Origin of the sequence: Tautonia sp. JC769, from assembly GCF_040717455.1 — a bacterium.
Taxonomy (GTDB): domain Bacteria; phylum Planctomycetota; class Planctomycetia; order Isosphaerales; family Isosphaeraceae; genus Tautonia.
In genome coordinates, this window is sequence record NZ_JBFEFH010000033.1 from 1 (window position 1) to 57,671 (window position 57,671).

Annotated in this window: 46 protein-coding genes (1 of these 46 running past the window's edge); 33 read left to right on the forward strand and 13 right to left on the reverse strand. The window is 69.2% G+C overall.

Annotation, left to right across the window (positions count from 1 at the left end; translation table 11 throughout):
• Nucleotides 1–274 precede the first annotated feature (274 nt).
• Nucleotides 275–943: an HAD family phosphatase gene (locus AB1L88_RS23475; protein ID WP_367099133.1), complete on the reverse strand. Its 669-nt coding sequence runs from the start codon at nucleotides 941–943 to the stop codon at nucleotides 275–277.
• Nucleotides 944–1,303: 360 nt separating this feature from the next.
• Between AB1L88_RS23475 and AB1L88_RS23480 the strand changes: the two genes are divergently transcribed.
• The 9 genes from AB1L88_RS23480 (at nucleotide 1,304) to AB1L88_RS23520 (ending at nucleotide 10,878) form a co-directional block, all read left to right on the forward strand.
• A complete protein-coding gene (locus AB1L88_RS23480; protein ID WP_367099134.1) occupies nucleotides 1,304–4,456 on the forward strand; it encodes a cation-translocating P-type ATPase family protein in 3,153 nt (1,050 codons plus the stop codon).
• Nucleotides 4,457–4,531: 75 nt separating this feature from the next.
• The gene (locus tag AB1L88_RS23485; protein WP_367099135.1) at nucleotides 4,532–5,533 is read left to right on the forward strand and encodes an SPFH domain-containing protein; all 1,002 of its coding nucleotides are present in this window, start codon (nucleotides 4,532–4,534) and stop codon (nucleotides 5,531–5,533) included.
• Nucleotides 5,530–6,441, forward strand: a complete 912-nt coding sequence (locus AB1L88_RS23490) for an SPFH domain-containing protein (RefSeq protein ID WP_367099136.1) — start codon at nucleotides 5,530–5,532, stop codon at nucleotides 6,439–6,441. The genes AB1L88_RS23485 and AB1L88_RS23490 overlap by 4 nt, the downstream gene beginning before the upstream one ends.
• Nucleotides 6,442–6,800: 359 nt before the next feature.
• Nucleotides 6,801–7,727, forward strand: a complete 927-nt coding sequence (locus tag AB1L88_RS23495) for a MotA/TolQ/ExbB proton channel family protein (protein WP_367099137.1) — start codon at nucleotides 6,801–6,803, stop codon at nucleotides 7,725–7,727.
• Between the two features lie 54 nt (nucleotides 7,728–7,781).
• On the forward strand, nucleotides 7,782–8,249 hold the full coding sequence (locus tag AB1L88_RS23500; RefSeq protein WP_367099138.1) for a biopolymer transporter ExbD: 468 nt from the start codon (nucleotides 7,782–7,784) through the stop codon (nucleotides 8,247–8,249).
• 91 nt (nucleotides 8,250–8,340) lie between these two features.
• Entirely contained in the window at nucleotides 8,341–8,805 is a 465-nt protein-coding gene (locus tag AB1L88_RS23505) for a biopolymer transporter ExbD (RefSeq protein WP_367099139.1), read from the forward strand.
• 55 nt (nucleotides 8,806–8,860) lie between these two features.
• On the forward strand, nucleotides 8,861–9,826 hold the full coding sequence (locus AB1L88_RS23510; RefSeq protein WP_367099140.1) for a hypothetical protein: 966 nt from the start codon (nucleotides 8,861–8,863) through the stop codon (nucleotides 9,824–9,826).
• A 131-nt stretch (nucleotides 9,827–9,957) separates the two neighbouring features.
• On the forward strand, nucleotides 9,958–10,464 hold the full coding sequence (locus AB1L88_RS23515; protein WP_367099141.1) for an EVE domain-containing protein: 507 nt from the start codon (nucleotides 9,958–9,960) through the stop codon (nucleotides 10,462–10,464).
• 30 nt (nucleotides 10,465–10,494) lie between these two features.
• Nucleotides 10,495–10,878: a VOC family protein gene (locus AB1L88_RS23520; protein WP_367099142.1), complete on the forward strand. Its 384-nt coding sequence runs from the start codon at nucleotides 10,495–10,497 to the stop codon at nucleotides 10,876–10,878.
• A gap of 15 nt (nucleotides 10,879–10,893) precedes the next feature.
• Here AB1L88_RS23520 and AB1L88_RS23525 read toward each other — a convergent pair whose 3' ends face one another.
• Entirely contained in the window at nucleotides 10,894–13,641 is a 2,748-nt protein-coding gene (locus tag AB1L88_RS23525) for a bifunctional acetate--CoA ligase family protein/GNAT family N-acetyltransferase (protein ID WP_367099143.1), read from the reverse strand.
• Nucleotides 13,642–13,857: 216 nt separating this feature from the next.
• Between AB1L88_RS23525 and AB1L88_RS23530 the strand changes: the two genes are divergently transcribed.
• Genes AB1L88_RS23530 through AB1L88_RS23540 form a run of 3 tightly spaced genes read left to right on the forward strand, consistent with a single transcriptional unit; the run spans nucleotide 13,858 to nucleotide 18,697 of the window.
• Complete coding sequence (locus AB1L88_RS23530) at nucleotides 13,858–15,975, forward strand: PSD1 and planctomycete cytochrome C domain-containing protein (protein ID WP_367099144.1); 2,118 nt, start codon at nucleotides 13,858–13,860, stop codon at nucleotides 15,973–15,975.
• Nucleotides 15,976–16,022: 47 nt separating this feature from the next.
• The gene (locus AB1L88_RS23535; protein ID WP_367099145.1) at nucleotides 16,023–17,453 is read left to right on the forward strand and encodes a DUF1501 domain-containing protein; all 1,431 of its coding nucleotides are present in this window, start codon (nucleotides 16,023–16,025) and stop codon (nucleotides 17,451–17,453) included.
• Nucleotides 17,454–17,491: 38 nt separating this feature from the next.
• Entirely contained in the window at nucleotides 17,492–18,697 is a 1,206-nt protein-coding gene (locus AB1L88_RS23540) for a right-handed parallel beta-helix repeat-containing protein (RefSeq protein WP_367099146.1), read from the forward strand.
• Nucleotides 18,698–18,727: 30 nt separating this feature from the next.
• Here AB1L88_RS23540 and AB1L88_RS23545 read toward each other — a convergent pair whose 3' ends face one another.
• Nucleotides 18,728–19,537, reverse strand: coding sequence for an SDR family oxidoreductase (locus tag AB1L88_RS23545; protein WP_367099147.1), 810 nt, complete (start codon nucleotides 19,535–19,537; stop codon nucleotides 18,728–18,730).
• A 93-nt stretch (nucleotides 19,538–19,630) separates the two neighbouring features.
• Here AB1L88_RS23545 and AB1L88_RS23550 point away from each other — a divergent pair, with 93 nt between their 5' ends.
• Complete coding sequence (locus AB1L88_RS23550) at nucleotides 19,631–20,602, forward strand: D-glycerate dehydrogenase (RefSeq protein ID WP_367099148.1); 972 nt, start codon at nucleotides 19,631–19,633, stop codon at nucleotides 20,600–20,602.
• 32 nt (nucleotides 20,603–20,634) lie between these two features.
• On the opposite strand, the gene AB1L88_RS23555 is transcribed toward AB1L88_RS23550, so the two are convergent.
• The gene (locus AB1L88_RS23555) at nucleotides 20,635–22,071 is read right to left on the reverse strand and encodes an amino acid permease (protein WP_367099149.1); all 1,437 of its coding nucleotides are present in this window, start codon (nucleotides 22,069–22,071) and stop codon (nucleotides 20,635–20,637) included.
• Nucleotides 22,071–22,799, reverse strand: a complete 729-nt coding sequence (locus tag AB1L88_RS23560) for a methyltransferase domain-containing protein (protein ID WP_367099150.1) — start codon at nucleotides 22,797–22,799, stop codon at nucleotides 22,071–22,073. Before AB1L88_RS23560 ends, AB1L88_RS23555 begins: the two co-directional genes overlap by 1 nt.
• Before the next feature lie 236 nt (nucleotides 22,800–23,035).
• Here AB1L88_RS23560 and AB1L88_RS23565 point away from each other — a divergent pair, with 236 nt between their 5' ends.
• The 4 genes from AB1L88_RS23565 to AB1L88_RS23580 all read left to right on the forward strand — a co-directional run bounded on the left by AB1L88_RS23565 (nucleotide 23,036) and on the right by AB1L88_RS23580 (nucleotide 27,620).
• Entirely contained in the window at nucleotides 23,036–24,424 is a 1,389-nt protein-coding gene (locus tag AB1L88_RS23565) for a Gfo/Idh/MocA family oxidoreductase (protein ID WP_367099151.1), read from the forward strand.
• Nucleotides 24,425–24,836: 412 nt separating this feature from the next.
• Complete coding sequence (locus AB1L88_RS23570; protein ID WP_367099152.1) at nucleotides 24,837–25,640, forward strand: CAP domain-containing protein; 804 nt, start codon at nucleotides 24,837–24,839, stop codon at nucleotides 25,638–25,640.
• Between the two features lie 475 nt (nucleotides 25,641–26,115).
• Nucleotides 26,116–26,436, forward strand: a complete 321-nt coding sequence (locus AB1L88_RS23575) for a Rieske (2Fe-2S) protein (RefSeq protein WP_367099153.1) — start codon at nucleotides 26,116–26,118, stop codon at nucleotides 26,434–26,436.
• A 182-nt stretch (nucleotides 26,437–26,618) separates the two neighbouring features.
• Nucleotides 26,619–27,620, forward strand: coding sequence for an NADPH:quinone reductase (locus tag AB1L88_RS23580; RefSeq protein ID WP_367099154.1), 1,002 nt, complete (start codon nucleotides 26,619–26,621; stop codon nucleotides 27,618–27,620).
• A 43-nt stretch (nucleotides 27,621–27,663) separates the two neighbouring features.
• On the opposite strand, the gene AB1L88_RS23585 is transcribed toward AB1L88_RS23580, so the two are convergent.
• The 4 genes from AB1L88_RS23585 to AB1L88_RS23600 all read right to left on the reverse strand — a co-directional run bounded on the left by AB1L88_RS23585 (nucleotide 27,664) and on the right by AB1L88_RS23600 (nucleotide 34,861).
• A complete protein-coding gene (locus tag AB1L88_RS23585) occupies nucleotides 27,664–28,365 on the reverse strand; it encodes a class I SAM-dependent methyltransferase (RefSeq protein ID WP_367099155.1) in 702 nt (233 codons plus the stop codon).
• Between the two features lie 4 nt (nucleotides 28,366–28,369).
• Nucleotides 28,370–31,006 (reverse strand): amino acid adenylation domain-containing protein, encoded by a 2,637-nt coding sequence (locus AB1L88_RS23590; RefSeq protein ID WP_367099156.1) that lies wholly within the window; start codon nucleotides 31,004–31,006, stop codon nucleotides 28,370–28,372.
• Nucleotides 31,007–31,354: 348 nt separating this feature from the next.
• A complete protein-coding gene (ettA, locus tag AB1L88_RS23595; protein ID WP_367099157.1) occupies nucleotides 31,355–33,031 on the reverse strand; it encodes an energy-dependent translational throttle protein EttA in 1,677 nt (558 codons plus the stop codon).
• Nucleotides 33,032–33,709: 678 nt separating this feature from the next.
• Nucleotides 33,710–34,861, reverse strand: a complete 1,152-nt coding sequence (locus AB1L88_RS23600) for a Gfo/Idh/MocA family oxidoreductase (protein ID WP_367099158.1) — start codon at nucleotides 34,859–34,861, stop codon at nucleotides 33,710–33,712.
• Nucleotides 34,862–35,011: 150 nt separating this feature from the next.
• Here AB1L88_RS23600 and AB1L88_RS23605 point away from each other — a divergent pair, with 150 nt between their 5' ends.
• The 10 genes from AB1L88_RS23605 (at nucleotide 35,012) to AB1L88_RS23650 (ending at nucleotide 45,109) form a co-directional block, all read left to right on the forward strand.
• Nucleotides 35,012–36,136, forward strand: coding sequence for a cellulase family glycosylhydrolase (locus AB1L88_RS23605; RefSeq protein WP_367099159.1), 1,125 nt, complete (start codon nucleotides 35,012–35,014; stop codon nucleotides 36,134–36,136).
• A gap of 370 nt (nucleotides 36,137–36,506) precedes the next feature.
• Nucleotides 36,507–37,499 carry a hypothetical protein gene (locus AB1L88_RS23610; protein ID WP_367099160.1) on the forward strand — a complete coding sequence of 331 codons (993 nt, stop codon included), beginning with the start codon at nucleotides 36,507–36,509 and terminating at the stop codon, nucleotides 37,497–37,499.
• A 120-nt stretch (nucleotides 37,500–37,619) separates the two neighbouring features.
• Nucleotides 37,620–38,735, forward strand: coding sequence for a ferrochelatase (locus AB1L88_RS23615; protein ID WP_367099161.1), 1,116 nt, complete (start codon nucleotides 37,620–37,622; stop codon nucleotides 38,733–38,735).
• A 140-nt stretch (nucleotides 38,736–38,875) separates the two neighbouring features.
• Nucleotides 38,876–39,943, forward strand: coding sequence for a dTDP-glucose 4,6-dehydratase (gene rfbB / locus AB1L88_RS23620; RefSeq protein ID WP_367099162.1), 1,068 nt, complete (start codon nucleotides 38,876–38,878; stop codon nucleotides 39,941–39,943).
• Nucleotides 39,940–40,836 (forward strand): glucose-1-phosphate thymidylyltransferase RfbA, encoded by an 897-nt coding sequence (gene rfbA, locus AB1L88_RS23625; protein ID WP_367099163.1) that lies wholly within the window; start codon nucleotides 39,940–39,942, stop codon nucleotides 40,834–40,836. The genes rfbB and rfbA overlap by 4 nt, the downstream gene beginning before the upstream one ends.
• The gene (rfbC, locus tag AB1L88_RS23630) at nucleotides 40,833–41,396 is read left to right on the forward strand and encodes a dTDP-4-dehydrorhamnose 3,5-epimerase (RefSeq protein ID WP_367099164.1); all 564 of its coding nucleotides are present in this window, start codon (nucleotides 40,833–40,835) and stop codon (nucleotides 41,394–41,396) included. The genes rfbA and rfbC overlap by 4 nt, the downstream gene beginning before the upstream one ends.
• Nucleotides 41,397–41,444: 48 nt before the next feature.
• Nucleotides 41,445–42,338 (forward strand): hypothetical protein, encoded by an 894-nt coding sequence (locus AB1L88_RS23635; RefSeq protein ID WP_367099165.1) that lies wholly within the window; start codon nucleotides 41,445–41,447, stop codon nucleotides 42,336–42,338.
• Nucleotides 42,339–42,446: 108 nt separating this feature from the next.
• Entirely contained in the window at nucleotides 42,447–43,526 is a 1,080-nt protein-coding gene (locus AB1L88_RS23640) for a hypothetical protein (RefSeq protein ID WP_367099166.1), read from the forward strand.
• Between the two features lie 90 nt (nucleotides 43,527–43,616).
• The gene (locus AB1L88_RS23645) at nucleotides 43,617–44,792 is read left to right on the forward strand and encodes an alpha/beta fold hydrolase (RefSeq protein ID WP_367099167.1); all 1,176 of its coding nucleotides are present in this window, start codon (nucleotides 43,617–43,619) and stop codon (nucleotides 44,790–44,792) included.
• 17 nt (nucleotides 44,793–44,809) lie between these two features.
• The gene (locus AB1L88_RS23650; protein WP_367099168.1) at nucleotides 44,810–45,109 is read left to right on the forward strand and encodes a hypothetical protein; all 300 of its coding nucleotides are present in this window, start codon (nucleotides 44,810–44,812) and stop codon (nucleotides 45,107–45,109) included.
• A gap of 43 nt (nucleotides 45,110–45,152) precedes the next feature.
• Here AB1L88_RS23650 and AB1L88_RS23655 read toward each other — a convergent pair whose 3' ends face one another.
• On the reverse strand, nucleotides 45,153–46,415 hold the full coding sequence (locus AB1L88_RS23655; protein WP_367099169.1) for an MFS transporter: 1,263 nt from the start codon (nucleotides 46,413–46,415) through the stop codon (nucleotides 45,153–45,155).
• A 232-nt stretch (nucleotides 46,416–46,647) separates the two neighbouring features.
• On the opposite strand from AB1L88_RS23655, the gene AB1L88_RS23660 reads away from it, so the two are divergent.
• From AB1L88_RS23660 to AB1L88_RS23685, 6 genes are all read left to right on the forward strand, one after another.
• Entirely contained in the window at nucleotides 46,648–48,246 is a 1,599-nt protein-coding gene (locus AB1L88_RS23660) for a radical SAM protein (RefSeq protein WP_367099170.1), read from the forward strand.
• Between the two features lie 246 nt (nucleotides 48,247–48,492).
• On the forward strand, nucleotides 48,493–49,263 hold the full coding sequence (locus AB1L88_RS23665; protein ID WP_367099171.1) for a hypothetical protein: 771 nt from the start codon (nucleotides 48,493–48,495) through the stop codon (nucleotides 49,261–49,263).
• Between the two features lie 212 nt (nucleotides 49,264–49,475).
• Nucleotides 49,476–50,477: an ATP-binding cassette domain-containing protein gene (locus AB1L88_RS23670; RefSeq protein WP_367099172.1), complete on the forward strand. Its 1,002-nt coding sequence runs from the start codon at nucleotides 49,476–49,478 to the stop codon at nucleotides 50,475–50,477.
• Entirely contained in the window at nucleotides 50,464–51,414 is a 951-nt protein-coding gene (locus tag AB1L88_RS23675; protein WP_367099173.1) for an ABC-2 family transporter protein, read from the forward strand. The genes AB1L88_RS23670 and AB1L88_RS23675 overlap by 14 nt, the downstream gene beginning before the upstream one ends.
• 9 nt (nucleotides 51,415–51,423) lie before the next feature.
• Nucleotides 51,424–52,230: a hypothetical protein gene (locus AB1L88_RS23680; RefSeq protein WP_367099174.1), complete on the forward strand. Its 807-nt coding sequence runs from the start codon at nucleotides 51,424–51,426 to the stop codon at nucleotides 52,228–52,230.
• 76 nt (nucleotides 52,231–52,306) lie between these two features.
• On the forward strand, nucleotides 52,307–53,974 hold the full coding sequence (locus tag AB1L88_RS23685) for a D-aminoacylase (protein WP_367099175.1): 1,668 nt from the start codon (nucleotides 52,307–52,309) through the stop codon (nucleotides 53,972–53,974).
• On the opposite strand, the gene hisG is transcribed toward AB1L88_RS23685, so the two are convergent.
• The 3 genes from hisG to hisS all read right to left on the reverse strand — a co-directional run.
• Nucleotides 53,959–55,008: an ATP phosphoribosyltransferase gene (hisG, locus tag AB1L88_RS23690; RefSeq protein WP_367099176.1), complete on the reverse strand. Its 1,050-nt coding sequence runs from the start codon at nucleotides 55,006–55,008 to the stop codon at nucleotides 53,959–53,961. The two genes, AB1L88_RS23685 and hisG, sit on opposite strands and share 16 nt — an antisense overlap.
• On the reverse strand, nucleotides 55,005–56,252 hold the full coding sequence (locus AB1L88_RS23695) for a HisS family protein (protein ID WP_367099177.1): 1,248 nt from the start codon (nucleotides 56,250–56,252) through the stop codon (nucleotides 55,005–55,007). Before AB1L88_RS23695 ends, hisG begins: the two co-directional genes overlap by 4 nt.
• Before the next feature lie 69 nt (nucleotides 56,253–56,321).
• Nucleotides 56,322–57,671, reverse strand: partial view of a histidine--tRNA ligase gene (gene hisS, locus AB1L88_RS23700; RefSeq protein WP_367099178.1) — the 3' portion only. The gene runs 48 nt beyond the window's last position; only the last 1,350 of its 1,398 coding nucleotides appear in the window; its start codon lies off the right edge, out of view; its stop codon occupies nucleotides 56,322–56,324.

Consider the following 57,671-nt stretch of genomic DNA (forward strand, 5'->3'; position numbering starts at 1 on the left):
CTTCGTTCCGTTTTTCCGCGCAGTGTTGGGAGAGGGCGTTCCTCGGAACCTTCGGAGACGAGGGAGGGCACCCGCCAAACGCCATGACTGCAACAAGGCGTGAGAGCACGCAAGCAGTTATCCTGAACAACCAGTTTGCCAAAGAGGGCGGCCACGATGCGGGGACGGAGGTGAGTCGGGCCTCATTGAGAGTATCGTGAAACGGGGGAGGTTCAGTCACATTCCCTGGATTGATGGCGGAGAACAAAGGACGATCGACCGCGCGAAGGGGCGATCACCCGGGCGTGAGGAGGTCGAGCAGGCGGGGGTCGTCGAGGCGGTCGGCGATGAGGTGGGCGTGGGAGAGGCCGGACGCGGGGCTGTGGTCGTGGGGGATGGCGACGACGAAGGCCCCCGCCCCCCTGGCCGCCGAGACGCCGGCGGGGCTGTCTTCGAGGACGAGCATCGAGGGGGGATCGACCCCGAGGCGGGAGGCGGCGGTCCGGTAGATCTCGGGGTCGGGCTTGCCTCGGGAGACCTCGTCGCCGCCGAGGACGAAGGAGAAGTGCTCGATCAGGCGGTGATTGCCGAGCAGGCGGAGGGCGTGGACTCGCTTGGTCGAGGTGGCCACGGCGCGGGGGATGCCGAGGCGTTGCAGGCGGTCGAGCAGGGTGAACAGGCCGGGCATGGGGTGGATGGCGGTGTCGACCAGGGCGTCGAAGCGCTCGCGGGCCTCGGCCAGCAGGAGGTCGGGGGGTTCGGTGAGCCCGGCCAGGGCGATCAGGGCGGGGCCGGCCTCCGATTCGGGCCGGCCGATCATGGCGGCCATCATCGCGGGGGTGAAGGTCTTGCCCCGGGCGGCGAGCAGGTCGACGGCGACCCGGAAGAAGAGGGCCTCGGTGTCGAAGATCAGGCCGTCCATGTCGAAGGCGACGGCGCGGGGAGGGGCGGCGGGGGTGGTCATGCGAAGGGGTTCAATCGGCTCGGATTCGTGGGGGAGTGGGGAGGGACGCATCGTATCGAGGACGAAGGGGGCGCGCCGAGCGGTCCCCGGGAGCCGCACGGGGAATCTCGTGAGGCTCGGCGACTCGGCGACTCGGCGCGGGGAAGAGGGACTTCGCGCCGAGACGCGGAGGCGCAGAGAAGAGGGGAGAGGGAGGATGGAAGAGAGGGGAGGGAGGAGAGAGGAGAGAGAAGAGAGGCTGAGGCAGGAGGGAGGGGGGGCGATTGGAAGGGAATCGGTCGCCGGTCGCTTGACCCGGAGGGAGGATCGAGGCACGTTGGAGCGCGAACGGAGCAGCGATCGAGCCAGAATGATCGAGCCTTGCGAGAGGGGACGGGCCTCGTGCACCGCGAATATCACCCGGACGACATGCAGCACCTGCGGGCCCATGCCTTCGAGGCGGCCGGGGCGCACGACGAGCACGAGCGGCATCACCGCGACGAGCACCTGAGGCTCTATCTGTTCACGGCCTTGCTCGGGGTCTTGATCGGACTCGATCTGGCGCTCTGGTACCTGGCGCCGTCGGGATGGCGGGCACCCTGGGGGGTGAGTCTGATCTGGGTGGCGGCGCTGGTCGGCTCGGCCAGGATCGTCTATCAGGCGCTGGAAGCCCTGCTCAAGGGGAGGGTCGGGGCGGATGTGGCGCTGGCCGTCGCGGCGCTGGCGGCGTTGGCGTTGCGCGAGCCGTTCGTGGCGGCCGAGGTGGTCTTCATCGCCATGGTGGGCGAGGTGCTGGAGGCGATCACGGCGAACCGGGCGATGAAGTCGATCCGTCGGCTGTTCGACCAGGCGCCGAGGGTGGCCCGGGTGCGGCGCGATGGGCAGTGGGTCGAGGTTCCGCCGCACGAGGTGAAGGCGGGAGAGATCGTGGTGGTCGCGGCCGGGGAGCGGATCCCGGTCGATGGGGCGATCGTCTCGGGCCGGAGCACGGTCGACCAGTCGGCGTTGACCGGCGAGTCGATCCCGGTCGATCGCGGGCCAGGCGAGGAGGTGTACACCGGGACGATCAACCAGTTCGGGCAGATCGAGGTGCGGGCCGATCGGGTCGGGCACGAATCGACGTTCGGCCAGGTGTTGAAGCTGGTGGCCGACGCCCAGCGGCGCAAGGCGCCGATCCACCGGACGGCAGACCGGCTGGCGTCGTACTTCCTGCCGGCGGTCTTCGCGGCGGCGGCGATCACGGTGGTGACGGGGATGCTGCTCGGCTGGCCCGACACGGGGCGGCGGGCCGTGGCCGTGCTGGTGGTGGCCTGCCCGTGTGCCCTGATCCTGGCGACCCCGGCGGCGGTGATGGCGAGCATGGCCTGGCTGGCCCGGCACGGCGTCGTCATCAAGGGGGGGGCGGCCCTGGAACGATTGGCCCGGTGCGACACCATCGCCTTTGACAAAACCGGGACGCTCACACTCGGCAAACCGGAACTGGTGACGGTCGAGCCGTTCGACGGGCGATCGGCCGACAAGCTGTTGCGGATCGCCGCCTCGGCCGAGCGGGGGGGACGGCATCCCCTGGCCGATTCGGTCGTCCGGGAGGCAGACCGGCGCGGGATCGACGTGCCCGAGGCGAGCGACGTCGTCGCGATGCCCGGCGCGGGGGTCGAGGCCCGCGTGGGGGGCCCGGGGGGCGATGAGGAGCGGTCGGTGATCGTCGGCAACCGGCGCCTGATGATCGAGCGCGGCCTGGAGCTTGCCCCGGCCGTCGAGGAGGCGATCGCCCGGCTCGACGGCATCGGCCAGACCCCGTTGCTGGTGGCCGAGGGGGGGAGGATCGTCGGCCTGCTGGGGGCCCGGGACACGGTGAGGCCCGAGGCGCACGATGTTGTTCACGACTTGAAGCATTTGAAATTCACGCTCATCGCCCTGTTGACCGGCGACCGACGGCCGGCGGCGGAGGTGGTGGCGAAGAAGGTGCACCTGAAGACGGTCGAGTCGGAGCTGCTCCCGGCGGACAAGGCGACCTGGATCCGGGAGCGCCAGGGGGAAGGGCGTCGGGTGGCGATGATCGGCGACGGCATCAACGACGCCCCGGCGCTGGCGGCGGCGGACGTCGGCATCGCCATCGCCGGCCCCGGCGCCGACCTGGCGGCCGAGGCGGGCGACGTCGTCCTGATGAACGACCCGCTGAACGTCCTGCCCGACTTCGTGAAGCTGTCGCGGGCGACGGTGCGGATCATCCGGCAGAACATCATCCTGTTCGCGTTCGCGCTGAACGCGGGGGCGGTCTTCCTGGCGTTTATCGGGGTGCTCGGGCCGGTCGCGGCGGCGATCCTGCACCAGATCGGGTCGCTCCTGGTGTTGCTGAACGCGATGCGGTTGCTCGGGTTCGGCGACTGGCACGAGATGCCCCCCTTCCGGCAGATCAGGGCGTTTGGCCGGGCGATCGACTCCTGGGACGATCGGCTCGACCTGGGCCGGGCGGTCGATCGGGTGCTGGGGCACTGGCGAGGCGTGCTGGTGGGGGCGGCCCTTCTGGGGGCGGTGGTGTATGCGGGGTCGGGCCTGACGGCGATCGGCCCCGGGGAGGTGGGGCTGGTGACCCGGCTCGGGCGGCACACCGCGACGCTCGAACCGGGCCTGCACCTGCGATGGCCGAGGCCGATCGAGCGGGTCGTCCGCCTGGAGCCGGGGCGGGTGCGGGGGGTGGCGATCGGCTTCCGGACGGTCGAGGTCCGGCGCGACCCGGGAGGGTTTCGCTGGGAGAGCGGCCACGACCGGGCCGACGCGAGGGCGATCGAGGAGGCATTGATCCTGACCGGGGACGGCCGGCTGATCGAGCTGACGGCCTCGGTCGAGTATCGGCTCGGGTCGGCGCCGGGGCACTGGAGGATCGCGGCCTTCGGGGTCGATCGGGTGGAGGACGCCTTGCAGTCGCTGGCCGAGGCGAGCGTGCGGTCGGTCCTGGGCCGGAGCCCGCTCGATCGGCTGATGACCGACGGCCGGGGGGAGGCCGAGCGGGCCGTGGCCGGGGAGCTGCGGCGACTGGTCGACCGGGCGGGGCTGGGCCTGGAGGTCGTCGGCGTGACCTTCCGGGACGCCCACCCGCCGCTGGCGGTGGTCGATGCGTATCGGGACGTGTCGCGGGCGAATCGGGATGCCGAGGCTCTCGTCAATGAGGCACTCGCCGCGCGGGCCGAACGCCTGGCCGATGCCCGAGGGCTGGCGGTCGAGGCACTGGCGAAGGCCGAGACCGAGCGGCGATCGGTGGTGGCGCGGGCCGAGTCGTCGGCCGCGTCGTTCCTGGCCTTGCAGTCGGCCCGGATCGCGGCCCCCGAGCTGACCGACCACCGGCTCTATGCGGAGGCGGTCGAGGCGGCCGTGGCCGATCGCGACAAGGTGATCCTCGACCCGGCTCGGGCCGATCGGCGTCGGCATCTGATTTTGGGAGAACCGGCCCTCCCCGGCTGGCTGGCCGACGGCGGGCGGTCGGGGCCGAGTCCGGATTGCCCGCCGACCGCCGAGAGGGGAACTGCGCCGTGACGGGCCAGAGGGCCATCCCGTGAGCGCCTTGATCGCACATTCGGAATCAGCCGATTTTTCCATGAAAGGTTTCTGATGCATCGAACTTCGATCGTGGCCGTCCTCCTGGTGTTCGTGGTGGCCGCGCTGGTGGTCGCGGCGCGGTCGATCGTCGTGGCGGATGAGACGCAGTATGTGCTCGTGACGAGCTTCGGCAGGCCGGTCGTGCTGTACGGGGATGACCCGGGGGAGGCGGGCCTGCACGCGAAGTGGCCGTGGCAAGGGGTCTGGTCGATCGACCGGCGGTTGAAGTCGTTCGACACGGCGGCGCGGGAGGTGATCAGCGGGGACAAGAAGAACCTGGAGGTCGCCGGGTTCGTCGCCTGGAAGGTGGCCGATCCGATCACCTTCCTCCGCGCCGCCGGGTCGGGCGAGGCGGCCGAGGCGAGGCTGGAGGAGCGGATCGCCTCGGCCCTGAGCGACGCGATCGGCCGCAGGGGGCTGGAGACGCTCGCCTCGACCGACCCGACGGTCTGGGCGCTGGACGACGTGACCAGGGAGGTGCAGGAGGCCGTGGGCGACCCGGCGAGGGCGGAGCTGGGGGTCGACGTGGTGGACGTGCGGCTGAGGCGGTTCAACCACCCGCTGGAGGTCAGGCCGGCGGTCTTCGACCTGATCCGGAGCGAGCGGCGGCAGGTCGCCGCGCAGATCCGGGCCGACGGCGAGACGAAGGCGAGGACGATCACCAGCCAGGCGGAGCGGCAGCGCGAGGCGATCCTCGCCGAGGCCGAGGCGGAGGCCGAGCGCATCCGGAGCTCTGCCGAGGCCGAGGCCACCCGGATCCTGAACGAGGCGCACGCGACCGACCCGGGCTTCGCCGAGTTCCTGCGGACGCTGGAGACCTATCGGGCGTTGCTCGACGGCCGGGCGACGGTCGTGCTGTCGGCGGATAGCCCCCTGCTGAGGCTCCTGAACGAGGGGCCGGGATCGGCCGCCTTGCAGGGCCCCCCGGCGGCGGCGGCGACGCCCGACAGGGGAAGCCCGGATGACCCGGTGGCCTCGGCCGACTCGGGACCGCGCGGGGGGGACGAGGAATGAGGGGTCGAACCGTGCTGGGGCTCGTGGGGCTGGTCGCGGCCATTGTGGCCGCGACGGGGCTGGTGGCGGTCGAGCCGGGGGAAGCGGTCGTCGTCCGACGCTTCGGCAGGGTGGTCGATCGGCCGATGGGGGCGGGGCTGCACTGGGTCGCCCCGCTCGGGGTCGACCGGATCGACCGGGTCCGGACGGACGAGGTCAGGCGCCTGAGGATCGGCCTGGCCGGGATCCCGGGGGCGACCGACGCCCCCGGCGCCGGCGAGTTCCTCTCGGGCGATCAGAACGTGCTGCGGGCCGAGGCGGTCGTGCAGTATCGGGTGGCCGATCCGGTGGCGTTCGTGCTGGGGGTCGATCGTCGCGAGGAGGTGCTGGCGGCGCTCGGGCACGCGGCGATGAGCCGGTCCCTCGCCCGCCGGGGGATCGACGACGCGATGGGGGGCGATCGGCTGGCCGTGGCGGCCGAGGTGGCGGAGTCGCTCCGGGGAGACTCGGACGCGCTCGGCCTGGGGCTGGCGATCCTGGGGGTGAACCTGACCGAGATCCGCCCGCCCGAGGAGGTCCGGGCCGACTTCGCCGCCACGCAGGCGGCGCGGAGCGAGGTGGACACGCGGCTGAGGGAGGCCCAGGGGCTCGCCGACCGCCTGCTGGCCGCCTCGGCGTCGGAGGTGGGGACGGTCCTCGACCGCGCCCACGCGGCCGCCGACCGATCGGTCATGATGGCAGGCGCGCGGGCCGATCGGTTCCGGTCGCTGGTGATCGAGCTGGACCGATCGCGCCCGATGACCCTGCGGCGCCTGTATCTCGACGCGATCCGGGAGCAATGGCCCAGGGTCGGCCGGACGGTCGTCCTGGCTCCCGACGAGCCGTTGGACCTGAGCATCCTGGGATCGGCCGGGGAAACCGGCCCTTGAGCGGCCTCCGCCGGGGCGACCCGGCCCCCCTTCGGGCCGGGAGAAAGGCGGGAGGAAACGGGCCGCGTCGTGCCGCTGGTGAGGGCTCCGGGCCGAAGCAGTCCGGAAGGGACGGTTGACAGGCGGCGAGACGCGTCCGAGAATCCCGAAGAGGCTCGTCATGATCGCTCGCGAGCGGGAGTGGCCGAATCGAGATCGGGTCGACAGATCGATGCGATGAGGCCGGCCCCGAGGTCCCTTCACCCGATGCCGCGTCCCGGCTCGACCCTCGACCGGGCCCGCGTCCGCCCCGATTCGCGAACGTCGATTCCGACACGAATCCAAGACTCCGACCCGACCGCCGACGGAGAACGCCACCGATGCCGACCCCGATTGGAAGCCCGAGGGGCCGTCGCCCGTCCCGAGTGTTGCTGGCGTCGCTGCTGGCGCTGCCGCTTTGCTGCGCGGGGACGATCGGACTGATGCCGACCGTCGCCGCGGCTCAGGACGATGCGATGCTTCCTCCTGCTCCGGAACCGGAGGGGAACGCGACCCCCGAGGCCGCCCCCGAGCCCGAGCCCGAACCCGAGCCGGCGACGCCCGCGGCGGACTCGGCCGCGGCCGGGTCGACGACGGGGAGCCCGGTCCGGACCAAGTCGGGGTTGCAGTGGTTCATCGAGTCGTCGGGCATCATCGGCGGCCTGATCATCCTGCTGTCGATCACGCTGGTGGCGATGATCATCCGCCTGTTCCTGGAGTTCCGGCTCAAGGAGGCCGTGCCGCCGCAGCTCGTCGACCTGCTCGACAACGCGATCCGGGAGAAGAAGTTCCAGGAGGCGTACGACGCCTGCCGCGAGGACAATTCGTTCCTCGCCCGGCTGGTGCGGACCGGCGTGGCCAACATGCCCAACGGCCGGACCGAGGCCAAGGAGGCGATGAACGCCACGGCCGAGGAGATCGTGGTCGACATGGAGTCGAAGAACAGCTACCTGGGCACGATCGGCACGATCGCCCCGATGCTCGGCCTCCTGGGGACGGTCCTGGGCATGATCCTCGCCTTCCAGGACCTGGCGACGGTCGAGGGGGTGCAGGTCGACCCGACGAAGCTGGCCGGGAACATCTCGCTCGCCCTGGTCACGACCTTCGAGGGATTGATCGTGTCGGTGCCGGCGATCTTCTTCTTCGCCTTCTTCCGGAACCGGATCGTCTTCATCGCCACCGAGACGACCAAGATCGCCGACCGGACGATCAACGCCTTCTGGCAGGCCGCCAAGCAGCAGCAAGGGGTGACCCGGACCGCCACCTGAGCTGGGCCGAAGCCCGACCCCGGCGCCACGCGAGGAAGGAGGCCCAGAGCGACCATGCCCCGACCCAGACTGCACAACGTGAAGTATCAGCCGGACCTGACGCCGCTGCTCGACGTCGTGTTCCAGCTCATGACCTTCTTCATCATGGTCTCGAACTTCAACCAGGAAGTGTACGACCAGCGGGTCCGGCTCCCCGTGGCCGGGTCGGCCCGGCCGATCCAGAACCCGGCCGAGGACAAGCTCGTCCTGAACATCGACGAGACGGGCCGCCTGCTGGTGGCCAGCCAGGCCCTGAGCGCCGACGAGGCGATCAAGCACATCCGCTTCCAGGCCGACCTGGCCCGGCTCAATGCCGACGCCGCGGGCATCGCGCTGTCGGCCGGGGAGCCGTTGCCGACGACCGTGATCCTGAGGGCCGACCGCCAGGCGCCGTTCACCGAGGTCTTCCGGCTCATCCGGGCCTGCCAGGACGTGAATTTCTCCCGGTTCGACCTGCGAGCCCTCAGCGCCCCGACGTATTGACGGACGAAGCACGATCGGCCGAAGGGGACTTCGCCTCCCTCGACTCGGCCCAATCTGATGCTGCCAGTTCCCGCCCTCGGAGCAGCCCCCGATGTTTCGACCGCGTCAATCGACCGAGATTGAAGTCCCGCTGACTCCCATGCTCGACGTGGCGTTTCAGTTGCTCACGTTCTTTATTCTGACGTTCAAGCCCGCGCCGATGGAGCTGCAGTTCGACCTGAACCTTCTGCCGACGACGCCCCAGACGCAGCCCGAGCCCGAGCCGCCGCCCGAGGACAGCCCCTCGGACGAGCCGCCGGCGATCCGATCGTTCCAGGTGTCGTTGCTCTCGGACAGCACGGGGGGCCTGACCGGGATCGAGCTGGAGGAATTGCGGTTCGACGACATCGCGGGCCTCCGGGAGCAGGTCAAGGGGCTGCTGGAGGACCCGGATTACGCGTTCGATCAGGCCTTGATCCGGGCCGACCCGGATCTCCACTGGGAGCACCTGGTCGCGGTCCTGAACATGTTCTCCGATCTGGGGATGAGCAAGGTCAACTTCACCGAGCTGCGCTGACGGCCGATCCCGCCCGTCTCGCCCACGCCTCGCGGTCCGATCGCCGGGGGAACCGATGAGCCACGCAGAATCGTCCGGGCCAGACGGCCAGTCGTCGCCCCATCGTCCCGCCCGACCGAGTCTCGCCTGGGGGCTGGTGATCCCGCTGGTCACGCTGGCCGTCCTCTCCGGGGTCCTGCTGGCCCAGTTCGTCGGCCCCGAGGCGGTCCCGCCTCCCGGGCCGGCCGGCGGGATCGGCGAATCATCCCCCCTGCCCCCGCCGGACGACTCGATCGCCTTCCAGGCGGTCCGGGACGCGACCCCGTTGCAGTTCAGCGAGACGGCGGCGTATGCGGAGCTGCTCGATCGGGCGCGGGAGACCCCGATCGACGTGCTTCGCGAATCCGCCCGCACCGACGTCGTCTTCTCCGACCTGCTCGCCCGGCCCGAGCGGTACCGGGGGTTGCCAATCCGGTTGCAGGGGACGGCCCGCCGGATCCTCCGGATCGACGACCTCCCCGAGCGGATCGCCCCCGAGGGGGCCCTGTACGAGGCCTGGACGTTCGCCGGAGACAGCCGGGGGTTTCCCTATGTGCTCGTCTTCGAGGACGCCCCGAAGGGCCTGCCGGGGGGCGACGACGTGAGCGCCTTCGTCATCTTCCACGGCTATTTCTTCAAGCTGCTGGCCTACAACGCCGCCGATAAGCCCAGGAAGGCACCCATGCTGATCGGCCGGCTCGAATACGTGCCCGACGACCGCAGGCCGGCGGAGATCCCGGGGGCGGGCAGCCGGTCGTCTCCCGCCTGGCTGCTGGGGATGATCGGCCTGGTGGCCGTCTACCTGGTGGTCCGGAGCGTGACGACCGCCCGTGCCTTGCGGGCGCGGTCGGCCTCGGCCCGCCGCTTCCAGGCCCCCCCGCGCGATCATATCAGCTCGGAAGAACTGGACGAGTGGCTCAGGCAGGCACCCGGCCCGGAGCAGGAGCAGGAGCAGGACCAGGGCCAGGGGGAGGGACCGGAGCCTCCTCGACCCTCCTCCTGATCGCGGATGACCGCCCCGGAGGCGGAGGAGGAAGGAAGGGACTCCCCCGGCACCCCGGCCTCATGGTAGGCTCCCTGCTCCTGGATGCGCTTGCGGGACACTTGGGATCGGGAGATCGGGGATCGATCGCGATGGGATACTGGCTGTTCAAGTCCGAGCCGGACTGCTTCTCCTTCGCCGACCTGATGGCCGCGCCCGACCGGACGACCGGTTGGGACGGGGTCCGGAATTATCAGGCCCGGAACTTCCTCCGCGATCAGGTCAAGAAGGGAGACCTCGTCCTCTACTACCACTCGAACGCGAATCCGCCGGGGATCGCCGGCATCGCCGAGGTGGTCCGCGAGGCCCATCCCGACCCGACCGCCTTCGACCCGGAGGCCGACCACTACGACCCGAAGAGCGACCCGGACAACCCGACCTGGTTCCAGGTGTCGATCCGGGCGGTCCGGGCGATCGAGCCGTTGATCGAGTTGCCCCGCCTCCGCGCCGAGCCGAGGCTGGAGGGCATGGAGCTGCTCCGCAAGGGGAGCCGCCTCTCGATCCAGCCGGTCGAGGAGCCCCACTGGAAGGTCATCGAGGACTTGATCGGGGGCAAAGTCTCCCCGGCCCGCACCACCACCCGCCGACGCCCGGCGTAACCCGACCACCACCACGGAACCGATCTCGCCATGGCCCGCATCGAACACGTCGCCCTGTTCGCCGCCGACCCGCACGCGCTCAAGGACTTTTATGTCGAGGCGTTCGGGCTCCGGGTGATCCTCGACAACAGCAAGGCCACGCCCCCCGGCTACTTCCTGGCCGACGACGCCGGGGTGGCCGTCGAGCTGATCGGCCGCCCCGCCGGGGTCCCCGCCGTCGACACGAGGCACGTCTGCCACATCGCCTTCATCGTCGACGACGTGGCCGCATCCCGCGCCGATCTGGAAGCGCGGGGCGTGACCTTCGAGAACGACACGGCCGTCGACAACGAGACCATGACCACCGCCTTCTTCCGCGACCCGGAAGGGAACCGGCTCCAGATCGTCAAGCGACCCCGCCCCCTGGTCAGTTGACGTGGCGTTGACCGCTCAGAGTTCGATCTCGGCGTGGACGATCTGATCGTCGGGGTCGTAGCGGAGGCGGAAGCCGAGCCGCTCGCAGACCTGCTGCATGGGCCGGTTGTCGCGGAGCATGTCGGCGGTCACCCGGCGGATCCCCTCGTTGCGGGCGATCTGGATCAGGCGGCGGAGCAGCTCCCCCCCGAGCCCCTGGCCCTGGTAGGGATCGGCCACGAGCAGGGCGAACTCGGCCTCGTCGAAGCTGTGCTGCCGGCTCAGGCGGCCGACGGCGAGGATCTCGTGGCGGCCCGGCTCGGTCGGCCGTCGCGAGACGACCAGGGCCATCTCGCGGTCGTAGTCGATGAAGCAGATCCGGGTCAGCCGCTCGTGGGCGACCCGGGTGCTGAGCTTCATCGCCTGGAAATAGCGCGAGTAGACGCTCCGCTCCGAGAGCGACTCGTGGAAGGCGATCATCAGCGGCTCGTCCTCGGGGCGGATCGGCCGGATGGTCGTCCGGGTCCCGTCCCGCAGCGTGAACGGCTCGACATATTGCGTCGGATACGGGCGGATGGCCGTCCGCGGCAGATCCCTCTCGGACACGTCGGGGTCGTGCACGATCACCCGGGCGTCGAGGGCGAGGATCCGCTCGTGCGAGACGAGCAAGGGGTTGATGTCGATTTCCTTGATCCAGCGTTGCTCGACGACGAGCTGGCTGAACCGCACGAGCAGGCGTTCGAGCGCATCGAGGTCGACCGGGGGCCGCCCCCTCACCCCTTTCAACGCGGCGAGGATGCGGGTCTGCTCCATCATCCGACGCGCCAGGGTCGTGTTCAGCGGGGGGAGGGCCAGGGCCCGGTCGCGGAAGACCTCGACCAGCGAGCCGCCGGTGCCGAACAGCAAGACCGGCCCGAACTGCGGGTCGAGGCTGCTGCCGACGATCAGCTCGTAGCCGTCGAGCATGCGGACCATCGGCTGCACCGTCACGCCCTGGAAATCGGCCTGAGAGGCCGTTTTCAGGACGGCGGAGCGGATCGCCTGGAACGCTCCCCGGACCGCCTGGCCATCGGCCAGGTTCAGCACCACCCCGCCGACGTCGGTCTTGTGCGTGATCGTGTCGGAATGCAGCTTGAGCACGACCGGATAGCCGATCTCCTCGGCGGCCGAGGCGGCGGCGTGCTCGTCGGCCGCGACGATCGTCTCGACGGTCGGGATGCCGTAGGCGGCGAGCAGCCGCTTCGATTCCGCCTCGTTCAGGATCGTCCGGCCCGAGCTCCGGGCGGCCCGGACGATCTCCTCGGCGGCGGCGCGGTCGATGGCGCCGTCCCCGTCGTGCTCGGTCTCGGAAGGGGTCTGGTACATCCCCCGCAGCGCGTCGCTGTGCCGCCACATGGCGGCGAAGGCCCGGGCGGCCGTGTCGGGATAGGTGAAGGTCGGCACATCCGCCCGATTCAAAATATCAACGCCCGCGGCGACGTGCGTGCCCCCCATCCAGCTCGCCAGCACCGGCTTCCCCCCCTTGCGGGCGGCGACCTTCAGCTGGTCGGCCGTCCGGGTCGGGTCGGTCATGGCCTGGGGCGTCAGGACGACGAGCAGGCCGTCGCTGTCCGGGTCGCGCGAGACGACCTCGACGGCCCTCGCGTACCGCTCGGGGCCGGCGTCGCCGAGGATGTCGACCGGGTTGCCGTGACTCCAGGCCCCCGGGAGGAACTCGTCGAGCGCGGCGATCGTCTCGGCGGAGAGGGTGGCCAGCTCGCCGCCGTTCTGGATCAGGGCGTCGGTCGCCAGGACCCCCGGGCCGCCGGCGTTGGTGAGGATCGCCAGGCGGGGGCCCCTGGGCCGGGGCTGCTTGGCGAGGACCTCCGAGATATTGAAGATGTCGGCAATCGAGTTGACCCGCAGGACGCCCGAGCGGCGGAAGGCGGCGTCGAGCACCTCGTCGCTGCCGGTCAGGCTGCCGGTGTGCGAGGCCGCCGCGGCGGCCGCGGCCGAGGTGCGCCCGGCCTTGATGACGATGATCGGCTTGGTCAGGGCGACCTCCCGAGCCGCCGAGAGGAACTTGCGGGCGTCGCCGATCGACTCCATGTAGATGACGATCGACCGCGTCTTCGGGTCGTCGCCGAGGTAGTCGATCAGGTCGCCCCAGCCGACGTCGACCATCGAGCCGATCGAGAGGAAGGCGCTGAAGCCGACCTGCTCCTGGAAGCTCCAGTCGAGGACCGCCGTGCAGAGTGCCCCGCTCTGGCTGATGAAGCCGACGTTCCCAGGCCTGGCCATCGCTCCGGCGAAGGTGGCGTTCAGGCCGGTCTTCGGGTTCATCACCCCGAGGCAATTGGGGCCGATGATCCGCATGGTGCCGCGGCGGGCCTGCTCCAGGACCTGGCGCTCCAGCTCGGCCCCGAGCGGCCCGACCTCCTTGAAGCCGGCCGAGATGATGATGGCCCCCTTGACCCCGGCATCGACGCACTCGCCGATGATCCCCGGCACGGTGGCGGCCGGCGTGACGACGACGGCCAGATCGACCGCCTCGGGGATGTCCGAGACGCGGGGGTAGGCCTTCACCCCCAGCACGTTCGGCCGCCTCGGGTTGACCGGATACACGGTGCCGCCGAAGGGGCTGCTCAGCAGGTTCCAGAGGATCGTGCGCCCGACGCTGCCGGCGGCCTCGGTCGCGCCGATCACGGCGACGGTCCTGGGGAAGAAGATCGGGTCGAGGTCGCTCCGGGTCGTGCGAAGGACGTTGTGGGCCTGGCTGGGGCTGGCGGGGTCGGCGGGCGACATACGATCCTCCGGGGGGTTCAGCCATCAGGTCCTCACTGGCCCTTATCGTAGTCGATGGGCCGATGACTGGCGATCCCAGCGAGGTCGGCGCGGCGGGGCGAGGGGTGGTTTCCGGGCCTCCCCCGGTTGCGAGGGCGGCCCCCCTGCGTTAGGTTCGAACGCGAAGGGGTCGGATTCGGACGCCGCCATCTCGACTCGACGGAGACGCCGCGAACCATGCTGCTGGGCACACTGACGGTCCTGGGCCTGACCATGCTGGGGACGACCGACGAGGCCGACCGGCTGTTCGATCGCGTGGCGCCGATCCTCGAGACGCGCTGCCTGCACTGCCACGGCGGCGACCGGCCGAAGGGTTCGCTCTCGCTCGAGACCCGGGAGGGCCTGCACGCGGGGGGCTTCAGCGGGCCGGCGATCGACCCGGAGGAACCGGAGTACAGCCTGCTGCTCGACCTCGTCTCCGGAGGGGAGCCGCGGATGCCCCCCGAGGGAGATCCACTCGACGCCGAGCAGGTGGAGGCGATCCGAGAGTGGGTCGAGGCGGGGGCACCCTGGCCCGAGGGGCTGGCCCTGCGCGATCGGCGCTTCGAGGATGCCTGGTGGTCGCTGACCCCGCTGGTCCGTCCGGACGTGCCCGAGGTCCCTGGCCGCGATCGCGTGCGTAATCCGATCGACGCATTCATCCTCGATCGCCTGAAGTCCGAGGGGCTGACGCCGGCCCCCGAGGCCGATCGGCGGACCTTGATCCGTCGGGCGACCTTTGATTTGACCGGATTGCCGCCGACCCCGGAGGAGGTCGACGCCTTCCTGGCCGACGATCGGCCCGACGCGTTCGACCGGGTGGTCGACCGCCTGATCGCCTCGCCCCGCTACGGCGAACGCCGGGCCAGGCGATGGCTGGACCTGGTGCATTACGGCGACACGCACGGCTACGACAAGGACAAGCGCCGCCCCCACGCCTGGCCGTACCGCGATTATGTGATCCGGTCGTTCAATGAGGATACGCCTTACCCCCGATTCATCCAGGAGCAGGTGGCCGGCGACGTGCTGTTTCCGGGTGAGCCGGACGGCGTGATCGCGACCGGCTTCATCAGCGCCGGCCCCTGGGATTTCGTCGGCCACGTCGAGCTGCGCGAGGGGACCGTCGACAAGGAGAAAACGCGACTGATCGACCGGGACGACATGCTGGCCAACACGATGTCCAGCTTCGTCAGCCTGACGGTGCACTGCGCCCGCTGCCACGACCACAAGTTCGACCCGATCCCCCAGGTGGACTACTACCGGCTGCAGGCGGTCTTCGCGGGGGTCGAACGCGGGGACAGGCCGATCGACGAGGCGGGATCGCTCGTGTATGCCGCCTTGCCGCGCGAACCCCGGCCGATTCGACTCCTGAACCGGGGGGAGGTGGAGTCTCCCGGCGAGGAGGTGGGTCCGGGGGCCCTGTCGTGCGTCGGCACGCTCGACCCGACCATCGAGGCGAGTTCCGACGAGGGGACCCGTCGCGCGGGGCTGGCCCGCTGGATCACCGATCCGGCCAATCCGCTCACCTGGCGGTCGATCGTCAACCGCGCCTGGCACGATTACTTCGGCCGGGGGATCGTGGACACCCCGAACGACTTCGGGAGGAACGGATCGAAGCCGAGCCACCCGGCCTTGCTCGACTGGCTGGCCGTCGAGTTCCGCGACTCGGGCGGCTCGATCAAGGCGCTCGACCGGCTGATCGTGACCAGCAGGACGTATCGGCAAGCCTCGACCCACGACGAGGGGAACGCCCGGATCGACGGCGGGAACCGCTTCGTCTGGCGACAAGAGCGGAGACGGCTGGAGGCGGAGGAAATCCGAGACGCCACCCTGTTCGCCTCCGGGGTGCTCGACGACGCGATGGGAGGGCCGGGCTTCGACCTCTTCCGGTTCAAGAATGATCACTCGCCGATCTACGATCACGACGACCCGGAGTGGATCGACCCCCCGGACGGCCGACGGCGGGCGATCTATCGGTTCGTGGTGCGGAGCGTGCCGAACCCGTTCATCGAGTGCCTGGACGGGGCGGACCCGAACATCAACGTCCCGGTGCGCAACGAGACGATCACCGCGCTCCAGGCCCTCGCCCTGCTGAACGACCCGTTCATGATCGCCCGGTCGGAGGACCTCGCCTCCCGCGTGCAACAGGTGGCCGACGAGCCGGGCGGGCGGGTCGACGCCGCGTATCGGCTGGCCCTGGCCCGGGCTCCGACCCCCGAGGAACGCGAGGTGATGGTGGGTTATGCCGAGCGGCACGGGCTGGCCGCGGCCTGCCGCATCCTGTTCAATTTGAATGAGTTTATGTTCGTCGATTGATCTGATCGGAGCCTGGCGTCACCGCTCCCCTGAAGGGCCTTGCAGACATGAATCGCCGCGATTTTCTCTGGAATGCGGGCGGAGGGCTGGGGGGCGTCGCGCTGGCGCACCTGCTGGGGCACGAGGGGCTGCTGGCCGCCGACGGCCCGTCGGCCTCGCCCGGGCGGGCGGATTGGAACGGCGGCCTGCACCACCCGGCGAAGGCCAAAAGGGTCGTGCAACTGTTCATGTCGGGGGCGGCCAGCCAGTGTGACACGTTCGATCACAAGCCGCTTTTGATCGAACGGAACGGCCAGCCGTTCGACCCGGGAGGCAAGGTCGAACTGTTCCAGAGCGACCCCGGCGCGGTCATGGCGAGCCCCTGGGCCTGGCGGCAGCGTGGCGAGTGCGGCGCCTGGGTGAGCGACCTGGTGCCGCACCTGGCCTCGTGCGTGGACGACATCGCGTTCCTGCCGGCGATGGTGTCGTCGTCGAATGTCCACGGCCCGGCAACCTTCCTTCAGGCGACCGGGTTCGTGATGCCGGGGTTCCCGAGCGTCGGGGCCTGGGTGTCGTACGGGCTCGGGAGCCTGAATGAGAACCTGCCGACCTTCGTGGTCCTCCCCGACTCGCGAGGGTTTGCCCCGAACGGGCCGGCCAACTGGGCCGCCGGGTTCCTGCCCGCCGAGCACCAGGGGACGATGATCCGCCCCTCCGCCCCCCGGCCGATCCGGTCGTTGTTCCCCCCGGAGACCGAATTCATCGATCCCGAGGCCGAGCGAGACGGGCGCGACGTGCTGGCCCGCCTGAATCGCGACCATGCCGACGATCGCCCCGGGGATTCGCGGCTCGATGCCCGGATCGCCTCGTACGAGCTGGCGGCCCGCCTGCAGTTGAGTGCCCCCGAGGTGCTCGACCTCTCCGGCGAAACCGAGGCCACCCGGCGTCTGTACGGGCTGGATGAGGAGATCACGGCCGACTTCGGCCGCAACTGCCTGATCGCCCGGCGCTTGCTGGAGCGCGGGGTGCGGTTCGTGCAGCTCTGGAGCGGGGCCGACAACGGCTTCCCCCGCCGCAACTGGGATTCGCACGAGGATCTCGAACGCGACCACGGCGACATGGCCCGAAGCATGGACCGGCCCGCCGCCGCCCTGATCAAGGATCTGAAGACGCGAGGGTTGCTCGACGACACGATCATCCTCTGGACCACCGAATTCGGGCGGATGCCGTGCAGCCAGGGGGGGAAGGGCCGCGATCATAACCCCTTCACGTTCACCTCGTGGCTGGCGGGGGGCGGCATCAAGGGGGGCACGACCTATGGCGCCAGCGACGAATGGTCGTACAAGGCCCTTGAACATGTGACGACCGGCTATGATCTGCACGCGACCCTCTTGCACCTGCTCGGGATCGACCACACCCGGCTCACGGTGCGGCACGACGGCATCGACCGCCGCCTCACCGATGTGCACGGGCACGTCATCGAGCCGATCCTCGCCTGAACCCAACCAGACCGAACCCGACCGCCGCGGAGCCTTCCATGCGACGTCCGATCCTGCTGCTGCTCACCCCCGTCGTTGCCGCGTTCCTGTGGATGATGCTCGGCCCCGATTCCGGGATCGCCCAGGAGGGGGAATCCCGCCTCCCGGGCGCCCGGGCGACGATCGAGGCCATCCGCTACCCGAGCCTCCAGGCCGCGTTCGACGCCCTGCCGGACGAGGGGGGGATGGTCGTGCTCCCGGCGGGGACGTTCGAAATCAAGGAACCGTTGCTCCTGAATTCCGAGGACGTACTCATTCAAGGCTCGGGAACGGCAACGCACATCAAGAATCTTGCGGATGATGGTTCACCTGCGCTGGTGATCGAACCGGCGGATTACGACGCCAATCCCCGCGCCCGCATCTGGCGGGTCCAGTTCTCCAATTTCCGGATCACCGGCAACGCGCAGAGCGGCCACGGGATCTCGGCCCGGGGGGTCAATGAGCTGTTCATCGACGGCGTAACCGTCAGCGAGCACGGCGGCGACGGGATCCTCATGGAGAACTGCTACGAGGACCCCCGCGTCTCCAATTCGCTGATCACCTACAACAAGGGGACGGGCCTGAACCTGATCGGGTGTCATGACATCGTCGTCGCCGCCAACCAGTTCGAGGAGAACCAGGACGCGCTGCACTGCATCGACGGCTACAACCTCTGCATGACCGGGAATTGCCTGGATGATCACCTGGGCAACGGCGTGGTGATCGAGAACACGTACGGCTCGGTCGTCTCCGGCAACATGATCGAAGAATGCCAGGGGACCGGGATTATTCTCGATCGAGACTGCTACGGCATCGCGCTCAGCGCCAACGTGATCGCCCACGAGTTCTCGGACGGAATCGACCTGAGGGATGCGCACGGCATCACGGTTTCCGCCAATGCCTTCCCGATCGTGCAGCGGCATGCGTTGATCATCGGGCCGGAGAGCGCCCGGATCGCGGTCACGGGCAACACCTTCGCCGACAGCACGATCGGTCCGGGAGAGGTCCGCCGCCTGGAAGGGGACCGTCAGGCCGGCGGGGTCGTGCTCGACGGCACTCAGGACGTCGCCCTGAGCGGCAACGTCTTCTCCGGGGTCCGGCCCAGGGCCGTCGAGGTCCGCGGCGAGGTCCGGCGCGTGACCTTCGACGGCAACGTGCTGGTCGATGTCGAGAGCGATCACGAGCGGTTGATCGACTCGGAGCTCGGCGAGACCGTCGACCCGTGATCGCATCAGCAGGCGGCTGCGTCCCCCGCGCTACCAGTGCATGACGTAGCCGCCGTCGACGTTGATCGTCTGCCCCGTGACGTTCCGGGCCTGCGAGGAGGCCAGGAAGACGGCCATGGCGGCGATGTCTTCCGGCTCCTGCCAGCGGTTGAGCGGCACGAGGCGTCGGATTTTCTCGGAGGTCCACTCCTCCCAGCTCTGGCGGGCGTCCCGCGGCTGGGTGGCCGTCCAGGCCTCGTACACCGAGCGATTGAGCGGCGTGTTCACCATGCCGGGGTTGATCGTGTTGACCCGGACGTTGCTCGGGGCCAGGTCGCGGGCCGCGCACTGGGCGAAGTTGATGAGGGCGGCCTTCGAGGCGCTGTAGGGCGGATCGGTGGCCGAGCCGATCTGGCCGGCGACCGAGGCAATCATCGTCATGGTCCCCCGGCCCGCCTCGGCCATGCGGGGGGCGAATGCGTGCGCAACATGCACCGCACCCAGCAGGTTGACCCGGAAGACGAGGTCCCAATCGCCCGGGTCCAGGTTCCAGAAGGGCATGCCGAACTTGCCCGAGCCGACGGCCGCGGCGTAGACCAGGTGATCGACGCGGCCGAGGTCGCGGAAGGCGTCGTCGGCGACCTGGCGCATCACCTCGGCGTCGGTCACGTCGGCCACATAGGCGGCGGTGGGGCGGCCGGAATGGCGGCGATACTGCCCCGCGACGAAGCCGACCGTCGGGCTGCGATCGACGTAGGCGACCGTGGCCCCCGCCTCGCTGAAGCCCTCGGCGATGGCCCGGCCGATCCCTCGGGCGGCCCCGAAGATCATGGCGACCTCGCCGCCCAGTTCAATCCGCATCTGAAACCCTCCGGTTGCGTCGTCGATGAGGGGCTAGGATGATGGCTCGGGCCGGACCGATCAACCCCCACCCGTGATTCTCAGACGACGCCGATGGAACCGAACCGCACTCTCCCCCGGGTCGCCGCCGACGGCCCGCTCGACGCGACCGTGACGGGCCTGCTCGCCGATCGGGTCGAACTGCTCCCCTGGGAGGCGACCGACGGCGCGATGGGCGCGGTCGACGGCCTGTATACCTACGGGCATCCGACCGTCGACGCCGCGATGCTCGACCGCCTGCCGGGGCTCCGGGTCGTGAGCAACTACGGCGTCGGGGTCGACCACATCGACGTGGCGGCCGCGTCGGCCCGGGGCATCCCGGTGGGGAACACGCCCGGCGTGCTCGACGGCGCGACGGCCGACATGGGGTTCGCCCTGCTGCTGGCCTCGGCCCGTCGCCTGGTGGAAGGGGACCGCTACGCCCGATCGGCCGCGTTCACCCGGTACGACCCGGGCTACATGCTCGGCCGGGAAGTCCACGGCTCGACCCTCGGCATCGTCGGCATGGGCCGGATCGGCGAGAAGATCGCGCGTCGGGCCCTCGGGTTCGACATGACGGTCCTCTATCACAACCGTCGCCGACGCCCGGACATCGAGCAGACGCTCGGCATCGCTTACGCCGGGTTCGATGAGTTGCTGGCGGCGAGCGATTTCGTCGTGCTCTGCGTCCCCTTGACCGAGACGACCCGGGGACTCATCAACGCCGCTCGCTTGAACCGGATGAAACCGAGCGCCGTGCTCGTCAACATCGCGAGGGGCCCCGTGGTGGTGACGGACGACCTGCTCGATGCCCTCCGATCCGGCACCATCGCCGCGGCCGGCCTGGACGTGACCGACCCGGAACCGCTCCCCCGCGATCACCCCTTGCTCGGCCTGGAGAACGTCGTCATCAGCCCCCACCTCGGCAGCGCGACCGACCGGACCCGCCTCCGGATGGCCGAGGGGTCGGTGGCGAACCTGATGGCCGGGCTGGCCGGCCGGCCGCTCCCCTGCCCCGTCGCCGCGCCTCCCCCGGGGCCTGAGTGAGAGGTGCCCCGGGGAAGGCGCTTCGGTTTGGCTCAGACCGACGCCGGGCCGGACGCTCGCCGGCGCGAGAGCCATCGCCAGCCGAAGAAGAAGGGGACGCCGACGGCGATGCTCGCGAGCGCCGCGATCGCCTCCTGCGGCTTCTGGATGCAGACGGCAATGGTCAATGATGACGTCGCCGTCAGGTAGATGGCCGGGACCACAGGATAGCCGGGCGTCCGGAACGGCCGGTGGAGGTCGGGCCGGCGAATGCGGAGGGCGTAGACGGACGTGATCGTCAGCATCGAGAACAACGCAAGCCCCACCCCGGCATAAATGATGATCTGCTCGAAGGTGCCGGTCCAGAGCAGGATCAGGGACCAGGAAATCTGCATCGCCGTCGCGACTGCTGGGGTCTGGGCACTTCCGGAGAGGCGGGCAGCCACTTTGGGAAACTGGCCGGCCCGGGCCATCGCGTAGGCCACGCGAGGCCCGGTGAGGATGAACGCGCTGAGCGAGGCGAGCAGGGTCAGGCCGATGACGATCGACAGGGCCGCGCCGACCCGGGGGCCGAACAGGCGGGTCGAGGCGATCTCGGCGATCGGGGCCAGGCGGCTCATCGGGCTGTCATCGCCCGCGGCCTCGGCCCGGGAGACGACCTCGGCCAGGTCGCCCGGCGTCACGGCCAGCGCGTAGAACAGGTTCATCGCCAGGTAGAGGACGACCACCCCGGCGATCCCCAGGAAAATCGCCTGCGGGAGCCGCTTCTGGGGCGATTCGATCTCCCCCGCGAGGTAGGCCGCCGCGTTCCACCCCGTGTAGGAATAGTACACATAAACAAGCGACGCGAAGGCCGCGAGCACGAGATTCCCGTCGACCTGGCCGACGGCGGGGGCGTCGGCCAGGTTCTCCCAGCGTCCCCAGCCGGCGACGATCCCGGCGATCGCCAGGGCCGAGAGCAGGCCCACCTTCACGATCGTCGCGGCGCCGTGCACGCCGACCGACCCGGTCCGGGTCCGGCCGTGCAGGTGGCCGAACAGCAGGATCAGGCCGGTCGCCACCAGCCGTCGGCCGATCAGCGAGGTCTGCTCATCGAGCCCGAGCGGGCGGAGCAGGTACTCGCCGGCCGCGACCGAGGTCGCGGCGATCGGCGCCCCGAAGCCGATCAGGAAGGAGACCCAGCCCGAGAGGAAGGCGGCCAGCGGCCCGTATGCCTCGTACAGGAAGACGTAATCGCCCCCCGATCGGGGGATGGCCGCGGCCAGCTCGGCCAGCGAGAGGGCGCCGCAGAGGGCGATCACCGCGCCGACCGCCCAGAGGCCGAGCATCCAGGCGTTGCTCCCCACCGCGAACGCCGTATAGCCGGAGGTGGTCAGCACCCCCGTGCCGACCATGCTGGAGACGACCACGAAGGTCGCCGTGGCCAGGCCGTACGAGGTGGGCAGTTCCTTCGGGGCCTCGGTCGGCGGGTGCTCGTCGGGGGGGGCCATCAGCGATCGCTCTCCGAGCTCGAGGCGGCGGGCCGGTCCGCTCGCTCGAAGATCGCCATGAAGTTCTCCTCGAAGGGCGGCAGGTCGACGCCTTCCAGGTCGATCGGCCGGAAGCCGGCCCCGGTGATCTCCCGGATGAAGGTCTGGGCGTCGGCCCGGACGTGCTCCATGATGAACGGGGAGCTGACCCCCTCGCGGCGGTCGAAATCGATGACCGCCAGGCGGGCTCCCGGCTTCATGCCCCGGTGGATCGACGCGAGGACGGCGGCCGGGTCCTCGAAGTGGTGGTAGGTGTCGCAGATGAACACCAGGTCGAGCATCGCGGGCGGCAACTGGGTCGAGTCCTGGGTGCCGAGCACCGTGCAGACGTTGACGAGCCCCTGCTGCCGGGCCCTGTTGGCGATGAAGTTGAGGAAATTGGGGGAGATGTCGACGGCGAAGACGGCCCCCTCGGCCCCCACGGCCTCGGCCATCGGGAGGGTGTAGAGCCCGGTCCCCGCCCCCACGTCGGCCACCCGCATCCCGGGCTCGAGGCCCAGGATCGCGAGCACCTCGTCCCGGAGGGTGGCCACCTCGCGCGACTCGCTCTCGAATCGCTCGACGTACTGATCGACGTTCGGGTCGCGGAACGCCTCGTTCAGCTCCGGCGGGGCGCCGGCCTTCTCCTGGGCCGCCGCGGGGGTGGCGAACGGCCCGAGCAGCACTGCGATCGAGAGCCATCGAATCATGGTGAGCCTCCGGGATTCCCCGCGTCGGGGCGCGCGGTCGGGATGGGGTCGGGGTAGACGTTCCGTTCTAGCGGAGGTCGAGGGAGGCTGTCCAGGAGCTGACGCCTCCGAATCGCGGTCCGGAGGGCCGGCGGTGGGCGGTTGTTGCCGGGGCATCCGCCCACTAATCTTTGAAGAATCGGGATTGTCCCCCGACTGCCTCGTGTTGAGAAGAGAAGCGAAGGAGCCCCCCGCCAATGAGAACGAACATCAATCGTCGCGGCTTCCTGGGAGCCGGGGCCGCGACCCTCGGCTACTTCTACTCGGCCCCGGCCTACTCGGCCGCCCGCATGGGACGCAAGCCGAACGAGACGCTCCGCTTCGCCGGCATCGGCGTGGGCGGCAAGGGCAGCAGCGACATCGACCAGGCCGGCAACCTCGGCGAGATCGTCGCGCTCTGCGACATCGACGAGGGGCACCTGGCCCCGAAGATCTCCAAGTGGCCCTCGGCGAAGGTCTTCTACGACTTCCGGGAGCTGCTCGAGACGATGGAGAAGGAGATCGACGCGGTCACCGTCAGCACCCCCGACCATACCCACGCCCTGCCGTCGGTCATGGCCATCCGCATGGGCAAGCACGTCTACTGCCAGAAGCCCCTGACGCAGACGGTCTTCGAGTCGCGCGTCCTGAAGGAAGAGGCGCGCAAGCACGGCGTCTGCACCCAGATGGGGAACCAGGGGTCGGCCGAGGACGGCCTCCGACGCGCCGTCGAGCTGATCCAGGACGGCCTGATCGGCCCGGTCAAGGAGGTGCACGTCTGGACTAACCGGCCCGTCTGGCCGCAAGCCCCGGCCATCACCTCCCGCCCCGACAAGGCCGACGTCTGGCCCGACGGGATCCACTGGGACCAGTTCATCGGCGGCGCCCCGCTGCGGCCGTTCGTCGAGAAGGTCTACCACCCGTTCAACTGGCGAGGCTGGTGGGACTACGGCACCGGGGCCATCGGCGACATGGCCTGCCACACCGCCAACATGGCCTTCCGCGCCCTGAAGCTGGCCCACCCGGTCGCCATCTCGGCCGAGAACGGCGAGCTGAACCCCGAGACCTTCCCCGCCTGGGCCCGCGTGACCATCGAGTTCCCGGCCCGGGGCGACATGCCCCCCGTCACCCTGACCTGGTACGAGGGCCGGCAGGACGGCGAGCTCGTCCTGCCGCCGAAGGAGCTGCAGGACAAGATCCTCTCCGGCGGCGAGAAGCTGCCCGGCAGCGGCTCGATCCTCGTCGGCGAGAAGGGGATCCTCTACTCGCCGAACGACTACGGCGCCCGCTACCGGCTGCACCCCGAGGCCCTCGCCGAGGGCAAGAACCTCGACTCCCCCGAACGCCTGCCGAGCAACAACCAGGGCGACCAGGGGATGAAGAACGAGTGGGTCGAGGCCATCAAGGCCGGCAAGCCCGAGATCGCCTACTCGAATTTCGACGAGGCCAGCCTGCTGACCGAGGCCTTCCTGCTCGGCAACGTCGCCATCCGCACCGGCAAGCGCCTGGAGTGGGACGGCCCGGCGCTGAAGATCACGAACTACCCCGAGGCCAACGAGCTGATCCAGACCGAATACCGACGCGGCTGGGAAGTCACCCGCTCGTGACCGACGGGCCGTCTCGCATTGCCTCGCATCCCCTTTTTTCCCCCTGCCGATCCGATCCTGGATCGGATCGGCAGGGAAAAAGGGGCCAACCCCACCCGACACTCCAGAATGACATGAGCATTCCTGGACTTCACAGAATGAGCAATCCGGAACACAACAGCACCTCTTTGACGTGCTGTTAATCTTGCTCAATTCTGCCAGATCATCTGGCATTACTAAAATAAGCGAATTCTCTCTGGTGGAAGAATTCCTCTTGCAACAGGGGGGAGCGTACCGTCATCCTTTTCGGATCGCCGCGGCGATGTGGCGGGGTTCGACGGCAAGACCACCCCGCCCCGATGTCCAGACGTGAGCGCCAGGGAGTGTCCCGCCGCCGCGGCGAAGTACGGAGACCCGAGAGAACTACCACACGATGACTGTTATCAACCGCGTCCCTGCCCGAACGTCCGCCGTGCTTGGCCTGGCCCTGGCCATCGCGGGAGTTTCCCCCCAATCCGCCCTCGCCTCGACCGACCCCGTCTGGGGGCTGCTGACCACCCTGGTTCGGGGCGTCGTCCCCGACGAGCCGACCGCCAACACCCCCGCCGACGACGCCCTCCTGAACGACCTGGACCGAGACGACGACGCCCTGCAACGCCTGCTCGACGACGGGGTCGCACTCGCCCAGCAGCCGGTCCAGATGCAGCCGGCTCAGACCTACCAGGTGCAGCCTGCCCAGCCCACCTATACCCCGCAATATTACTATTACCCTGCTCCGGCCCAGGTCGCGGGCTACCAGACCGTCCAGAACACGGTGAACGCCGCCGTGACCTACTGGACTGGGCAGCAGCCCCAGCAGGTTCAGGCGGCTCCCGCCCCGGCCGCGACCGCGCAGCCGGCCGCCGCCGCCGCCCAGCCGGCCGTCGCCCAGGGCGATCCGCACGGCTTCACGTCCTGGCTCAACGGCATCCGCAGCCAGTACGGCCTGGCCCCGGTCGCCTACGACGCGAACCTCTCGGCCTGGGCGAACATGAACAACGCCCAGCAGAACAGCTACGGGCTCGGCCACCACGTGATGGGCCCCGCGCGTCGGCAGAACAGCGCCATGGGATCGGCCGCCAGCATCGGCGCCCAGTGGCTCGCCTCGCCGGCCCACGCCGCCGCCCTGCTCGATCCGTCGATCCGGGTCATCGGCATCGCGGGCATGGGGGCGTACTGGACCTTCAACGCCTACTGAGCCTCGGCGAGCCGATCTTGCATCCGGCATCGCGATTCGTCATTCGAGCGTGAGACAACCACGATCGAGGGCGCTTCGGCGCTCGCGTCGTGGCCGACCGGGACACAGGGACGCGTCCCGGTTGTTGCGGATCGCCGACGATCCGGAGCACGTGCGAAGCCACCCTGCACCGCCCTGCCCTGCCCCGCCTCCCTCGGCCAGCCGTCCCGCACCCGGCCGCATGCCGGTGAGGCTCGCGACGACTGCCCCCGACTCCTCGGTCACGTCCGAGCCGGTTCGCGTCGAGGCGGCGCGCGAGCCATCGAGAAGTCCGGCGAATCCCTGCGCAACCGCCAGGGACCAAGGGTTTCACCCCGACCGGCCGGGCGGCTATGATGGAAATGTCTTGCCCGCCCCCGCGGGGCGGCCCCGTCTCGAACCCGATCGAGGCGATCCTGTTCCCTCCGTTGCATGATTTCGGATCTGGAGGCCGCTGGTGTCGACCGAAGCCGAGCGTTATTACACGGTCGCGAGAGTCGGAGAGATCCCCGAAGGTCAGGGGCGAGCCTTCGACGTGGACGGCGTGATGGTCGCGATCTTCCTCGACGGCGGCCACTACTTCGCGATCGAGGATTATTGCCCCCACCAGGGAGCCCCGCTGAGCGACGGGATCGTCTTCGACAAGTCCGTCACCTGCACCTGGCACGGCTGGCGGTTCGACCTCCAGGACGGTCGACACCTCGAAGGCTCCCGGGCCCGGGTCTCGACCTTCCCGGTCCGGGTCGTCGGCGATGAAATCCAGGTCAATATCGATTAGTTGATCGATTGATCGACCGATTGGCCGATCAATCGCCCCGCCGAACACTCCGGGACCGTTTGCCTGGTGCGGGTGCGATCCGGTCCCGTTCCGAAGGGGGCCACGGGTCCCGAAGCCGGCCATGACCCCACCGCAACGCGACGCCGATACCCGCCCACCCGAATCCCAGGGGAGCCGCTCCCATGCGAGCCGCCTACATCGAATCGCTCGGCGATGCCTCAGCGATCACGGTCGGTGAGGTCCCGACCCCCACGCCAGGCCCCGGCGAGGTGCTCGTCAAGGTCGGCGCCGCCTCCATCAACCCGATCGACCTGTACCTGCGATCGGGCCGGGTCAAGATGCCGATGAGCTTCCCCTACGTGGTCGGGACCGATGTCGCCGGCACGGTCGAGGCCGTCGGCCGCGGGGCGACCCGCTATCGCCCCGGCGACCGCGTCTGGGGGTCGAACCAGGGGATCCTCGGGCGCCAGGGCTCCGTCGCCGACTATGTTTGCACGGACGAACGCTGGCTCTACGCGACCCCGCCCCGGCTCTCCGACGCCGAGGCCGCGTCGATGGCCCTGGTCGGGATCACGGCCCACCTCGGCCTGTTCGAGCGGGCACACTTAAAGCCCCACGAAACCGTCTATGTCGCGGGGGGCGGCGGCGGGGTCGGCTCGATGGTCATCCAGATGGCCAAGGCCACCGGCGCCCGGGTCGCCACGACGGCCGGGCACGAGCGGTCGCTGGAGCTCTGCCGATCGCTCGGCGCCGACCTGGTGCTCAACTACAAGACCGACGACGTCCCCGCCCGCCTGCGCGAATGGGCAGAGGACGGGATCGACGTCTGGTTCGAGACCCAGCGCGAGCCCGACCTGATGACCATCGTCCCCTTGCTCCGCAAGCGCGGCCGCGCCGTCCTGATGGCCGGCCGCGACGCGACGCCGAGCTTCCCCCTGGGCTCGTTCTACCCGCGCAACTGCTCGATCCTCGGCTTCGCCATGTTCAATTACGAGCCCGATGACCAACTCATCTGTGCCGAGGACATGACGCGATGGATCTCCCAGGACCGCCTCAAGCCGATCGTCGGCCGCGCCTTCCCGATCGAGCAGGCGGCCGAGGCCCAGCAATTCCTCGAAGACAACAGCGTCGGGGGCGCGGGCACCCTGGTCGGGAAGGTCGTGATCACCGTCGACCACGAATGAGCGAATCAATCGCTCCTGACGTGAACAGGAGCGTACATGTCGTTCACTCTCCCTGCGCGTCCGTGGGGCCGACCCGCTCGGCCTCGATCGCCTGGAAGCTGACCGGACCGAACGGGAGGACGCGGAAGTCGCGCACCGACCGGCAGCGCAGCCCCGCCTCGTCGAAATAACGGCGGTAGTCGTAGATGGGATGGAGGGGGACCAACCCCATCGCCCAGTAGAGCGCGATGCCGACCCCGTTGTAGGCCCGGTGGATCGCCCGGTGGACCAACGGGCCCGACGGGACGGCGACATCGGCGATCAGGAGGCGCCCCCCCGGCCGGACCAGGCCGGCGAGGTGCCGGAGCATGCGCCGCATCGGCCCCCGCTCGAAGCAGTTCAGGAAGAAATTCGCGGCCACGACGTCGTAATAGCCCTCCCGGTCGTGGTCGAACACGTCGCCGCGAATGAACTCGGCGGACCGGCCGGCGCGCTCGACCTTCAATCGGGCACGGCGCAACATTTGATCCGAAAGATCGATGCAGGTCAGCTCGACCCCGCGCCGGGCCGCGAGCACGGCGTCCTCCCCCGCGCCGACCCCCACATAAAGGACCCGATCCCCGGGCTGCAGGGCGTCCAGTTGCGACGCCTTGGCCGCCTCGATCCTCCCCAGTGAATACAGCCGCGCGAGCGGCTCGTAAAACCAGGCCGTGCGGTCGAACCCGCCCGGGGGCACTGCGGAATCCGAGGGAGGCATCGCACACATGTCTTTATGATCCCTGAGAATGTGTGTCCGCCGACGCATCGACCGGGCGCCGGCCCAGGCGATCGGCGATTGCCCGCGCCAGCTCCTGGACGTACGGCGGTCGCATCATCGTCAGGTGGTTCCCGGGGACCGTCGCGATGTCCAGATCGAGGCAAAGCCGCCGCCACTCGTCGACCGGATCGCGCCTCCGATCGGTGATCGCCTCCTCGGCCATCAGCAGGGTCATCGGGCCTCCCGCGTACGGCCCGGGGCGATAGGAGTAGAGGGCCTCGACGTTGGCCATGAAGACCTCGAAGATCCTCCGGATCTGCCGGGCCGAGGCCCCCGGCGGGACGATCTTCGACACCTCGGCATGGCGGCGAAATTCCGGGAAGATGTCCACGCGTTTGGCCCCGAGAAACTGAAACAGGGGCGTCTCGCTCGGGATCAAGGCCCGGAGGATCGCGAAGGCATGGAGGAATCCCGCGTCGATCAGGAAGAGCTGCTCGGGCGCCTTCCCCTCCGATTCGAGCCGGCGCGCCATCTCGTACGCCACCACCCCCCCGAACGACCAGCCGCAGAGCCGCAGCGGCCCCTCGGGCTGGACCGTCCTGATCGCCTCCAGGTACGACTCGGCCATGGCCTCGACCGAGGTCAGCGGGGGCCGCTCGTCGTCGACCCCCGGGGCCTGGAGGCCGTAGAGCGGTCGATCCGGCCCCATCGCCCGGGCCAGTTCGACATAACAGAGGACGTTCCCGCCCCCCGGATGGATGCAGAAGACGGGCGGCCCGGCGCCACCGCTTTGGATCGGCACCAGCGGCGACCAGTCGTCCGCGGCCCGATGGCGGGCGAGGGCTTCCGCCAGGCCGGCCACGGTGGGCCGCTGCATCATCGACCCGATCGAGAGCGCCACGCCCGTCTGGCGCTGCAGGCGGCCGAGCACATCCATCGCCGAGAGCGAATCACCCCCGGCCTCGAAGAAGTCGTCGTCGATGTCGACGTCCCGGCCGAGTACGTCGTGCCAGACCCGGGCCACGAGCCATTCCATCGCATCCCGGGGGGCCGAGGCCCGCGTGGCGGCGCCCCCCGGGGCCGGTCCCCGCGGGCGGTCGGGCTCGGCGGCGAGCAAGGCCCGGCGGTCGAGCTTCCCGTGGGCCGTCCTCGGGAGGCTCTCGACCACTCGGAAACGGCCCGGCATGAGATGGATCGGCAGATGTGATCGCAGGTACGCGCGGAGGTCGTCCGCCAGGTGCGTCGCGTCCCCCTCGGGCACGAGGAAGGCCGCGAGCCGCCGATCCGCCCCCTGCCCCTCCGGCAAGACCGCCGCCGTTCGCACCCGAGGGTGACGCTCGAGCACGTCCCGGACCTCGGACGGCTCGATCCGAATCCCCCGGATTTTCACCTGTTCATCCAGGCGTCCGAGGAATTCGAGATTGCCGTCGGCCCGCCGCCGCACGCGATCCCCCGTGCGGTAGAACCGTCGCGCCAATCCCTCACCATCGGCCCCGGCAAGGGTCACGAACCGATCGGCCGTCAGCTCAGGCCGACGGAGATAGCCCTCGGCCAACGCAGGACCGCCCAGCGCCAGCTCCCCCGCCTCCCCCTCCGCCACCGGCCGGCCCGACTCGTCCAGGATCAAAACGTCAACATGAGCCAACGGCCGACCGATGGGAGGAGCCGGCTGCTCGCCTTGCGGGCACCGGTAGAGCGTCGCGCAGACGGTCGCCTCGGTCGGCCCATACGCATTGACCAGGCGACGCCCGACCGACCATTCCGACGCCAGCGACGCCGGGCACGCCTCCCCCGCGACCACCAGCGTGCGCAGGTCGGGGTACGATCCCCGGGGCAAGCGGCCCACCACCGTCGGCGGCAGGGTCGCCACGGCGATCCGACGCTCGACCAGCGTCCTCGCGAGCGCCTCGCCGGGCACCAGGTCCCCCGCCTCGGCGACGCAGACCGTCCCCCCCGCCAGCAGGGTGACGAAGACCTCGCTCACCGTCGCGTCGAACCCGAGGGCGGCGAACTGCAGCACGCGGGTCCCCTCGCCGATGCCGAACGCCGGGGCCTGCGCCTCGTGCAGCGGCCCGATCCCGCGATGCGTCAGCAACGCGGCCTTCGGCTTCCCGGTCGATCCGGAGGTGTAGATCGCGTAGGCCAGATCATCGACCTGCCCGTCAGCCGCTTCAGCGATCGGAGCCACCTCGCCACCCGCCCGCAGCTCGTCGATCGTCACCACGCGAGCCCCCGAAACGGGAAGGCTCGGAGCAATTTCGGCAGACGTCACCACGAGTGGAACGTCAGCATCTTTCAACATGAACGCTTGCCGGGCGGTCGGGTAATCGGGGTCGATCGGCAGGAACGCCCCCCCCGCCTTCATCACCGCGAGCATCGCGGCGACCGCCTCGATCGACCTCGGCAGCGCCAGCCCCACCAGCACGCCCCGGCCCACCCCGAAGCCCCGCAACGCCCCGGCGAGCCGGTCGGTCCAGGCGTCGAGCTCCTCGTACGAGAGGGATCGATCGCGACCCTCGATCGCGACCCGGGCCGCACTCGCGGCGGCCCGGCGGCGGAACAACGCGGGGGTCCATCCCATGCCCGGGACGGCCGAGGCCCATGATCGGCCCTCCTCGGCCCATTTCAACGCATTCTGGGGAGCAATCACGGTGGCGGTCTCAACAAAGCTCACTCGATCGCCGAGGCGAACCCCCGAGGGCGTCCAGCGGGACCGCCCGGGCACGTCGGCAGAGCCAACCCATCTTCTCCAGTCTGTTATAGGCGCTCTCGGATCGAGAGACGAGCGTTTTCGCCCCAATCCGACGCGCGGGCGGTCGGCCTCGACCGCAGATCCGAGGCCGCGATCGCGACCGTGACGACGGCCGCCGAGCACCGCCCGGCCGGCCCCGGGCAATCGGTCCGAGCCGGCGCCCCTCGATCCCCCGACGCTCGCCCGGGGGATCGAAGGATCGGGGCCGGCCCCCTCGTGCCGGAGGCCGCCCCGCGAGGGACGCGATCAGCCCCGGACCAGGCTCTTGTACTTGATCCGGTGCGGCTGCTCGGCCTCGATGCCGAGCCGTTCGCGGCGCTGATCGAGATAGGTCTCGTAGTTCCCGTCGCACCAGACCACCTGACTCTCCCCCTCGAAGGCGAGGATATGCGTGGCGATCCGGTCGAGGAACCAGCGGTCGTGGCTGATGACCACGGCGCAGCCGGAGAAGTCGAGCAGGGCGTCTTCGAGCGCCCGCAACGTGTCGACGTCCAGGTCGTTCGACGGCTCGTCGAGCAGCAACAGGTTGCCGCCGGTCGTCAGGAGCTTGGCCAGGTGCACGCGGTTCCGTTCACCGCCGGACAGCCTGCCGACCTTCTTCTCCTGATCCGGCCCGCGGAAGTTGAACCAGGAGACATAGGCCCGGGACGGCACCTTGCGCTTGCCCAGCTCGATCTGGTCGAGCCCGCCGCTGATCTCCTGGAAGATCGTCTTCTCCGCGTCGAGCGCGTCGCGGTTCTGGTCGACATAGGAGAGCTTCACCGTGTCGCCCACCCGGAGCGTCCCCGAGTCGGGCTTCTCCTGGCCGACGATCATCCGGAAGAGGGTCGTCTTCCCCGCCCCGTTGGGCCCGATCACCCCGACGATGCCGCCGGGCGGGAGCCGGAAATTGAGGTTCTCGAACAGGATCCGATCGCCGAACGCCTTCGAGACCCCTTCGGACTCGACCACGAGATCCCCCAGGTGAGGCCCGGGGGGGATCTGGATCGTGACCGGCTCGTCGCGGCGCTCGGCCTCCTCGGCGGCCAGTTGCTCGTAGCGCTGAATCCGAGCGCGGTTCTTGGAGACGCGGGCCCGGGGAGACATCCGGATCCACTCCAGCTCGCGCTCCAGCGTCTTCTTGCGCGAGCGGTCCTGCTTCTCTTCTTTTTCGAGCCGGGCCTGCTTCTGTTCGAGCCAGCCGGTGTAGTTCCCTTCGAACGGGATGCCGCGGCCTCGGTCGAGTTCGAGGATCCACTGGGCGACGTTGTCGAGGAAGTAGCGGTCGTGCGTCACGGCCACGACCATCCCCGGATACTCCTGCAACGCCCGTTCGAGCCACAGGACGCTGTCGGCGTCGAGGTGGTTCGTCGGCTCGTCGAGCAGGAGGATGTCGGGACGCTGGAGCAGGATCTTGCAGAGGGCGACGCGGCGGCGTTCGCCCCCGGAGAGCGTGGAGACGTCGGCGTCGCCGGGCGGGAGCCGCATGGCGTCCATGGCGATTTCGAGGCGGCGGTCCAGCTCCCAGCCGTTGGCGGCCTCGATGCCGTCCTGGACGTCGGCCTGCTCGTTCAGCAAGGCGTCCATCTCGTCGGCGTCGGGCCCTTCGCCGAGCCGCGTGTTGATCTCGTCGTAGCGCTTGAGCAGGGCTCGGAGCGGGGCGACGGCCTCCTCGACGTTCCCGAGCACGTCCTTCTCGGGATTGAGCATCGGCTCCTGGGACAGGTAGCCGATCGTCGCTCCGGGGGCGGGTCGGGCGACGCCGAGATAATCGGTCTCCTCGCCGGCCATGATGCGCAGCAGGGTACTCTTCCCGGCCCCGTTCGGCCCGAGGACGCCGATCTTCGCCCCGGGATAGAACATCAAGGTGATGTCCTTCAGGACTTCTTTCTTGCCGTGATTTTTCGACAGACGTTCAATGGAGAAGATGTACTGGGGCGGCATCGACGATCCCGGGTGCAAGGCTCGACAACTGGGTGCTCGCGAGAGAAACGCCTCGGCCGGCCGCCGGGTCGAAGGGCCCCCGGCTCCGTCCGCGATCCTCCATTAGATCGCATCGGCCTCGGCCCCGTAAAGGCCAGTCGGCCGGGCCTCCCGAGGCGGACCGCTCGCCTCGGCGCCTCCCCCCGCGGTCGCCGGCTCGACTCGGGCAAGACGATCTCACGACGGACGATCCGGGCGGTCGGGCGGCCGAGACGGCTCCTCCGTCATTGCGCCGTTCATCCCGGCACCCGTCCCCGAAGGCTCGGGGAGTCGCCTCCCGCGCGGAAAAACGTGACGCGATCGAACATTCTGTGACTGCGAATCGCCGAAATCACGATGATTCTGTCGAGGCCGGATCGGGGGCGATCCCCCGACCGGGCCGAGGCAGGCGTCGATCCCGCCCCTCGTTCCTTGGCAATTCGACTCGATCGCGACGCCCCGGCGGCTCCCTCCCCGATCCGGCTCCCGCTCCCCCGCGATCCTTCCGCGCGAAACGAAACCGATCGGCGGAGCGCTCGCGCGGAACGAAGCCAAATGGTCGACGCAAGTCGTTGCTGGCAAAGAAACTCGTGATTCGGCGCCGAGCGCTCCCGGTGGGCCTCCGGCTCCGGATCGGGAGCGCTCCGCGGGCCGAAACCGTCAGAAGGTCGGGATGACGACCTTCTCCCCCTTCTTCAGGGCCGACTCGTGGGCGCAGAGGCCGACCATGGTCCAGTTGGCCGAGGTCTCGGCGTCGGGGAGGGCGGGGCGTTCCCCCTTGATGGCCATGAGGAAGGCGTGGGTCAGGTGGGGGTGGCTGCCGCCGTGGCCGGCCCCCTGGGTGAAGGAGAGGTGCTCCTCGCCTTCGCCGCCGTAGACCCCTCGGGTGGTGAAGGCCTGGATCGGCTCGGGCAGGAGGTGGGCGTAGTCGGGCACCTTCACCCGCTTCGGGATCTCCGGCTCGGGGACCGGGTTCGCCTCGGTGCTCTTGGTGTGGATGACCGGCTCCTCGTCCTCGACCTGCTGCCACTCGAACGACTTCTTCGAGCCGTAGGCGTCGAAGCTCTCGCGGTACTGGCGGGCGGTGTCGAACAGGGAGCGCGTCACTTCGGCGCAGACGTCGGAATCCTTGATCGAGAAGGTGGCGGTCTCGATGGCGAACGGGCTGTTGTACTTGGCGATCAGGTCTTCGCGGATCCGGCCCGAGCCGTGGCAGGTGACGGCCTCGGCGTGCTTGCCGAGGATCGCCAAACACGGGCTGACGCAGTGGGTGGCGTACCACATCGGCGGCAGGCCCGGCCAGTACTCGGGCCAGCCGTCCATGTCTTGCTGGTGGCTGCCGCGGAGAAACTGCAAGCGGCCCAGCTCTCCCTTGTCGTACAGCTCTTTGACGAACAGGTATTCGCGGCTGTAGACGACGGTTTCCATCATCATGTAGACGGTGCCGGCCTCGCGCTGGGCCTCGACGATCTGGCGGCACTCGTCGATGGTCGTGGCCATCGGCACGGTGCAGGCGACGTGCTTGCCGGCCTTCAGCGCGGCGATCGTCTGCGGGGCGTGGTCGGGGATCGGCGAGTTGATGTGGACGGCGTCGATCTCCGGGTCGGCCAGCAGTTCCTCGTAGCTCGTGTACCGCTTGGCAATCGTGAACTTGTCGCCGATCTCATCCAGCCCCTGCTGGTTGCGGCGGCAGATGGCGTGCATGTCGGCGTCGGGATGCTTCTGGTAGATCGGGATGAATTCGGCCCCGAAGCCGAGGCCGATGATGGCGACCCGGATCGGTCGGTCGGTGATCGTCTTGGTGGTGGCCATGGATCGGAGCACTCCCAGGCGTCGCGATGGCGGACCGTCGATAAGCCTCGCGTGACGGTCCTTTGGTCTGCGAAGATAGAGTCCCGGCGAGGGACTCGCAAGTGGCCACGGGCCGACCGACCGACTCGAACCTCCCCAAGGGAGCACACCATGACCCATCGACACCGATTCATGATCCCGCTGGTCGCCGTCTCGACCCTGCTCCCCCTGGCCCCGGCCCTCGGCCAGGCGCCCGAGCGGGTCCGCGTGGCCGACGACGCCCGATCGTTCGTCCTCGAACCGTCCGGCAAACCTTTCCGCCCGATCGGCTTCAACTACGACCACGACGCCCCCGGCCGGCTCATCGAGGACTACTGGCACGACGAGTGGCCGATGGTCGAGGAGGACTTCGAGGAGATGAAGGACCTGGGCGCCAACGTCGTCCGCGTCCACCTCCAGTTCGGCCGCTTCATGGACGCCCCCGACGCGCCGAACGCGGCGCAGCTCGACCGGCTCGGCGACCTGCTCGACCTGGCCGAGCGGGTCGGGCTGCACCTCGACCTCACCGGCCTCGGCTGCTACCACAAGCAGGACGTGCCCGGTTGGTACGATGAGCTGTCCGAGGCCGACCGCTGGGCCGCGCAGGCGAACTTCTGGAAGGCCGTCGCCGGTCTCTGTGCCGGCCGATCGGTCGTCTTCTGCTACGACCTGATGAACGAGCCGGTCGTGCCCGGCGGGAGGCGCGAGCCGGGCGACTGGCTCGGCCCCGGCTTCGGCGACAAGCACTTCGTCCAGTTCATCACCCTCGACCCGGCCGGCCGCCCCCGCCCCGAGGTCGCCCGGGGCTGGATCGCAACCCTCTCCGAGGCCATCCGCGCGGTCGACCCCGACACCCTCATCACCGTCGGCCTCGTCCCCTGGAGCCTCGACCGGCCCGGCCTCTCCTCCGGCTTCGTCCCCGATGCGATCGCCGACGATCTGGACTTCGTTGCCGTCCACCTCTACCCCGAGTCGGGCAAGGTGGACGAGGCCATCGAGACGCTCCGCGGCTTCGTCGTCGGCAAGCCGGTGGTCATCGAGGAGACCTTCCCCCTCAAGAGCGGCCCCGAGGACTTCAAGGAGTTCCTCAAGGACGCCGAGCCGATCGCCTCCGGCTTCATCGGCTTCTACTGGGGCACTCCCCCTGACGAACTCCGCCCGCCGGAGACCATCGGCGCGGCCCTCCTGCTCGGCTGGCTCGACCTGTTCCGGGAGCACCTCGCCCCCCTTGCCGACGGGCCCGAGCAGACGCCCTGACCGGCGATCACCGGTGGTTCATCAATGATCTCCGGGATATTTCCTGTTGAACTCATCCGTCGATCATTGATCCATGCTTGACGCCCCTCCGGCGGCGCTGTACCTTCCAATTCGAGATGACTCCATTCCTGCACTGTTCCGCCGCGTTCTCATGGTTGTCGTCGCCCGCGAGCGAAACCCACGATGTCCGGCCGCAGCGATTCCGCGCGGGGGGCGACACGATACGACCCCAGGCACCCCGAGAAACCGCACGAGGGACTCCACCGCTTGTCTCGTGTGCAAGTGTGTCGCTGATGGGGCGCCCAGCCCCCCCTCTGTCCTCCGAGCGTCGTCTGGCCGAAACACGGGCTCTTCGAGGAGAATGCCGTACGTGAAGACTCAACCAGGAACTGTTGAGAGGCCGGCCCTCGGGTGGCCCTCGTCGCTGTTCCCGGGGCTTGCGGGCCGCCGGGTGCTCTCCGGATTGGTCGCACTGGCTACTCTCATCGTCCCGGGATCCACGGCTCCGGCCGCGCAGGACGACGACGCCTTGCTCCGCCAGTTCCGCGAGGAATACCCCGAGCAGTTCAAGCGCCTCGTCGCCTTCTATTCCAATCTGAGGATGGACGGCCGCGTGGAGGCCGAGATCCGCGACGCCGAGACGGCCGCCAGGCTGAAAGGGCTGGAGAACCAGAACGCGAACTGGGAATTCGGGGGCAGCGGCGACAGGATCGGATCGATCGTGACCCCGGACGAAGGCCCGACGCAGGTGGTGGTCTCGGGCCCGGAGGTTGCGTTCATCCTTGAGAAGCCTCCCGGGGCGGAGGCGTACGCGGTCAGCCGCCTCTGGGCGGAAGGAGACGGGGTGGACCTGTCAGGGCGCGGGCGGAGGAGCGTCCCCGCGTCGATGGCACCGTTCGCCTTCCTGAACGAGACGATCCTCGACTTCATCTCCAGGCCCGAGTGCACGCTGGTCGCCGCGAGGGAAGTCGACGACCCGGACGGTGAAGGGACCCTGGTCGAGGTCACCTGGGAGGTCCCGGCGTCGGAACGCTCGCCGAAGTACAGCGGTTCCTTCCGCTTCGATCCGGCTGCGTCCTGGGTCCTCCGGAGTTATGAGGCGCTCTACGAGGGAGTCCGAGTCAGGGACTCCGCCACCCGCGAGTTCAAGCCGGGGAACGTCAAGGCCCACGGCCTCATCTCGTACGACCCCAGATCGGGCGGCATTCCCAGGCTCCGGAAGGTCCGCACCTGGGGGAGCGGCCCCGCCGGCCGTTCCCCCGTCGATTATGTCAGCACGGTCACCCGCTTCGAGGAGGGGCCGATGCCGCCGGACGGCTTCACACTCAACGCCTTCGGGATCGAGGAGGCCCCAGCCCCATAGCCTCGCCGATCGACGACGAAGGGGGGGCGGATCGACCCCCGCTCCTGGTTGCACGAGGCTCGACGGCGGGACTACAACAGCAAGGGTGAATTCCCCCCCGAGAATCGAGCTGCATTCACAATGAGCCAGGCTGCCCCCCCGGTCGATCCGACCCCCGCCACCGCAGGCCCCCCGGTCGGCGAGCTGCCGTACGACGCCATCTTGCTCGTCAGCTTCGGCGGCCCGGAAGGGCCGGACGACGTGATCCCGTTCCTGGAGAACGTCCTCCGGGGCAAGCCGGTGCCCCGGGAGCGGATGCTCGAAGTGGCCGAGCATTACCAGCACTTCGGCGGGGTCAGCCCGATCAACGAGCACTGCCGACAGCTCATCGACGCCCTGCGGCCCGCCTTGAAGGAGATCGGCGTCGACCTCCCGATTTACTGGGGCAACCGCAACTGGCACCCGATGCTCGACGACACGATGCGGCAGATGGCCGACGACGGCATCAGGCGAGCCCTGGCGGTCGTGACCTCGTCCTATAGTTCTTACTCCGGCTGCCGGCAGTATCGGGAGAACCTCCAGCACGCCCAGCGGACGGCCGGGGAAGACCGGGCGCCGATCATCCAGAAGATGAGGGTCTGGTACAACCACCCGGCCTGGATCGAGGTCAACGCCGACAAGGTCCGGGCGGCCCTGGGCCAGATCCCCGAGGACCGTCGCGACGCCGCCCGGGTGGCCTTCACGGCGCACAGCATCCCGGAGTCGATGGCCAGGAACTGCAACTATGTGACGCAGTTGATGGAGTCGTGCCGCCTGGTGGCCGAGGCCGTCGGCCTTCCCGAGTCTCGCTGGTCGCTCGTCTACCAGAGCCGGAGCGGTCGGCCGCAAGACCCCTGGCTGGAGCCGGACATCGTCGACCACCTGAAGGACCTACGGTCCCAAGGGGTCGCCGACGCGGTCGTCCACCCGATCGGCTTCATCTCCGACCACATGGAGGTCCTGTTCGACCTGGACGAGGAGGCGAAGCTGGCTTGTAACGAGATCGGCCTGAACATGGTCCGGGCCGACTCGGCGGGGACCGACCCCAGGTTCGTCGCCATGCTGGCCGAACTGATCAAGGAACGCATCACCGAGGCCCCCGACCGTCGGGCCGTCGGCCGCTTCGGCCCCAGCCACGACGTCTGCCCGATCAACTGCTGCGCCCCCCCGGCTCGCCCCGGGAGGCCCGAAGGGGCGGCGGGTCCTCCGGCACGTTGACGAGGTGACCGGGCATCGGGCGTTGACCGGGGGCAACCCGGTGGGGTTGTTCGGTCCGGGTTGATCTGTCAAAATGCCCGCAGTTTCCGAACGACAGATCAACGCACCCGTTCCACCCATCCCCCGGAGGGCCCGCCCGGATGAGGATCCTCGTGACCGGCGGCGCCGGTTTCATCGGCTCGGCCTTGCTTCGCCAGTTGATCGCCGAGACGACCGACGAGGTGGTCAACGTCGACAAGCTGACCTACGCCGGCAATCTCGACTCGCTGGGCCAGGCCCTGGACGACCCCCGCCACCACTTCGAGCGGGTCGACATCTGCGACGCGACCGAGGTCAAGCGGCTGTTCGCGCAGTATCGGCCCGACGCGGTGATGCACCTGGCGGCCGAGTCGCACGTGGACCGCTCGATCGACGGCCCGGCCGAGTTCATCCAGACGAACATCACCGGCACCTTCTGCCTGCTGGAAGCGGCCCTCGGCCACTGGCGGTCGCTCGACGGGGAGGCGAAGGACCGATTCCGGTTCCTGCATATTTCGACGGATGAAGTCTTCGGGTCGCTCGGCGCCGAGGGGTTCTTCACCGAGACGACGCCGTACTCGCCGAATTCGCCCTACTCGGCCAGCAAGGCCAGTTCCGACCACCTGGTGCGGGCCTGGCACCACACGTACGGCCTGCCGACGCTCATCACCAACTGCTCGAACAACTACGGGCCGTATCAGTTCCCCGAGAAGCTGATCCCGGTGATGATCCTCAACGCCCTGGCCGGCAAGCCCCTGCCGATCTACGGCAAGGGGGACAACGTCCGCGACTGGCTCTACGTCGACGACCATGCCCGGGCCCTCCGCCTCGTGCTGGAGAAGGGGACGCCGGGCGAGACGTACAACGTCGGCGGGCACAACGAGAAGACGAACCTGGAGGTCGTGAAGACGATCTGCACCCTGCTCGACGAGCTCGCCCCGGGCTCGCCCCACCGGCCGCATGAGTCGCTCGTGACGTATGTAACCGACCGGCCCGGCCACGACAAGCGGTACGCGATCGACGCCTCGAAGATCGGGCGGGACTTGGGCTGGACGCCCCAGGAAACCTTCGAGACGGGCCTCCGACGCACGGTCGAGTGGTACCTGGGCAACACCGAGTGGTGCGAGCGCGTGTCGTCGGGGGCCTACCGCGAGCGGCTCGGACTGAAGCGGGAGCAGCAGCCGGCATGAGTACCAAGACCCTCGATCGTCGCGGGATCATCCTCGCCGGCGGCCTCGGCACGAGGCTCTATCCGCTGACCCGGGTGACCAGCAAGCAGCTCTTGCCGGTCTACGACAAGCCGATGATCTACTACCCGCTGAGCACCCTGATGCTCGCCGGAATCCGCGAGATCCTCCTGATCTCGACCCCCTCCGACCTGCCGCGCTACCGCGACCTGCTGGGCGACGGCTCGCAGTGGGGCCTCCGGCTCGAATACGCCGAGCAGCCGAAGCCCGAAGGGCTGGCCCAGGCGTTTTTGATCGGCCGCGACTTCATCGGCGACCGGCCCTCGGCCCTCGTGCTGGGGGACAACCTCTTCTACGGCCACGGCTTCAGCGAGATGCTCCAGCGGGCCTCGGCCCGCGCCGAGGGGGCGACGGTCTTCGGCTATCACGTCCAGGACCCCGAGCGTTACGGCGTCGTCGAGTTCGACGGCGACCGCCGCGCGGTGAGCATCGAGGAGAAGCCGAAGACGCCGAAGTCGAACTACGCGGTCGTCGGGCTGTACTTCTACGACAACCAGATCCTCGACATCGCGGCCAACCAGAAGCCGTCGGCCCGGGGAGAGCTGGAGATCACGGATTCGAACCTGGAATACCTCCGCCGCGGCCAGCTCCGGGTCGAGGTGATGGGGCGCGGGATCGCCTGGCTCGACACCGGAACGCACGAGTCGCTCGCCCAGGCGTCGGACTTCATCCGGGTGATCGAGCAGCGGCAAGGCTGGAAGGTCGCCTGCGTCGAGGAGGTCGCCTACCGGATGGGGTACATCGACCGGGCCCGGGTGCTCGAACTCGCCGACGGCCTGAAGAACGAATATGGCCAGTACCTGGTCGACCTGGTCGAGCGCGAGCCGTTGCCATGAACGTGATCGAGACGGAACTGCCCGGCGCCTTGATCCTGGAGCCGAAGGTCTTCGGCGACGATCGCGGCTACTTCATCGAGACCTGGAACCAGGGCCGCTACGCCGAGTGCGGGATGCCAGGCCCCTGGGTGCAGGACAACCTCTCCTTCTCGCAGCGAGGGGTCCTGCGGGGCCTGCACTACCAGCATCCGACGGCGCAGGGGAAGCTGGTCAGCGTCCTGCTCGGGGAAGTCTATGACGTGGCGGTCGACATCCGGGTCGGCTCGCCGACGTTCGGCAGGTGGGTCGGCGTGACGCTCTCGGCGGCCAACAAGCGGCAATTCTGGGTGCCGCCGGGGTTCGCGCACGGGTTCGTGGTCACGAGCGAGCACGCCCTGTTCTGCTACAAGTGCACCGAATACTACGCGCCGAAGGAGGAGGGGAGCATCCGCTGGGATGACCCCGACCTGGGGATTTCCTGGCCGATGAGCGATCCGACCCTCTCTCCCAAGGATCTGGCCGGGCTCCGCCTGAAGGACGTGCCGCCCGATCGGCTTCCGCGAGTCACCCCGGCCGGGTGATCCCGCCGGGGTCGAGGTGGATCGGATCGGACCGACCGAGGGCCGGCGATGCAATTGCTCGTGAGCTTCCAGCACGTCCGGCCGCCGTCTCGGGCCGGGCTCGGGGTCGTGGATCTGGGGACCGGCCGATTCCGGATGGCCCTGGAACTCCCCCCGGACGGCGCGCGGTGCGACGGCCTGGGCGGGCTGGCCCGATCGGGTCGGATGCTGTTCGCCTCGGCCGCCCCCTTCCGGCACCTGGGGGAGGCGGAGCCGTCGCTCCTGATCCTGCGGTCCGAGGACCTGATGCCCGAGGCCCGGTATCGGCTCCACGGGTTCTCGGACGTCAGCGGCCTGGAGTTCTTCGAGGAGACGCTCTACGTCCTCTCCTCCGGGACGGGGCAGATGGTGGCGTTCCGCGCGGATCGCGACCGGATCGAGCCGTCGGAACGGTTCGGCTGGCGGCCCCGGCTGGCGGTCGAGGGGAAGGCCGATCCGGCCCTGCACGCGCTGGCCTTCTTCCGCAACGAGTTGTACGTCTCGGCGAGCGACCGGGCCGGCTTCGACGCGTATCTGTTCAACGTGACGAGGGATTCGGTGGCGGCCCGGGCGTTGCAGGACCCGAGGTCGCTGGCGGTGGTCGGCGATGCGCTCTGCTACGCGGCCGGCCGGTTCGGCGCGGTCCATCAGCTCGGGCATGACCTGGAGCTGCGGCGATCGGCGGGGATGGAGGGATTCGTCCGGGGGCTTTGCGAGACGGACGGCTCGGTCTTCGCCGCCGCGACGATCGGGGGCCGCTGCGTGATCCACCGCCTCAATCCCTCCGACCTGGGCCTCGAGGAGACGATCCCGGTCGAGGTCGAGGGGGTCGAGGTCGCCGCCCTGTTGCCGATGGAAGGGGCCTGGGCCTGGCCCGATCCGCCCGAGCCGACCTGGTTCGAGATGTTCGGCGAGCCGATTTGATGGCGTCGCCGCCTTTTCAAGGGCCGGGCCGATCGGCCAGAATGAGGGGCCGGACTGCCACGGGCGGCCCGGCCCGCCCCCCGCGATCGTTCCCGAGAGGCACTCGCCATGTTGCCGACCTTGCTCGCATTGCTCGCGCTCCTGGGTCCCGACGCCCCCTTGCCGGGCATCAGCAGCCCGGTCGGCACGGGGCAGCCGGGGTTCTCGGGCGACGGCGGCCCGGCTCGGGAGGCCCGGCTCAACGGGCCGTTCGACGTGGCCTTCGACCGCGCAGGCAACCTCTACCTCTCCGACACGTTCAACCACCGGATCCGCCGGGTCGACGCGGAGACGGGGGAGATCTCGACGGTCGCCGGGAGCGGTCGCCAGGGGTTCTCGGGCGATGACGGCCTGGCGGTCGAGGCGAGCCTGAACGAGCCGTACGGGATCTGCCTGGACCGACTCGGGAACCTCTATTTCGCCGATCGCCTGAACCGGAGGGTCCGCAAGGTGGACCCGGCCGGGATCATCACCACGATCGCCGGCAACGGTTCGGAATTCAGCTCGGGCGACGGCGGCCCGGGGGCGTCGGCCGGGGTGGTGGAGCCGAACGGCGTGGCGCTCGACCCGACCGAGTCGATCCTGTACATCGCCGACGTCTCGGGGCATCGGGTCCGGACGGTCGACCTGGCCTCGGGGGTGATCCAGACGGTGGCCGGGACCGGCGAGGGGAGGCACTCGGGGGACGGGGGCCCGGCCCTGTCGGCGGCGCTGCACGGCCCTCGGGCCGTGGCGGTGGGGGCGGATGGGACCCTCTATATCCTCGAACGGAACGGGAACACCTTGCGAGCCGTGGTGCCCGGCTCGGCCTTGATCCGGACGATCGCCGGGACGGGGCGCAAGGGGTACTCGGGCGATGGCGGCCCGGCCCTCGCGGCCACCTTCGACGGGCCGAAGGAGCTGGCACTCTCGGGAGACGTGATGCTGATCGTCGACACCGAGAATCACGTGATCCGCCGGATCGACCTGACGAACGGCCGGATCACGACCGTGGCCGGCAGCGGCGTCCGGGGCGGGGCCGGCGACGGCCAGCCGGCGACGGACGCCCAGCTCGACCGGCCGCACGGGGTCGCCGTCGGGCCCGATGGCGGCATCGTCATCGGCGACACGAACAACCACCGGATCCGTCGCGTGGAACCGACCCCCTGATCGAGGGCCCTCGAACCTTCCTCCGATCCGGGGCGACCAGCCGCGCCCCGTCCCCTTCCCGCTTCCCCCAACGAGCCTGGCCCACCGACGATGCCCGAGTCTGACACGCAGCCCTCGCTTGCCTCGACCTCGATCGCGACCGACGTCGAGTTCCCCCCGTTCGAGCCGCACCCGATGTTCCGGGGGGGGCACGCCCAGACCCTCCTCGGCTTCCTGGCCAAGGGGAAGCCGATCGCCCTGCCGACGGTCGAGCGGACGGATCTGCTGCTCGACGACGGCGACCGCCTGGTTTTGCTCGAGAGCGCCCCGGGGACTTGCCCGGCCGACCGGCCGATCGTGGTCCTGGTGCACGGGCTGGCCGGGCACGCCGAGAGCGACTATCAGATCCGCTTCACCGACCGCTTGATGAGGCTCGGGGTGCGGGTCGTGCGGGTCAACCTGCGGAGCGCCGGCTCCGGCCTGGGATTGTCGAAGGGGATCTACCACGGCGGCCGGAGCGAGGACATCCGGGCCGTGGCCGAGCACCTGGCCCGCCGCTATCCGGAGGCGCCGATCGGCCTGGTCGGGCTTTCGCTCGGCGGCAATATCGTGTTGAAGCTGGCCGGCGAGGCGGCCGATCGCCCGGTCCCGAACCTCGATTGCGTGCTGGCGGCCAATCCGCCGATCGACCTGGCCGTCTGCTGCTCGAACATGAAGCGGTTCCCGCTGTCCCTGTACGACCGGTTTTTCGTCCGGCAGCTGATCGCCGACATCCGTCGCCTGCACACGATGGTCCCGGATCTGGGGCCGGTCGATCTGGCCAGGGTGCGGTCGATGCTGGAGTTCGACCAGCATTACACGGCCCCCCGGAACGGATTCGCGGGGGCGATGGACTACTACCAGAAGGCCAGCGCGGCCCCCTGGATCCCGCGGATTCGGGTGCCCGGGCTGGTGGTCCACGCCCTGGACGACCCGTTTATTCCGGCCGAGCCATTTTTTTCTGTAAAATTTCCGTGTCAAATCCGCCTGGAACTTGCCTTGAGGGGTGGACACCTCGGATTTGTCAGTCGGCAACGTTGGGAGACCGACCGCCGCTGGCTCGACGCCCGGTTCGCCGACTGGCTCGCCCGACGCTGGGGACGGCCAGATGACGCGGCCGGGCTGTTGCTGATCCCGCATCAGACTGCCGAGGCCAGGACGAATCCCTCCAGGATTAAGAACCAGGCCCTCCCATGTCCCGACCGGACCACTCAGCCGACAAACTTTCCGCGGCCATCGAGGTCCTGAACCAGGTACGCGGGTCGATGCTCGACCAGATGGCGGACCAGGTTTTGACCATGGCCGACGACTTTGCCGATGGCGGCTTCCAGGTCAGCGAGTTCCTGGAGATGCACGGCTCCCGACTGCACTTCCTCTGCCTGATGATCAGCCAGTTCGAGATGCTCCGGGAGACCCGGATCTCGGAACAGAAGGCACGGGCCAAGGCCTCGGAGCGGCAGAAGGCGTCCGAACGCCGCCCGAAACGGCGCGAGGAACCCCTGGTGAATCCCGGGGCCGATGAACCACCGCCGGCACCAGCCGAGGAACGCGGGACCGACAAGTGAAAAACGGTCCCTCTTGAAAACTCGAAGCGAGCCGGGAGGCGGCTCAATGCGAGGAGCCCAGGGGTTCCGAGGGGACCCCTTGATCGGGGCGAGTGACGGGGGAAGTCTCAGGGAGGGGATGACTTCTCCGGGCCGCTCGCTTCGCCAGGCCAACCCAGGCGATCAGCAAGACGGCGTTGACCGCGAAGGGCACGAGGAAGACGACGGCCGTGTCTCCCGACTGCCCGACCACGGCCCCGGCCAGCAGATTGCCCAGCAGGGCGCCGAGGCCCGCAGTGATGACCGTATGGAGCCCCTGCGCCCCGGCCCGACGGTGCGGGGGGGCCTGACCGTCGAGGAACATCTGCCCGGCGATCGTGAAGCAGGCGATCCCGATCCCGTGCAGGGGGATGCCAATTAAAGCCACCCAGAGGGGCGGGTCGATCGCCAGGGAGCCGTACCGGATCACCCAGGCGGCGATGCCGAGGGCGAGGGTCCCCCGGTCGCCGAAGCGCCGGAGCATCCAGGGCAGGGCCCAGAGGGCGGCGATCTCGGGCAACTGGCCCAGGGTCATCGCCGGGGCGATCCAGCGGCGCGGCAGGCCGATGCTCTCCAGGTAGGGCGGCTGGACCTGGAACATGTAGGGCAAGGTGAGCGTGACCCCGAAGGCGGTGAGGAAATAGAGCCCGACGATCGGCCTGCGGAGCAGGATCCGGGCGTCGGCCGCGGCCTCGGCCCATCCCCACCCCGATCCGGACGAGGCGAGCGGGGGCGTCCGGGGGAGCCGGAGGCAGAACAGGGCCAGCACCGCGGCCAGCACGGCCCCGACGGCGAAGCCCTCGGAAGCCCCCCGAGGCCCGTCGTCCGAGCCGGTCAGGGCCATCGCCTGGGCCACGATCCAGCCGGCGACCATCCAGCCGATCGTCCCCCAGAGACGGACGCCGCCGAACTGCGCCCGGGGGCGTTCGAGGTTGCGCAGGGCGATCGTGTTGCTGAGGCTCGACGCCGGCGCGACGATCGCCCAGTAGATCAGGAAGAGGGCGAAGATCGGCCAGGCGCCTCCGATCCAGCCCGAGGCCATGACCCCGAGCAGGACCGCGGCCAGGGCGTAGATGCAGGCCATCAGGCGATCGGCCGCGACCCGACGGTCGGCCAGTTGCCCCGCCCCGAGCGGCGCGGCCAGGCTCCCCAGGGCGAAGGTGGCGAAGATCCACCCCCGGGCCTCCCCGGAAATGCCGAGATCTTTCAAATGGACGGCCAGTAACGGGTACCATGCCCCCTGAACGGCATAGAGCAAGCCCATCATGATTGCCAGTTGCCCGCGCACGGTGTCTCCTTTGCCCGAGTTCGATCCCTCCGATCACCGCAATGATAGGAGGGGCGTGAAGGCCCATCCTGGCCTCCGCTTTGCATGATTCAGGGAGTTTAACCGCTTTCGACCGCCCGATCCCGAGCGCCAGGGCGCAGCATCCTTTCGGGGGGCCGCCTATGATGGAGCGTCTTCGCCGCCGGCCTCGCGGGCCGTCGTCCCCGGAATCCGCACCGCTTCTGGAGGGCCAATGGCCGACATCGTCCTGATCAATCCGAAGTTCGAGATCTCGTACTGGGGTCTGGAGCATGCCTTGCCCTTGATGGGCAAGAAGGCCAACCTCCCGGTCGCCGCCCTGCCCTTGCTCGCCGCCCTGACCCCGGAGGAACACACGGTCACGCTGATCGACGAGAACGTCGAGCCGATCGACTACGAGCGCTGCGCCCGGGCCGACCTGGTGGGCGTGACCGGCATGAGCGTGCAGCGGTTCCGGATGATCGAGATCCTGAAGGAGCTGAAGGCCCGCAACTGCTTCACGGTCGTCGGCGGCCCTTACGTCACGGTCCAGGAAGATTACTTCGACGGGCTCGCGGATGCCATCTTCATCGGCGAGGCCGAGCAGACCTGGCCGCAGTTCCTCCGCGAGTGGGCCCAGGGGCTGCACCAGTACCGCTACGAGCAAGTCGAGAAGTCGGACATGACGGCCGTGCCGACGCCGCGGTTCGACCTGATGAAGTCGAAGCATTACGCCTTCGGCTCGGTCCAGTTCTCGCGCGGCTGCCCGTTCCAGTGCGAGTTCTGCGACATCATCGTGACCTTCGGCCGCCGCCCTCGGATCAAGACCGCCGAGCAGGTGGTCGCCGAGCTGGACGCCGTCCGCCGTGAGGGTCTGAAGATCGTCTTCGTGGTCGATGACAACCTGATCGGCAACAAGCGGGCGATCAAGCCGATCCTCCGGGCCGTCGTCGACTGGCAGCGGGCGAACGCCTACCCCCTGACCTTCTTCACCGAGGCCTCGCTCGACCTGGCCGACGACCCCGAGCTGATGGAGCTGATGGTCGAGGCCAATATCCTCTTCGTCTTCGTCGGCATCGAGACGCCCAACGAGGAGGCACTCAAGGAGACGAAGAAGCTCCAGAACCTCCGCAAGGGGGGGACGATCATCGAGAAGGTCCACCGCATCCAGGACGCAGGCATGGGGGTCTGGTGCGGCATGATCATGGGGTTCGACAACGACGATTCGACGATCTTCGAGGCGCAGCGCAAGTTCCTGCACGAGGCCCGGATCACGACCTCGATGACCGGCATGCTGCACGCGATCCCGAAGACGCCGCTCTACGACCGCCTGCAAGCCGAAGGGCGCCTCGACCCCGACGACCGGCCGGCGTACGGCACGAACGTCATCCCCTTGAAGCTGTCGAGGCAGGAATTGCTCGACGGCTACATCCGGGTCATGAACGAGCTGTACGAGCCCGACGCCTACTTCGAGCGGATGGAAGACCTGTACATCCGGGGCAATCTCCAGCTCGGGCAGGGGCGTGTCCGTTGGTGGCGCAAGCACCGCCTGAGACAACTGGCGACCGAGACGATGTGGCTCGGCCAGTCGATCGGTATGTTCGCCTTGCTGATGATCTCGGTCCGCGATGCGAAGCTCCGCCGCGAGTACCGCCGCCGGCTCTGGCGGTACCTGAAGCACCGGCAGAACCCCGGCATGGCCCTGGTGTACTTGCTGCACATCGCCATGCACTTCCACGCCTACACCCTGGCCCGATCGCTCCGAGAGGCGACCAGCAAGACGCGGACCCGGGGCGCGACCGAGCGGGAGCCGGTGCTCATCAACTCTTTCTGAGCCTGGTCGCCGACGAGTCTCGGCACATAGGGGGAGCCGATCGGGAGGGCCGGATCGGCCCCCCTTTTGCCGTTTTCTGCGGGGAGTCGGACGAATCGATTGGAGCGGGCCGGGCGATCGTGCCGAAGTTACGACTCAAGGCGTTCCGCGCCTCGGGGCTTCCCAGCCGGGGGGCCCGGTCGGTTCGTCGGTTCGCTCCGGTCGTGTGCGATCACTCACGGTTGGAGCCGGCACGGAGGGACGCCCATGCTGCGGCGTTTCCGCGATCGATTGCTTGCCCAGCCTCCCGAGTCCGGCCGTCAGGGTCGCGCCGATCACCGCCGTCGGCCGAGCCTCGAGGGGCTGGAAGGGCGGCAGCTCCTGTCCACCGTCGCGCCGTCGGCCTCGGCCGCGGTGTCGAGCCCGGATCCGGCGGCGACCGCCGGCCAGTCTGGGGTGCCGGTGGTGGTGCGCTACACGTCGCTGCCGCCGCTTCGGGCCTGGGCCGGGCAGGAATTCCAGGGGGTGGTGGCGTCGTTCATCTCCAACTCGCAGTTCGCGTCCGATCGCCTGGTCGCGACCGTGGACTGGGGCGACGGCCAGGCCAGCCTCGGGGCGGTCGAGCAGAGCCCCTGGGGCGGGTTCAACGTGCGGGGGGCTCATACCTACGCCCCGAACGTGCAGGGGCCGACCTGGGTGCGGATCGACCTGGTGGATGTCGAGACCGGCCAGTGGGTGACGGGCGTCGAGCAGCGGGCGTTCGTCTCGCGGCCCTCGCCGAGCCGGGCGGCGCTGTTCGCCTCGGGCGCCCAGGTGCCCGGCGCCCAGTACGAGCACACGGCCCGGGCCCAGCCGGCCCGGCTCCGCTTCGTGGAACGTCGCCAGCAATTCCACGACGCGGCCGACCGCTACGCCCAGGGGAACGCCACGGCCGACGACCTCCGCTTCCTCAAGCAGGTCAAGAAGTTCCAGGATGAGCAGAACAAGGGCTTCTTCGAGAAGGTCGGGGACAACTTCACCAGCGGCTGGCCCTTCTGAGCTTCCGCGGTGAAATCGGTCACCGAGCCGCCCCGGATCGCGTGCTTTGCTTCTGCACACGATCCGGGGCGTTTCGTGTGAGGATCGAGCGACGCTGACGGCCGGCCCGATCCGAGGTCTCGGCGGCTCGACTTGATTCCGGAGGCGCGACGGGACAATGATGGGGTTTCCATCGTTCCGGGATCGCCGCGCCGAGAGGTTTCGCCGCCACCATGCCGATTGTCGAGGCCGAAGATCTGACCAAGACCTACCGGGTCTTCCAGAAGCGCGACGGCCTGGCCGGCGCGGTCCGAGGGTTGTTCCGCCGCGAATACCGCGAGGTGAAGGCGGTCGAGTCCATCTCGTTCGCCATCGAGCCGGGGGAGATGGTCGCGTTCCTCGGCCCGAACGGGGCGGGGAAGACGACGACCTTGAAGATGCTCTCGGGCCTGATCTACCCGTCGGGGGGATCGGCCCGGGTGCTCGGGTTCACGCCGTCGGACCGGGTCGACCTGTTCCGCCGCCAGTTCGCCCTGGTGATGGGGCAGAAGAACCAGCTCTGGTGGGACTTGCCCGCGGCCGACAGCTTCGACCTGCACCGCGAGATCTACCAGCTCCCGACGGCCGAGTACCGCGAGACGCTCGACGAGCTGACGACCCTGCTTGATGTCGCTCGCCTGACGCATCAGCCGGTCCGGGAACTGTCGCTCGGCGAGCGGATGAAGATGGAGCTGATCGCCGCGCTGTTGCATCGCCCGCGGTTGCTCCTGCTCGACGAGCCGACGATCGGACTCGACGTCGTCGCCCAGGTCACCATCCAGCGCTGTTTGAAGGAGTACCACGCCCGGCGGGGGGTGACGATGCTGTTGACCTCGCACTACATGAGGGACGTGGAGGCATTGTGCGATCGGGTGCTGGTGATCAACCACGGCCACCTGATTTATGACGGCGACCTGCCGGGCCTGTCGAGCCGGTTCGGCCAGACGAAGCTCATCAAGCTCGAATTCGCCGAGGGGGAGGTGCCCTCCGACCTCGCTCGGTTCGGCGAGGTGGACCGCGACGAGGGGGGGGAGGCCGAGATCCGGGTCGATCGGTCGCGGGTGGCCGAGGTCCTCGGCGCGATCCTCGACCGCTACCGGGTGGCCGACGTGGTGGTGCAAGACCCGCCGCTCGAACAGGTGATCACCCGGGTCTTCCAGGAAGGGCGGGAAGGGGCAGACCATGACGCCGCCTGACCGGTCCGCGTCGGAATCGCAGCCCGTCGCGCTCGACAATCCCGCCGGCGGCACCGGGGCGACTCCCGATCTGGCCGGGATCGGCGGCGGGCCGGTCGCCGCGCCGCACTATGGTTGGGGGCCGTTGCTCAGGAAGTACGGGAAGATCTATCGCGTCTCGCTCGCCGAGCGGATGACCTATCGCGCCGACTTCTTCATCACGACCTTCTTCCGCTTCCTGCCGACCTTGACGACGATCCTGCTCTGGAGCGCGATCTACGACGGCTCCGGCTCCTCGACCCTTGCGGGGTTCTCGTACGAGCAGACGATTGCCTACTTGCTGATCGTGAACATCAGCCGGATGTTCTCCAGCATGCCGGGCCTGGCCGGGGGGATCGCCCGGGAGGTCCGCGACGGGACGCTGAAGAAATATTTGATCCAGCCGCTCGACCTGATCGGCTACCTGCTGTCGTATCGGATGGCGCACAAGTCGGCGTATATTATCGGGTCGGCCCTACCGTACGCGGTGTTGTTCGGCATCTGCTACACCTTCTTCGTCGGCAACATCCCGACGGACCCGATGATCTGGCTGGCCTATGCGGTGTCGCTGGTCCTCGCCTTCCTGATCGGGTTTTTCTTCGAGGCGAGCGTGGGGATGGTCGGTTTCTGGTTCCTGGAGATCACGTCGATCCTCTGGGTGGTGATGACCCTGAACTTCTTCATCTCCGGCCAGATGCTGCCGCTCGACTTCCTGCCCCCCTTCTGGGCGGGGCTGCTCAAGCTGCTCCCCTTCCAGTACATGGCGTATTTCCCGGCCGTGATCTTCCTGGGCAAGATGGAGGGTGACGAACTGGTCGGCGGGTTGCTGCTCGGGTTGTTCTGGGCCGTCTTCTTCGCGGTGCTCTGCCGGTGGCTGTATTCGAGGGGGTTGAAGCAGTACGGGGCGTATGGGGGCTGAGGGCCGGCCATGGCACGGAAGGTGAGGGGGAAAGGCACGGGTGCGAGCGATCCCTGGCAGGAGGTTGGCTTCTTCGGCTTCCCCGGCCTTGATTACGGGACGACCGACGGCCGGAGGCTCCGGGTCACCGAAACCGGGCGTGTTCTCGCAGAGCTTGCCCTGCGCAACGAGACGAGACTCGTCGATCAGAAGCCCAGCGAGGAGGACGAAGAAGCCGGGCTCGGCACGGATATCCTCTCGGCCGACCTGCGAGTGGCCGACGCCGAGGGGCGTCTCTGGCTCGCGACCGCCTCGTTCGATGCCGGGGTGTTCGTCTCGCAACTGATCGACGTCGCGCGGAAGGCGACCATCCCCTTCCGAGACGACGCGGCGCGGGGCCGGAAGAAAACGAAGGGCGGCGGGCCGGCCCCCGTGCTGACCGACGTCCGCTTCTGGAGCGATGACCGTTTCATCCGGCCGATCGTGTTCTACGGCCCGGACGGCGAGCAGGACGAGCATCGGATCGTCCAACTTCAATTCAAGTACACGCTGCTCTCATTCGACGTGGCCTATCATCGTCCGGCCCCCGAGATCGAGGTGCTCCGGCACCTGCTGGAGTTGCGCGTGCGGCTGGACGAGGTCGGAGTCTTCGATTACGAGACGGTCGAGGAGTTCGGCCCCTTGGCCTTCTTCTTCTCCTGGGAGGTCCTGTTCCAGAACAACCACTGGAGCCGGGATCGGGACGGTCGATGGCGGCACTCGACCCTGCCCCTCCCGCTGGTGTTCCGGAGCGTCGACGGTTCGGGGACGCCGCAAGCACAGGTCGTCGTCGCGTAGGACTGCCCATCCGGCATCTGTCGCGGCGGGTAGGTTGGTAGACAACTGACGATTGCAAGACACGGGGGAGCGTTCCATGACTCATCGGGCTCGATCGGCCTCGCTCGGGGCAATCTTCCTCGTCGCTTCGCTGACGACGTTCGGTTCGGCAGCGACCGAGGATGAGCCACTTTACGATGTGCTGATTCTCAACGGCCGGATCGTCGACGGGACCGGGAACGCCTGGTTCTACGGGGACGTGGGGCTGAGAGGGGACCGGATCGCCCGGATCACCCCGGCGGGATTGCTCGACGGCGCGGAGGCGGGCGAGCGGATCGACGCGACCGGGATGGTCGTCGCGCCGGGGTTCATTGATATTCAGAGCCACTCGCGCGGGGCCTTGCTCACCGGAGACGGCCGGGTGATCGGCAAGGTGACGCAGGGGGTGACGACCGAGATCATGGGGGAAGGGACCTCGAACGCGCCCAGCAGGGAGCCGGAGGAATTCGACGTGCCGGGCGGCTTCGATCGCTGGCTGGAGGCGATGCAGGAGCACGGCGGGTCGGTGAACTTCGGGTCGTTCGTGGGTTCGGGGACGGTCCGGAGCTACGTCAAGGGGATGACGCAGGGGCCGCCGACGGCGGAGGAGCTGGATCGGATGCGCGTCCTGGTCCGGGACGCGATGGAAGGAGGGGCGTTCGGCCTGGCGTCGGCCTTGATTTATCCACCGGATAGCTTCGTCGGGACCGAAGATCTGATCGAGCTGGCGAAGGCGATGGCCCCCTATGGAGGGGTTTACATCACGCACCTCCGATCGGAAGCGGACCAGCTCCTCGAAGCGATGGACGAGGCCATCCGGATCGGCCGCGAGGGAGGGGTGCCGGTCGAGATCTATCACCTCAAGGCCGCCGGCACGCGGAACTGGCCGAAGGCGATCCGGGGGATCGAGCGGATCAACGCCGCCCGGGAGGCCGGGCAGGATGTGAGTGCCGACATGTACCCCTATACGGCCGGGGGGACGGGTTTGACCGCGGCCTTGCCGCCCTGGGCGTCGGCGGATGGGAAGCTGTACGAGAACCTCGCCGATCCCGTCATGCGTGCGAAGATCAAGGAAGAGATTTTAAATCCGACCTCGGAGTGGGAGAACCTCGCCGAGCTGTCGGGGCCGGAGAACGTGATCGTGCTCGGCCTGACGAAGCCGGAGACGAAGGCGTACGCCGGGAAGCGGCTCTCGGAGATTGCCGAGGCCCAGGGGAAGGACTGGATCGACGCGGCGATCGACCTGCTCATCCTCGAAGGCCAGCGGATCAGCACCATTTACATCATGATGAGCGAGGAGAACGTCGCGCTCCAGATGCAACAGCCCTGGATGAAGTTCGGCACCGACGCGGGCGGGCACGACCCGGAGGAGGCGACCGGCCTGGTGCATCCCCGGTCGTACGGGACCTATCCGCGCATCCTGGGCAAGTATGTGAGGGAGGAAGGGGTCATCACGCTGGAGGAGGCGATCCGCAAGATGACCTCGGCGGTGGCCGATCGCCTGTCGATCCGCGATCGCGGTTTGCTCCGCGAGGGATCATATGCCGATGTAGTGATCTTCGACCCGGAGACGATCATCGACCGCGCGACGTATGAGGAACCGCACCAAGTCTCGGTCGGCATCCGCGACGTGTTCGTCAACGGCCGGGCCGTGGTGCGGGACGGGGTCCACACCGGGGCGAAGCCCGGCCGGATCGTCCGGGGGCCGGGCTACCGGGGGGAGTGAGCGGCGAGCTGCTCCCGGAGCCGGTCGAAGGTCGATGGCGGTCCTTCGGCATCGAAGAGGAACCGCGTGGGCATGCCGACCACGCGACGGGCGCCGAGGCGGATCAGCTCGCGTTGGAACGATGCGATCCGCCCGGCGGGGGCGAGCGCCGTGACCCGCCAGCACGATCGGCCCCGCTCGTCCCAGGCTTCCCCCCGGACGACGTGCTGGGCCCCTTGCTGGGCGAGGAAGGCCGAGACGGCCGCGGCCTGGTGCCCCTCCTCGGGTCCGCCGACGACTTCGAGCAAAAGCCGACTTTCGGAGGCGCGGACCCCGTCGAGGCCGTCAAGCAGGAGGGCGAGGGGGCCGGTGTCTCCCTCGTCGATCAGGCGTTGCAGGCTCGGGCCGTGGCCGATCAGGCAGGAGGCCGAGTCGAGCACCTTGCCCCCCTCGATCTCCCGCAGGCGGTTGTCCTTCAGGGTCGTCCCCGAGCTGGTCAGGTCGACGATGATGTCGGAGATGCCCAGCGTCGGGTGCAGTTCGAGCGCGCCGTCGGAATGGATGATCTGATAATGATAGATGCCCCAGCGGCGGAAGTGGGCCTCGGTCAGGGTGCCGTACTTGGTCGAGACGCGGAAGGCCTTGCCGGAGTCCTTGAACTCGGTGGTCAGGTCGACCAGGTCGAGCATGTGCGTCACGTCGATCCAGCTCTCGGGGACGGCGACGACCAGGCGGCAGCCGCCGTATCCGAGGTCGGCCTCGACGACGACGGCGTCGGTCGCCTCGTCCTGGTGCTCGGCGAAGACGTCCATGCCGGTGACGCCCAGGTGGCAGCGGCCTTCCTGGACCTGCACGACGATGTCGGTCGGCCTCATGAAGACGACATGGAAGCGCGGGTGGCCGCCGATGGTGGCTTCATACTGGCGATCGCTCGCGCGCCGGACCTTGTAGCCGGCGGCCTTGAGGAGGTCGACGGCCCCTTCGTACAGGTGCCCCTTCGACGGCAGGGCGATGCGGATGGGGTCGATGGCGGGGGTTCCGTTCTCCGGGCTCATCGGGGGCGAGTCTCCAGCGCGTGATAGAGCCGCTCGACGCCGAAGGCGAACCCGACGCCGTGGGGGTCGCGGTCGCTCCCGAGCACGCGGGCGAGGCCGTCGTATCGGCCGCCGTGGCAGACGCCGAGGGGGCCGGAGGGGGTCGAGATCGAGAGGTCGAAGATCATTTGCGAGTAGAAGCCGATGCCGTGGCCGAACCCCAGGTCCAGCTCGACCTGTTCGGGGGGGATGCCGCGGGCCTCGAGGACCTCGAGCATGGCGTAGAAGCTGCGGATCGTTCCGGGGGCGAGCGCGGCAAACCCCTGCTCAAGCCCCTGGAGCACCTCGACGGCCGGCCCTCGCAGGTCGGCCAGGGCGTGGACGCGGTCGCGGACCCGTTCGAGCGTCGCGCCGAGGGAATGGCCGAGCGCCCACTTCTTGCGCAGGCGGTTGACGATCTCGTGCCCGGTGCGGCGGCCGGTCACCCGGGGGACGAGGTGGCGGAAGAGGCGGTCGACGCCGGGGTCGTCGGCCCGGCCGATGGCGGGCAAGACCGATTCGGCCTCCTGCTCGGCGTCCCCCTGGAGCCAGCCGGAGAGGCGTTCGAGGGCCGATTCCAGGGCCCGGACGTTCCGCCCCTCGGCGGCGGCGTCGCTCAGGTGCTCGACGAGCGAGGCGACGGCGGCGGTGGGGAGCCCGCAGCGTTCCAGGACCTCGACGATCAGCCCCGTGTGGCCGACCCGGACGGTCACGCCGTCCAGGCCAACGGCCTTCGCGGCCTCGATCGCCAACGCGATGACCTCGGCGTCTGCCTCCGGGCCGGGGACGCCGAGCAATTCGACGCCGGCCTGGGTGAATTCGCGGTAGCGGGTCGGACCAGGCTCGCGCTCGAACCGGAAGACCGGGCCGGAGGAGCAGACGCGCCAGGGGACCGGGGCGGGCTCGGGGGCGTCGATGTACGCCCGGACGACGCTCGCGGTCAGCTCGGGGCGGAGGCAGAGGCGGCCGGGCCCGTCGGCCAGCTCGAACAGCTTCGAGACGATCGACGCGCCGCTCTTGCGCTCGTGCAGCTCGGTGACTTCGAGGATCGGGGTGCGGATCGCCTCGAAGCCGGCGGCGGCGAAGTGATCCATCAGGGTCCGTTCGAGCCGGGCGATGGCGGCGAAGTCGGTCGGCATCCAATCCCGGGTGCCGCGGACCTGGGCGATCGGGGCCTCGCGGTGATTGGCCGGGTCAGGGAGAGTCGCGGAGGGTTCGGCGGTCATGACGGGTCCGGGTGTCCGGGATCGATCGAGCGTGCGACGTTTGCCGGGGGAATCACGGGCAACGACGGCTCAACTGTTGGTCCTGGGTGGGTTGGAAGGGCGGGTGGTTTCCTGCTGCTCGAGGATGCCCAGGGCGCTCCGGATCGAGTCTTCGAGCGTCGACCAGGCGAGCCCCTTGTCCTCATTCCGGGTGGCGAGGACGCGGAGATTGAACACTTCCTGCGCCTCCTCGTCGGGGCCGACGATGACGGCGAGCGTGTGCCCCCGGGTCGAGCCGTAGCCCATCTGCTTGCCGATCGAGATGGGTTCGGGATAGACCTCGGCCCCGATCCCGGCGGCGCGGAGCCGGGCGGCGAGGCGGACCGGGGTGCTCGGGCTGACCCCCGGGAACTGGGCGACGAGCACCGGGACCGTCGTGGCCGACGAGGGGAGGAGTTTGGCCTCTTCCATCAGGGCGATCAGGCGATCGAGGCCGATCGAGGCCCCGACGCCGGGCAACCGCCGCTTGATGTAGAGGCTCGCCAGGTCGTCGTAACGGCCGCCGGAACTGATCGAGCCGAAGCGTTCCCAGCCATCCACCGTCGTCTCGAAGACGATCCCGGTGTAGTAATCGAGGCCGCGGGCGAGGCCGAGGTCGATCGTCAGGCGCTCCTGGGGGACCCCGGCCGCGTCGAGCAGGTCCAGCACGCCGCGGAGATTGGCGATGCCCTCGGCGGCGGTTTCGTGCCCGCCGAGTCGGCCCTCGGCCATCGTCAGGACGGTTCCACCGGGGCCCTTGCCCTGCTCGACGAAGTCGAGGAGCGACCGGGCCTGATCGTCGGAGAGGGTTGCGCCGGTCGATTCGGCGGCGGTCAGCTCGGTCAGCACGCCGTCGCGGCCGACCTTGCCGAGCTTGTCGAGTGCCCGGAGCACGGCGCCTTTGCGGTCGATGACGCCGAACGAGTCGAGCAGGCCGTCGAGGATCTTGCGATTGTTCAGGCAGAGCGTGAACCCGTCGAGGCCGATGGCGGCCAGCGCGTCGTGGATGACCTGGGCAGTCTCGGCATCGGCGACGACGCTCTCGGTGCCGACGGTGTCGAAGTCGCACTGGGTGAACTCGCGGAATCGCCCCTTGGCGGGGCGCTCGCCGCGGAAGACCGAGCCGATCGCGTAGCGCTTGAACGGGGTGCCGAGTTGGTCGACGTGCCGGGCGACGAACCGGGCGAGGGGCACGGTCAGGTCGAACCGCAGGGCCAACTCGCCGGGGGTGCCGCCTTTGTTCGTGACCTCGAAGATCTGGCGGAGGACCTCGTCGGATCCGGCCCCCTTGCCGGTGAGGACCTCCATGCGCTCGATGTGAGGGGTCTCGATCGGCACGAATCCGAAGGAGGCGAACGTCTTGCGCAGGGTCTCCAGCATCCGCTCGCGCGGGATCATGGC

Bases quoted from the DNA above. Each gene is read 5' to 3' on its own strand.
- AB1L88_RS23475 (WP_367099133.1), bottom strand. From the start codon at position 943: ATGACCACCCCCGCCGCCCCTCCCCGCGCCGTCGCCTTCGACATGGAC.
- AB1L88_RS23485 (WP_367099135.1), top strand. From the start codon at position 4,532: ATGCATCGAACTTCGATCGTGGCCGTCCTCCTGGTGTTCGTGGTGGCC.
- AB1L88_RS23490 (WP_367099136.1), top strand. From the start codon at position 5,530: ATGAGGGGTCGAACCGTGCTGGGGCTCGTGGGGCTGGTCGCGGCCATT.
- AB1L88_RS23495 (WP_367099137.1), top strand. From the start codon at position 6,801: ATGCCGACCCCGATTGGAAGCCCGAGGGGCCGTCGCCCGTCCCGAGTG.
- AB1L88_RS23500 (WP_367099138.1), top strand. From the start codon at position 7,782: ATGCCCCGACCCAGACTGCACAACGTGAAGTATCAGCCGGACCTGACG.
- AB1L88_RS23505 (WP_367099139.1), top strand. From the start codon at position 8,341: ATGTTTCGACCGCGTCAATCGACCGAGATTGAAGTCCCGCTGACTCCC.
- AB1L88_RS23510 (WP_367099140.1), top strand. From the start codon at position 8,861: ATGAGCCACGCAGAATCGTCCGGGCCAGACGGCCAGTCGTCGCCCCAT.
- AB1L88_RS23515 (WP_367099141.1), top strand. From the start codon at position 9,958: ATGGGATACTGGCTGTTCAAGTCCGAGCCGGACTGCTTCTCCTTCGCC.
- AB1L88_RS23520 (WP_367099142.1), top strand. From the start codon at position 10,495: ATGGCCCGCATCGAACACGTCGCCCTGTTCGCCGCCGACCCGCACGCG.
- AB1L88_RS23525 (WP_367099143.1), bottom strand. From the start codon at position 13,641: ATGTCGCCCGCCGACCCCGCCAGCCCCAGCCAGGCCCACAACGTCCTT.
- AB1L88_RS23530 (WP_367099144.1), top strand. From the start codon at position 13,858: ATGCTGCTGGGCACACTGACGGTCCTGGGCCTGACCATGCTGGGGACG.
- AB1L88_RS23535 (WP_367099145.1), top strand. From the start codon at position 16,023: ATGAATCGCCGCGATTTTCTCTGGAATGCGGGCGGAGGGCTGGGGGGC.
- AB1L88_RS23540 (WP_367099146.1), top strand. From the start codon at position 17,492: ATGCGACGTCCGATCCTGCTGCTGCTCACCCCCGTCGTTGCCGCGTTC.
- AB1L88_RS23545 (WP_367099147.1), bottom strand. From the start codon at position 19,537: ATGCGGATTGAACTGGGCGGCGAGGTCGCCATGATCTTCGGGGCCGCC.
- AB1L88_RS23550 (WP_367099148.1), top strand. From the start codon at position 19,631: ATGGAACCGAACCGCACTCTCCCCCGGGTCGCCGCCGACGGCCCGCTC.
- AB1L88_RS23555 (WP_367099149.1), bottom strand. From the start codon at position 22,071: ATGGCCCCCCCCGACGAGCACCCGCCGACCGAGGCCCCGAAGGAACTG.
- AB1L88_RS23560 (WP_367099150.1), bottom strand. From the start codon at position 22,799: ATGATTCGATGGCTCTCGATCGCAGTGCTGCTCGGGCCGTTCGCCACC.
- AB1L88_RS23565 (WP_367099151.1), top strand. From the start codon at position 23,036: ATGAGAACGAACATCAATCGTCGCGGCTTCCTGGGAGCCGGGGCCGCG.
- AB1L88_RS23570 (WP_367099152.1), top strand. From the start codon at position 24,837: ATGACTGTTATCAACCGCGTCCCTGCCCGAACGTCCGCCGTGCTTGGC.
- AB1L88_RS23580 (WP_367099154.1), top strand. From the start codon at position 26,619: ATGCGAGCCGCCTACATCGAATCGCTCGGCGATGCCTCAGCGATCACG.
- AB1L88_RS23585 (WP_367099155.1), bottom strand. From the start codon at position 28,365: ATGTGTGCGATGCCTCCCTCGGATTCCGCAGTGCCCCCGGGCGGGTTC.
- ettA (WP_367099157.1), bottom strand. From the start codon at position 33,031: ATGCCGCCCCAGTACATCTTCTCCATTGAACGTCTGTCGAAAAATCAC.
- AB1L88_RS23600 (WP_367099158.1), bottom strand. From the start codon at position 34,861: ATGGCCACCACCAAGACGATCACCGACCGACCGATCCGGGTCGCCATC.
- AB1L88_RS23605 (WP_367099159.1), top strand. From the start codon at position 35,012: ATGACCCATCGACACCGATTCATGATCCCGCTGGTCGCCGTCTCGACC.
- AB1L88_RS23615 (WP_367099161.1), top strand. From the start codon at position 37,620: ATGAGCCAGGCTGCCCCCCCGGTCGATCCGACCCCCGCCACCGCAGGC.
- rfbB (WP_367099162.1), top strand. From the start codon at position 38,876: ATGAGGATCCTCGTGACCGGCGGCGCCGGTTTCATCGGCTCGGCCTTG.
- rfbA (WP_367099163.1), top strand. From the start codon at position 39,940: ATGAGTACCAAGACCCTCGATCGTCGCGGGATCATCCTCGCCGGCGGC.
- rfbC (WP_367099164.1), top strand. From the start codon at position 40,833: ATGAACGTGATCGAGACGGAACTGCCCGGCGCCTTGATCCTGGAGCCG.
- AB1L88_RS23635 (WP_367099165.1), top strand. From the start codon at position 41,445: ATGCAATTGCTCGTGAGCTTCCAGCACGTCCGGCCGCCGTCTCGGGCC.
- AB1L88_RS23640 (WP_367099166.1), top strand. From the start codon at position 42,447: ATGTTGCCGACCTTGCTCGCATTGCTCGCGCTCCTGGGTCCCGACGCC.
- AB1L88_RS23645 (WP_367099167.1), top strand. From the start codon at position 43,617: ATGCCCGAGTCTGACACGCAGCCCTCGCTTGCCTCGACCTCGATCGCG.
- AB1L88_RS23650 (WP_367099168.1), top strand. From the start codon at position 44,810: ATGCTCGACCAGATGGCGGACCAGGTTTTGACCATGGCCGACGACTTT.
- AB1L88_RS23660 (WP_367099170.1), top strand. From the start codon at position 46,648: ATGGCCGACATCGTCCTGATCAATCCGAAGTTCGAGATCTCGTACTGG.
- AB1L88_RS23665 (WP_367099171.1), top strand. From the start codon at position 48,493: ATGCTGCGGCGTTTCCGCGATCGATTGCTTGCCCAGCCTCCCGAGTCC.
- AB1L88_RS23670 (WP_367099172.1), top strand. From the start codon at position 49,476: ATGCCGATTGTCGAGGCCGAAGATCTGACCAAGACCTACCGGGTCTTC.
- AB1L88_RS23675 (WP_367099173.1), top strand. From the start codon at position 50,464: ATGACGCCGCCTGACCGGTCCGCGTCGGAATCGCAGCCCGTCGCGCTC.
- AB1L88_RS23680 (WP_367099174.1), top strand. From the start codon at position 51,424: ATGGCACGGAAGGTGAGGGGGAAAGGCACGGGTGCGAGCGATCCCTGG.
- AB1L88_RS23685 (WP_367099175.1), top strand. From the start codon at position 52,307: ATGACTCATCGGGCTCGATCGGCCTCGCTCGGGGCAATCTTCCTCGTC.
- hisG (WP_367099176.1), bottom strand. From the start codon at position 55,008: ATGAGCCCGGAGAACGGAACCCCCGCCATCGACCCCATCCGCATCGCC.
- AB1L88_RS23695 (WP_367099177.1), bottom strand. From the start codon at position 56,252: ATGACCGCCGAACCCTCCGCGACTCTCCCTGACCCGGCCAATCACCGC.